This window comes from Citrobacter sp. 506 (assembly GCF_050434985.1).
GTDB lineage: Bacteria > Pseudomonadota > Gammaproteobacteria > Enterobacterales > Enterobacteriaceae > Citrobacter > Citrobacter braakii.
Window position 1 is genome coordinate 1,843,149 of record NZ_JBNDJN010000001.1, and the last position, 57,064, is coordinate 1,900,212.

The window sequence follows — 57,064 nt, forward strand, 5'->3', positions numbered from 1 at the left end:
GTTCAACGGCGGTCTCTGAGGCTTATTTCGCCCGACTGTTAGGACTGCCGTTTATTGCCGTCATGCCTTCCTGTACGGCGAAGCGTAAAATTGAACAGATTGAGTTTTACGGCGGTCGCTGTCATTTCGTGGAAAGCGCCTGTGAAATCTATGCGGCCTCTGAACAGCTGGCGCGTGAGCTGAACGGTCATTACATGGACCAGTTCACTTATGCTGAGCGCGCTACCGACTGGCGTGGCAATAACAATATTGCTGACAGCATCTTCCGTCAGATGCAGTGCGAGCCCAACCCCGTCCCCCGCCATATTGTGATGAGCGCCGGAACCGGCGGCACCTCTGCAACCATTGGCCGCTATATTCGTTGTCAGGGCTACGACACCCGCCTGATGGTGGTGGATCCGGAAAACTCAGTCTTTCTGCCCTTCTGGCAGGATCGCGATACAACGTTACGCAGCCCGGTAGGAAGCAAAATCGAAGGCATCGGCCGCCCACGTGTCGAACCCTCCTTCATTCCTGACGTAGTCGATGAAATGCTGCGCGTACCGGATGCCGCAAGCGTGGCCACCGCACACTGGCTGGAAACGCAGTTGGGCCGCAAAGTCGGCGCTTCAACCGGCACCAACATGTGGGGAACGCTGCAACTTGCCGCCCGTATGCGCGATGCCGGAGAAAGCGGTTCACTGGTCACGCTGCTGTGCGACAGCGGCGAACGCTATCTTGAAACCTACTACAACCCGCAGTGGATCGACACGCACATCGGTGATTTAACGCCGTGGAAAGCGGAACTCACCCGGCTTCTGAACACCCATTAATGGGATAAAAAAAAGCCAGACGCGAAGTCTGGCTTGCTGGAAGGGATCTCTCATTCGGGGGAATAAGGTAGATGCGGATTGTCCAGCCAATGCGTCAAAAAGTGTGACACCGCCTGATTGCGGCAATGCCCAATCACCGACAAATGCGGCAGTTCAGCAATCAGTTGTGGCATCGCGTTACCCATAATCAGGCCGCGCCCAACGCTACCTAACATTTCGCGATCGTTCATGGCATCGCCAAACGCCATACATTCGGCCATTGAATAACCTAAGTGGTCGCTTAGTACCGCCAGCGCCGATCCTTTGTTACAGCCCAGCGGCAGCACCTCAAGGCAATCAACCGCGGAAAAACAGAGATTTGCCTGCTCACCCAGCGCCTCATTCAGTTGAATGCGTAATTGGATCAGGGAGTCATGATCCCCACAGAAACAGACTTTCGTTACCTGATGAGCCGGGATACGTTTCACATCGACGATCTGGTAGCGAAATCCGCTATACACATGCGCCTGTAGCAGCGATGGGATCTCTTGTCCGGTGAACCAACCGTTGTCATTAAAGACATGCATGCTGGCTGTGGTATCCCACTTCTGATGTAACACGATATCCGCCACAGTCGGATCCAGATCCTGACGGTGCAATACATCGCCCTCAACAGAGTGAATGCGCGTGCCGTTACCCGTGATCAAAAAGGCGTCCAGTGAGATAGACCCCAAAATATGGCGCATCTCCAGCACATGGCGGCCGGTGGCAAATGTCAGGGTGATCTCGCGTTCACGCAGGCGCGCCAGCGTTGAAAGCGTTTCGTCACCTAAATGGTGATTCGGCATCAAAAGGGTGCCATCCATATCAAATGCAGCCAGACGAGCCATTTCTTTCTCCACACTGTGACGCGGTTAACTTATGATTCAGTATCACCTGAGATATACGGAAGTAATAGTGAATAGATAAAATGAATTGTTCCGGGTTTATTACACAAAATCATTCAAGTTGCATCCAGGCGGCAAGTGAGTGAGCGTCCAGGAGCATGCAGTGACTGGGGTGAATTAACGCCGCCAACAAAGAGGCAGCTTGAAGGATGACGTGTATATGAGATTGTTGAATCGCCTGAATCAGTACCAACGCCTGTGGCAGCCGTCGGCGGGAGAACCGCAGTCGGTGACCGTCAGGGAGCTGGCAGAACGCTGTTTTTGCAGCGAGCGCCACGTGCGTACCCTGATGAAGCAAGCGCAGGATGCTGGCTGGCTGGAGTGGCACGCCCAGTCGGGACGTGGGAAACGCGGGCATCTGCGCTTTTTGGTGACGCCAGATTCGCTACGCAGCATTATGATGGAACAAGCGCTGCAAAAGGGGGAGCAACTTAGCGTACTGGAGCTGGCTCAGCTGGCGCCGGGAGAATTAAGAACGCTGCTCCAGCCGTTTATGGGCGGGCAGTGGCAAAACGACACGCCAACCCTGCGTATCCCCTATTACCGCCAGCTCGACCCTTTGCACCCTGGATTTCTCCCTGGTCGCGCAGAGCAACACCTCGCCGGACAAATATTCTCGGGCCTGACCCGGTTCGACAGTATTACGCAACGCCCCTGCGGAGATTTAGCCCACCACTGGAATATCTCCGCCGACGGCCAGCGCTGGGATTTCTATATTCGCTCCACCCTGTACTGGCATAACGGCGATGCGGTCAGCAGCACACAGCTACATCAACAGTTGCTGAAGCTGTTAGAGCTACCCGCGTTAAACAAGCTGTTTATCAGCGTAAAGCGCATTGAGGTGACGCATCCCCAGTGCCTAACCTTTATTTTGCATCGCCCCGACTTCTGGCTGGCGCATCGTCTGGCAAGCTACAGCAGTCACCTGGCACATCCCGAACTCCCGTTTGTTGGTACCGGTCCGTTTCGGTTGACGCTATTTACCCCAGACCTGGTGCGCATCGAGAGTCACGATCACTACCACCTGAGTCATCCGCTACTAAAAGCCATTGAATACTGGATAACCCCGCAGCTTTTCTCCCAGGATTTGGGCACCAGCTGTCGCCATCCGGTTCAAATTGCAATTGGTAAACCCGAAGAGCTTCCCATGCTAAGCCAGGTAAGCAGCGGGATCAGCCTCGGTTTCTGCTATCTCACGCTCAGAAAAAGCGCGCGGCTGAATACGCAGCAGGCCCGTCGCCTGGTCAATATTATCCACCGCTCTTCCCTGCTACAAACGCTTGACGTGGATGAAAACCTGATCACGCCAAGCAATGCGCTGCTGCCGGGATGGACGATCCCCCAATGGGATGAACTGGACGACGTGCCGCTACCGGAAAAGCTTACGCTGGCCTATCACCTGCCGGTAGAATTGCACGCCATGGCTGAACAGCTTCGCCAGGCGCTAGCGCTACTCGGCTGTGAATTAACGCTTATTTTTCATAATGCTAAAAACTGGGATGGCGACCATCCTTTAGCCCAGGCCGACCTGATGATGGGAGACAGGCTGATTGGCGAAGCGCCTGAATATACCCTCGAACAGTGGCTGCGCTGCGATCAGCTCTGGTCACATGTATTGAGCTCGCCGGCATATACTCATCTGCAAACCACCCTGGATGCCCTGCAAATCCAGGCCGATGAGGACGATCGTCATGCGGCTTTACAACACGTTTTCGCCTCGCTGATGCATGACGCGACCCTGACACCGCTGTTCAATTATCACTATCGTATTAGCGCTCCGCCGGGCGTGAACGGCGTACGCCTGAATCCTCGCGGCTGGTTTGAATTTACCGAAGCCTGGCTACCGCCCCCGTCGGCGTGAAGAAGCTGGTCGGCGACACGCCCAGGCGCTACCATAAGGGTTTCGTTATTTGTCAGGAAAAACCATGAAACGTGCCGTTGTTGTATTCAGTGGGGGTCAGGACTCCACAACCTGTCTGGCGCAAGCGCTGCATCAGTATGATGAAGTACACTGCGTGACCTTTGATTATGGTCAGCGCCATCGCGCTGAGATTGATGTCGCACGTGACCTGGCCTTAAAACTTGGCGCGCGTGCGCACAAGGTACTTGATGTAACGCTGCTCAGCGAACTGGCCGTCAGCAGCCTGACCCGCGATAACATTCCGGTACCCGATTACGAACCGGATGCGAACGGCATTCCCAATACCTTTGTGCCAGGGCGCAATATTCTGTTTTTAACGCTGGCGGCGATTTACGCGTATCAGGTGCAGGCGGAGGCGGTCATTACCGGCGTTTGTGAAACGGATTTCTCTGGATATCCGGACTGCCGCGATGAGTTCGTCAAAGCCCTGAACCATGCCGTAAGCCTGGGAATGGCGAAAGATATTCGCTTTGAAACCCCGCTGATGTGGATCGATAAAGCCGAAACCTGGGCACTGGCCGATTACTGGGGCAAGCTGGACCTGGTACGCGAAGAAACGCTGACCTGCTATAACGGCATCAAAGGTGACGGTTGCGGTCACTGCGCGGCCTGTAATCTGCGCGCCAACGGCCTGAACCATTATCTGGCAGATAAACCGGCAGTGATGGCGGCAATGAAGCAGAAAACAGGACTAAAGTGATCGTTTTGCCGGATAGCGGTGCACGCACCTTATCCGGCTTTCGACATTCACCATGGTCAATATCGCCCGTAAGCCTGATAAGCGAAGCGCCGTCAGGCTTCCTTCCATCACTTCACCATCTGCTCCAGTTTTTCGCGCAACTCCCCTTCCAGCGGTAGCGCCTTTTGCGTTTTCAAATCAATACAGACGAAGGTAATCAACGCGTCTGCCACCACCTGTCCTTCCGGCTCCAGGGTGATAGTCTGGTTCAACACACCGCTTTTGCCATTTAACTGTTGCACCTGACTGGTAATGGTCAGCAGGTCGCTCAGCACCGCAGGGCGGCGGTAGTTAATGTTAATATTCACGACCACAAAAGCGATGTTGTGTGCGGTCATCCACTGAAAGCTGTCGCTGTTTTCCAGGCCATCCCAGCGGGCTTCTTCCAGAAACTCAAGATAGCGAGCATTGTTAACGTGCTGATAGACATCAAGATGAAAACCACGAACTTTGATTTGTGTTTGCATAGCGCAGGAGCCTTACGTTGTTTTTATAGGAACACACTTCAGGGTAAGAGGTCATAACTGGTATGACCTCTACAGTCTGGCAAACTTTCAGCACTCTGCAAGTTATTAAAGTGTTAAAACTGCCAGATTGCGCTCTACCAGCGAACTCCCCATGCCCGGCACCTGCTTTAAGTCCTCCACCGTTTTAAACGGCCCGTACTCCTCACGATAGCTGACAATCGCCTGTGCTTTCTTCAGACCTACGCCATTCATGACTCGCGCTAAATCCTCCGCAGAAGCGCTGTTGATGCTTACCCTGGTGCCTTCATCATCGCTCGCTTTAGCCTGTTGCGTGGCTTTGCTTTGTGCTACTCCCGTAGCATCCGCTTTGGCTTGAGTCGCCTGGCTTTTGGCGACTGGCTCTGCAGCCAGTGCGCTTTGAGCCATACCGGCACAGGTCAATGAAAGGGTAATAAGCAGGGCTTTGATTCCATGTTTCATACTGTTTTCTCCTTGTTTGTTAACAGTGGAATCACGATAGCGAGGTGCAGAACGGCAGACAAACGGCAAATATCAGAAATGGAAAAGGCCGCGAGAGCGGCCTTTGGTTGATACAACTTTTTGCAATTTTTTGCGAGTAGCCTCGGTTATTGCTGCTGTTCCAGCGCGTCACCGACTTTAATTTTTGCGGCTTTACGCAGGTTGCTCATCAGCGCTTCAAAGACAATCTGCGCATTGTTCTGGGTAATCCCCTGAACCATCGCTTTCTTCTGATCTTCAGGCATAGAACCGGCTTTCACCTCGTCCAGCGCCAGCAGTACAACGTTACCCTGCATGTCGTTCGCCACGCCGTAGCTCGGTTTGTCTTTCGCCGGCAGGCTCAGGCCAAAGGCCGCCTGACTCAGCGGATCCTGACCCGTACGGCTCAGCGTTTTCGCTTCGCCAAAGCTCAGACCCGCCGCTTTCATGGCTTCATCGCCCTTACCAGCTTTCAGATCCGCCAGCAGTTTATCGGCATCAAGCTTCGCCTGCTGCTCTGCTTTATTGTGCTTAACAAGCGCAGTTACCTGATCTTTCACTTCAGCCAGTGGTTTAACGGCTTCAGCTTTGTGCTCTGCAATTCGCAATACAAACGCGCGATCGCCATCCACGGTGATGATGTCGGAGTTACTGCCAGGCGTACCGTTCTCACCAACCAAACCACCATTGAAAATGATGTCAGCGACCGGTTTGAAGTTCAGCTCTTCCGGCAGGCTGTCACGGCTAAACCAGCCCGTTTCAACCGCTTTCATACCCGCCGCCTGCTCCGCACCCGCCAGGGATTCGTTATCGTTGCTGGCGGCATCGCTCACTTTCTGCTGCAGCGCATAGTAGGCATCCAGCGCTTTTTCCTGCTTCACTTTCGCCGCAATGTCGTCGCGGGCTTCGCTCAGCGGTTTAACCTGCGCAGGCTGCACGTCGTCAAGACGCGCAACGAGGAAACCAACGGAAGACTTAATCACACCTGACAGTTGGCCTTTCTCTTTCAGACCGGCATTCTTCAGCTCATCCGGGGTGGTGGAATCTTCCAGCCATCCCATGTCGCCGCCTTTACGGGCAGAGATGATGTCAGCAGATTTTTCTTTTGCCAGCGCAGCGAAATCACCGCCTTTGTTCAGCTCGTCCAGTACCGCTTTGGCTTCATCTTCCGTTTTGGTCTGAATGATGCTGTAGCGGTTACGCTGCGGCTGAGTGAACTGATCCTGATGCTGGTCATAATAAGCCTGAATATCCGCATCGCTGGCCGTCTCCTGCATAGCAGCAGCATCCAGCTTGATGTAGCTCACGCGGAACTGTTCCGGCGTCATAAAGTTGTTTTTATTCTGCTCGTAGTAGCTGGCAACTTCCTGCTCGGTAACAGACTGCTTCGCGGCCAGTGCGTTAACGTCAATTGTCGCCTCGCGAACGATACGCTGCTGTGCGACCAGCGCCGCCAGCTCGTCCGTTTCGCCTTTCAGCATGAAGTCCGTACCGGCAACGCCGTTAATCAGTTGCTGGGTAGTAAGCTGATTACGTAATGCCTGAGCGTACTGGTCTGCGGTCATTCCCATCTGATTAACAATCGCGTTGTAGCGATTGTTATCAAATTTACCGTCCACCTGGAACGCAGGCGTGGCGAAAATAGCCTGTTTAACCTGATCGTCGCTGATGTTGAGATTAAGCTCGCGGGAGTACTGATCCAGCAGCGCTTCGTCAATAAGACGATTCAGCACCTGCTGACGCAGCGTTTTCATGTAGCCTTCGTTCGCAGCCAGCTCGGAGTATTGATCGCCCAGCTGTTGCTGCATGCGGTTACGTTCGCTGTTGAACGCATTCTCGAACTGCCCGCGGCTAATCTCCTGGCCATTCACTTTGGCGGCGAAGTTATTGCCCCCGCCAATCAGGTAACCACTCACGCCGGTCAAAATGAACGACACGATAATGATACCGAAAATAATCTTGAGCACGAGACTGTTAGCAGCCGTGCGTAAGCTGTCCATCATGGTGTAACCACACTCCGCTGTAGATGACTATACGCGTTATCTCTCAAGCCGCCTGCGCGTTGTCACCACAGCGGCGGCAAGGATTTTGAGTATATATGCTTCACGCAGCATAGCGTTTCCTGAACGCTGCGTACAAAGGCCTATTGTGACAAGAAACAGGGGCAATTGTCAGCCCACAACGCGTAGAAAGTACCGGAATTACAAATAAAAAAGGCACATCAGTCGATGCGCCCTTGTACTTCGTCACATCCCCAAAGGGGAAATCACTTAGTTTACCGCGTCTTTCAGTGCTTTACCTGCACGGAAGCCCGGTACTTTAGCCGCGGCGATGGTGATCTCTTTACCTGTTTGCGGGTTGCGACCAGTACGGGCAGCACGCTCTTTAACGGCAAAAGTACCAAAACCTACCAGCGCTACGTCATCACCTTCTTTCAGAGATTCAGTAACAGAAGCAATAATTGCATCTAACGCACGTCCAGCCGCAGCTTTAGAGATATCAGCCCCTGCAGCAATTTTGTCGATCAGTTGAGATTTATTCACTCTTCTCTTCCTCTTTATAATTTATATCGCACCTGAATCCTTCAAAGTGCGAACGCGCAGCAGTTATATCAGGCCTGCCATGCCCTTACAACACCCGTTAATGATGGCAAGCCCAATCCGTCATCTAAATTAGCTATACAAAAAAAGGCTGGCAAGTCCGAAATGGCCTGCCAGCCCTGTTTTTATTAGTGCTCTTTGCGCGAGGTCACTATTTTGCGGTCACAACCTGCATTCCGGAGGGCTCATTTTGCAACGCGAGCGTCAGAACCTCCTCAATGCGTTTCACCGGATGGATGTCCAGATCGGCAATTACGTTGTCCGGAATCTCTTCCAGGTCACGTTTGTTTTCGTCTGGAATTAAGACCGTTTTAATACCACCACGGTGTGCCGCCAGCAGTTTTTCTTTCAAACCACCAATAGGCAGAACCTGGCCACGCAAGGTGATCTCGCCGGTCATCGCCACGTCGGCGCGAACCGGGTTACCGGTCAGACAAGAAACCAGCGCGGTACACATGGCAATACCCGCACTTGGACCGTCTTTCGGCGTCGCCCCTTCAGGTACGTGAACGTGGATGTCGCGTTTTTCGTAAAAGTCGGGATTAATACCCAGTTTTTCCGCACGCGCGCGCACCACGGTCAGCGCAGCCTGAATGGATTCCTGCATGACTTCACCCAGAGAACCGGTGTAGGTCAGCTTGCCTTTACCCGGTACGCAAGCGGTTTCGATGGTCAGCAGATCGCCGCCCACTTCCGTCCATGCCAGACCGGTTACCTGACCAACGCGGTTTTCGTTGTCCGCGCGGCCATAGTCAAAGCGCTGTACGCCCAGGTAGTCGTGCAGGTTGTCACCATTGATCTCAATATGTTTCAGCGACTTGTCGAGCAGCAGCTGTTTCACCGCTTTACGGCACAGTTTGGAAATTTCACGCTCCAGACTACGCACGCCAGCTTCACGGGTGTAATAACGAATAATGCCCACAATGGCGCTATCGTCGACCGTCAGCTCGCCTTTTTTCAGCGCGTTACGCTCAATCTGTTTCGGCAACAGGTGACGTTTAGCAATGTTCAGCTTCTCGTCTTCGGTATACCCGGACAGACGGATCACTTCCATACGATCCAGCAACGGTGCGGGAATATTCATGGAGTTAGAGGTCGCAACGAACATCACGTCGCTGAGATCGTAGTCCACTTCCAGGTAATGATCGCTGAACGCCACGTTCTGCTCTGGATCCAGCACCTCAAGCAGTGCGGAAGCCGGATCGCCACGCATGTCGGAAGACATTTTGTCGATCTCATCAAGCAGGAACAGCGGGTTTTTAACGCCCACTTTAGCCATTTTCTGGATCAGTTTACCCGGCATCGAACCAATATAGGTCCGGCGGTGACCGCGAATTTCAGCTTCATCACGCACGCCGCCCAGCGCCATACGGATGTATTTACGTCCGGTTGCTTTAGCGATGGACTGTCCCAGAGAAGTTTTACCTACCCCCGGCGGCCCAACCAGGCACAGGATCGGCCCCTTGATTTTATTCACACGGCTTTGAACCGCGAGATACTCAAGAATACGGTCTTTGACGCGTTCCAGACCGTAATGGTCGGTATCGAGGATTTCCTGAGCCTGACGCAGATCTTTTTTGACCTTGCTACGCGCATTCCACGGCACCTGAACCATCCAGTCGATGTAGCCACGGACTACGGTCGCTTCCGCTGACATCGGAGACATCATTTTCAGCTTCTGCAGTTCTGCTTCCGCTTTCTCTTTTGCCTCTTTCGGCATTTTCGCCGCGTCGATTTTACGCTTCAACGCTTCGTTTTCGTCCGGCGCATCGTCCATCTCGCCGAGCTCTTTCTGAATGGCTTTCATCTGCTCGTTCAGATAGTACTCACGCTGGGATTTTTCCATCTGCTTTTTCACGCGGTTGCGAATGCGTTTCTCAACCTGCAGCAGATCGATTTCAGATTCCATCATCGCCATCAGATATTCCAGACGTTCGTTAACGTCGGACATCTCCAGTACGGACTGCTTGTCAGCAAGCTTCAGCGGCATGTGCGCAGCGATGGTGTCCGCCAGACGTGCAGGATCGTCAATGCTGTTCAGCGACGTCAGCACTTCGGGCGGGATTTTCTTGTTCAGCTTGATATAGCCTTCGAACTGGCTGATAGCGGTACGCACCAGCACTTCCTGTTCGCGCTCATCAATAGCAGGCGAGTCAAGGTACTCCGCTTTCGCAGAGAAGTGCTCGCCGTTGTCAGACAGCGCTGAAATACGCGCGCGCTGTAACCCCTCGACCAGCACTTTTACGGTGCCGTCAGGCAGTTTCAGCATCTGCAAAATAGAGGCCACGGTCCCGACGGTGAAAAGATCGTTTACACCCGGCTCATCCGTTGACGCTTCTTTCTGGGCAACCAGCATGATTTTTTTATCATGGTCCATAGCCGCTTCCAGACAACGGATAGATTTTTCCCGCCCTACAAATAAGGGTATGACCATGTGCGGATAAACCACCACATCGCGCAACGGCAATACGGGGATTTCAATGCGTTCAGAACGCTCAGGATTCATAGAGCTCTCTCTTAGTTTAGTTTCCGCCAGGTAATCAGGTGGTACGACTGTGCTCCACACCACCTTTAACATGTATGTCAGTATATGGGGATGTTTCCCACACATTCAACGCCATGTTTACGGAAAAATAAAAGGGGAGATAAAATCCCCCCTTATTAATTAAATGTCTGTATGAATTGATGAATTATTCGCCAGATGCCTGCTGCGCTTCCGGCTTACCGTAAATCAGCAATGGCTTGCTCTGGCCGCCAATCACCGACTCATCGATCACCACTTTTTCGACGTCTTCCATAGAAGGCAGATCGTACATAGTGTCAAGCAGTGCGGCTTCGACGATAGAACGCAGACCACGAGCACCGGTTTTACGTGCCATCGCTTTTTTGGCGATCGCATCCAGCGCTTCCTCACGGAATTCCAGATCAACACCTTCAAGATTGAACAGCGCCTGGTACTGCTTGGTCAGGGCGTTTTTCGGCTCTTTCAGGATCTGGATCAGCGCTTCTTCACTCAGTTCGCTCAGCGTCGCTACAACCGGCAGACGCCCGATGAACTCAGGGATCAGACCAAATTTGATCAGATCTTCCGGCTCCACCTGCGACAGCAGTTCACCTTCACTGGCTTTATCAGACTGCGCTTTTACCGTTGCGCCAAAACCAATGCCGGAGCCCGTTTCAACACGGTTAGCAATGACTTTATCCAGACCGGCAAAGGCACCGCCGCAGATAAACAGGATCTTGGAGGTATCAACCTGCAGGAATTCCTGCTGAGGATGTTTACGCCCCCCCTGCGGTGGAACGGCAGCAACCGTACCTTCGATCAGTTTCAACAGCGCCTGCTGTACGCCTTCGCCGGAAACGTCACGGGTAATGGACGGGTTGTCAGACTTACGAGAAATCTTGTCGATTTCATCGATATAGACGATCCCGCGCTGTGCTTTCTGCACGTCGTAATCGCACTTCTGCAGTAGTTTCTGAATAATATTTTCAACATCTTCACCCACATAACCAGCTTCGGTCAGCGTGGTGGCATCGGCCATAGTGAACGGAACGTCCAGCAGGCGTGCCAGCGTTTCAGCCAGCAGCGTTTTACCGGAACCCGTCGGGCCAATCAGCAGGATGTTACTTTTGCCCAACTCGACGCCATTGCTGGTGTCGCCGTTGCGCAGACGTTTGTAATGGTTGTATACCGCGACCGCCAGCACTTTCTTCGCCTGCTCCTGACCGATAACGTAATCGTCCAGGTGGTTGCGAATTTCATGTGGCGTCGGCAGCGCACTGCGTTCACGGTGCGGTGCTACTTCCTTAATCTCTTCGCGAATGATGTCGTTACATAAATCAACACATTCGTCGCAGATATACACGGATGGTCCGGCAATCAGCTTACGCACTTCATGCTGGCTTTTGCCGCAAAAAGAGCAGTACAACAATTTGCCCGAGCCATCTTTGCGTTTATCTGTCATGGGTCAAAACCTCTTCTTTGTTCTTTGTGCCGCACACGACGACGCAAATGCCATTCTCAGGCGCAAGACGCTAGTCAGCGTTGTGCCGCTCCAGGTAATTATAGCGGTACACCTGCGCGCTGGGCATTAATTACGATGGGTCAAAATCGAGTCGACCAGACCGTACTCTACCGCTTCAGAAGCGGAGAGGAAGCGATCGCGCTCGGTATCACGTTCAATCTGCTCAAGAGATTGACCCGTATGATGCGCCATAAGTTCGTTCATGCGCCCTTTTACCTTCAGGATTTCACGGGCATGAATTTCAATATCCGTTGCCTGGCCCTGGTAACCGCCCAGAGGCTGGTGGATCATGACGCGAGAGTTAGGCAGGCAAAAACGTTTACCTTTCGCCCCGGCAGTCAGCAGGAACGCGCCCATTGAGGCCGCCTGGCCCATACAAATGGTGCTGACGTCCGGCTTAATAAACTGCATGGTGTCATAGATAGACATCCCGGCAGTGATCACTCCACCAGGGGAGTTGATGTACAGGTAGATATCTTTTTCTGGGTTTTCTGCTTCCAGGAACAGCATCTGCGCCACGATCAGGTTAGCCATATGGTCTTCGACCTGGCCGGTCAGAAAAATGACGCGTTCCTTAAGTAGACGAGAATAGATATCAAAAGAGCGCTCACCACGTGAGGTCTGTTCAATGACCATCGGCACCAGCGCCATATGGGGTGCAAAGTTATCTCGTTCGCCGCTGTATGACATTTCCGTCTCCTGGATAAAATTTGAAAAAACCTGCTGTGCTGATTGTAACCTTATGGACGGATTATCAGCTAGTCCCTCTGTAATGGGTACGACATCGCCATAATTCAAGCATAACAATCTTTTGTTGTAACGCTAACACTGAAACGCTGTTTTCGCACTCTTCCCATGCAAAATCCGTGACAAAAAAAAACCCGCCACCAAAAGGTGACGGGCTTGCGTACGAAATTCGTGCTAAATAAGCGACGAATTACGCCTGCTGGTTCATCAGCTCGTTGAAGGAAGTGGCTTTTTCAGTCACTTTCGCTTTCGCCAGAACGGCTTCAACAGCCTGCTCTTCCAGAGCGACGTTACGCATGTTGTCCATCAGCTCTTTATTTTTGCTGTAGAACTCAACAACTTCTTTCGGATCTTCGTAAGCAGAAGCCATCTCTTCGATCAGGCCTTTAACGCGATCTTCGTCAGCTTTCAGCTCGTTGGTACGAATCACTTCGCCCAGCAGCAGACCTACAACTACGCGACGCTTAGCCTGTTCTTCGAACAGTTCACGCGGCAGTTCCAGAGCTTGTTTTTCGTTGCCGCCAAAACGCTGTGCAGCCTGACGACGCAGAACGTCGATTTCGCTGTCGATCAGAGCAGCCGGAACGTCGATGTCGTTAGCTTTTACCAGACCTTCGATCGCCTGAGATTTAACGCGGTTACGCACAGCGCCTTTCAGCTCGCGTTCCATGTTTTTACGTACTTCAGCGCGCAGACCCGCTACGGAACCATCTTCAACGCCGAAACGTTTGATGAATTCTTCAGTCAGTTCCGGCAGTTCGCGCTCTTCAACTTTCTTCAGGTTGATAACGAACTTAGCGGCTTTACCTTTCAGGTTTTCAGCGTGGTACTCTTCCGGGAAGGTCACATCGATAGTGAACTCTTCGCCAGCTTTGTGGCCTTTAACGCCTTCTTCAAAGCCTGGGATCATACGACCCTGGCCCATCGCCAGTACGAAGTCAGACGCTTTGCCGCCTTCGAACTCTTCGCCGTCTACAGAGCCGGTGAAGTCGATGGTTACACGGTCTTCTGCATCTGCAGCGCCGTCTTTGTCTTTCCAGGTAGCCTGCTGCTTACGCAGGGTGTCCAGCATCACGTCAACGTCAGCGTCGGTGACTTCAACAACCGGTTTTTCAACTTCGATTGCTTCCAGGCCAGTCAGCTCAACTTCCGGGTAAACTTCGAACTCTACCGCGTAAGTAAAATCTTCACCCAGTTTGTATTCGCCCGGAACGTAGTTCGGTGCGCCAGCCGGATTGATTTTTTCTTTGATGATCGCGTCAACGAAGTTGCGGCTCATCAGGTCGCCCAGAACGTCCTGGCGAACAGACGCGCCATAACGCTGAGCAACAACATTCATCGGTACTTTTCCTTTGCGGAAACCGTCAATACGCACTTTCTTCGCTACGTTGACCAGCTCGCTTTTCACAGCGGTCTCGATGCTGTCAGCAGCGATAGTAATCGTTACACGGCGGCCAAGGCCTTGAGTGGTTTCAACTGAAACTTGCATCTTGTTACCTCAAAAAATCACAGTGCTCGGTCAACTCTTCTCCGCAAGCACAGGTTGTTGGCTTCGCGGAACTGGGATGTTCTCATAAGCAATCACATTCCCTGTCGTCAGAATCATCCCGAAGACATTCCGAAAAATAAGACGCGCATTATAGCGGCATCACTTTTATGAGTCGAGAACGGTTATCGCGCGTTGCTGCGGCTTTTTTCACAATTCCCGGCTAATTTTTGTCTGAATACTGTACGACTGCCCCAGAATTCAGACAAAACAAAACGGCCCGCAGGCCGTTTTCACATAATCTGTAGCAACATACTGGAAAAGCGTCGGTTGTTGCAAATCCGTTTTTACGCGATGCTTCCCGCCCCACGACACGGAGGCGATGCAAAAATCGTATCCTGCAACGCTTCCCACTCCTTAATGGTGTAGGTATGCAGGGCAAGTGCATGAACGGTTGTGGAAAGCTCCACCGTTAAGGTGCTGTAAATCATCCGATGACGATTCAGAAAACGTTCACCTGTAAAGCGATCGCTAACCAGCACAACCTTAAAGTGGCTTTCAGAACCTGCCGGGACATTGTGACGATAGCTTTCATCCACAACTTCGAGGAACACGGGTTGGAACGCTGCCCTTAATTTTTCTTCTATTTGCTCACGAATCATCATGAAGTTTTTCCTCCGACAACGCTGAGATGTCACCCATCCCTTTAAATACTAGCCGCTTTTACCGCTTTCATTACACCTTAGCAACAAAAAATTAGCGTTTGTCTGATTTTCTCAGCCAAATGGATGAAGTTCACTAAATCCTCACTTCGATTTATTGCAAAAAGTCCGTTTATGGTCTCCACAAAGACATAAAACTGACAACACAATGAATTTACATGCGTTACCCACTTCCCCTCATCGTTGGCGATGTTATGATGGCGGGAATTTTCTCCAACCATACAATTTAGATTCGCTGAGAGCCCTGGCATGTTTAAAAAAATCCTCGTCCCGTTTGTCGCGCTGTTTATGTTAGCTGGATGCGCAACGCCGCCGACCACTATTGAAGTTTCCCCGAAAATTACCCTGCCACAGCAGGACCCGAGCCTGATGGGTGTGACCGTTAGCATCAACGGTGCCGACCAGCGTCAGGATCAGGCGCTGGCAAAAGTTTCCCGTGACAACCAGCTTGTTACCCTGACCGCGTCCCGCGATCTGCGCTTCCTGCTGCAAGAAGTACTGGAAAAACAGATGACCGCACGCGGTTATATGATTGGGCCAAACGGTGCTGTTAACCTGCAAATCATTGTTAGCCAGCTGTATGCAGACGTGTCCCAGGGTAGCGTGCGCTATAACATCGCCACCAAGGCAGACATCGCCATCATTGCGACCGCTGCTAACGGCAACAAGATGACCAAAAACTACCGCGCAAGCTATTCTGTTGAAGGCGCACTGCAGGCCTCTAACAAAAATATCGCTGACGCCGTTAACAGCGTGCTGACCGATACCATCGCTGATATGTCTCAGGACACCAGCGTTCACGATTTCATCAAGCAGAACGCTCGTTAATTTCTGCCCATATGGCCCGGCGTTCGTCGGGCCTATAGAAGCCCATGTCCAGTCATTACTTACGTATTTTTCAGCAACCACGTTCAGCTATCCTGCTCATACTGGGATTCGCCTCCGGTTTACCACTCGCACTGACCTCGGGTACGCTTCAGGCATGGATGACAGTCGAGAATATCGATCTTAAAACCATCGGTTTCTTTTCTCTGGTCGGCCAGGCCTACGTGTTTAAGTTCCTCTGGTCTCCGCTAATGGACCGCTACACGCCGCCGTTTTTAGGTCGACGCCGTGGTTGGTTGCTGGCAACTCAGGTGCTGTTACTGATTTCTATCGCCGCGATGGGCTTTCTGGAGCCTGGCACGCAGCTACGCTGGATGGCCGCGCTTGCGGTGGTGATCGCGTTTTGCTCGGCATCGCAGGATATCGTCTTTGACGCATGGAAAACCGACGTGCTACCCGCCGAAGAACGCGGCACTGGCGCGGCTATCAGCGTGCTGGGCTATCGTTTAGGGATGCTGGTTTCCGGTGGGCTGGCTCTGTGGATGGCCGACCGCTGGCTGGGCTGGCAAGGAATGTACTGGCTGATGGCGGCGCTGCTGATACCTTGCATCATCGCTACCCTGCTAGCGCCCGAACCGACTGATGCCATTCCGGTGCCCAAAACGCTGGAGCAAGCGGTTGTGGCCCCGCTGCGCGACTTCTTTGGTCGTAACAACGCCTGGCTAATTCTGCTGCTTATCGTTCTGTATAAGCTCGGGGATGCCTTTGCCATGAGCCTGACTACAACCTTTTTAATCCGTGGTGTCGGATTTGATGCGGGTGAAGTTGGCGTGGTAAATAAAACGCTCGGACTGCTGGCAACCATCGTTGGCGCGCTGTACGGCGGGATCTTGATGCAACGCCTTTCGCTGTTTCGCGCATTGCTGATTTTCGGCATCCTGCAGGGGGCGTCGAATGCGGGCTACTGGTTATTGTCCATCACTGACAAACACATGTTCAGTATGGCCGCCGCCGTCTTCTTTGAAAACCTGTGTGGTGGTATGGGTACGGCAGCGTTTGTCGCCTTATTAATGACGCTGTGCAATAAGTCCTTTTCAGCGACCCAGTTCGCTCTGCTCTCCGCGCTTTCAGCCGTTGGTCGCGTTTACGTTGGCCCGGTAGCAGGTTGGTTTGTTGAAGCGCACGGGTGGCCAACGTTTTATTTGTTCTCTGTGTTTGCCGCTATCCCCGGCCTCATACTGCTGCTGGTTTGTCGCCAGACTCTGGAACATAGCTGGCAAAATGAGAGCTTCATTCCGCGCACGGAATTTCGTAGCGCGTACAGCCTGGCATTAATGACGTTGGTTGCGGGCTGCTGTCTGCTGGTGGTTTGGCTGCTGCTGTTAACCATGAACGCGCTGGATTACACCAACTTCTCCTTCCTGCCGGAACTGCTGGAAATCTCGGTGGTGGTCGCGGTCTGCGGGGTCGTTTTTGGTGGATTGCTGGATTATCTGGCACTGCGCAAAACCCGCCTGGTGTAAAAATCCACATTAATATCGCCGTTGTAATCACCCTGCGTAATTATAACGGCTAAATAAACAACAATTACTAAAAATATTATTTGTTATTTTGTGCGCCAAAGAATTTGGAAATTATTGACGCCTTTTATATATACTATTTCCCTTACTCGATTCAGCCACTACAGATTTATTTTTTGTTCTTCAATTGTCTTTTTATTGATAATCAATTGTTAAACAATTGTTTTATTTTCGTATTGGTTATACCAATTGCCCTCAGCACGTCTCCCGCTTGCCCTCTTTCGTTATAACGTGATGTTGCAACAGGTTCTTAAAGTCAAAACGACATATATTGCAACATATGTGACATGCCCGGCAGAACCCAGTAACACAGATCCAAGGATGTTTACAGTAATGTAACCTTCCCGTAAAATGCCCTCACACTTTAAACGCCACCCGGTCCCGTGGAATTGAGGTCGTTAAATGAGACTCAGGAAATACAATAAAAGTTTGGGATGGTTGTCATTAATTGCAGGCACTGCATTACTCAGTGGCTGTAATTCTGCGCTGCTTGACCCTAAAGGACAGATTGGACTGGAACAACGTTCTCTGATACTGACGGCATTTGGCCTGATGTTGATTGTCGTTATTCCTGCCATCTTGATGGCTGTTGGTTTCGCCTGGAAGTATCGTGCAAGCAATAAAGATGCGAAGTACAGCCCGAACTGGTCACACTCCAATAAAGTGGAAGCTGTGGTCTGGACGGTGCCGATCTTAATCATCATTTTCCTTGCCGTACTGACCTGGAAAACCACTCACGCTCTTGAGCCAAGCAAACCGCTGGCGCATGACGAGAAGCCCATTACCATTGAAGTGGTTTCCATGGACTGGAAATGGTTCTTCATCTATCCGGAACAAGGTATCGCTACCGTGAATGAAATCGCCTTCCCGGCGAATACTCCGGTTGAGTTCAAAGTGACGTCCAACTCCGTGATGAACTCCTTCTTTATCCCGCGTCTGGGTAGCCAGATTTATGCCATGGCCGGTATGCAGACTCGACTGCATCTGATCGCCAACGAAGTCGGTACTTATGATGGTATCTCCGCAAGCTATAGCGGACCAGGCTTCTCCGGTATGAAGTTCAAGGCTATCGCAACAAAGGACCGCGCCGAATTCGACCAATGGGTTGCTAAAGCTAAACAGTCCACGAACACCATGAGCGACATGGCTGCGTTCGAAAAAGTGGCTGTGCCAAGCGAATACAACCAGGTGGAATACTTCTCCAACGTGAAACCAGATTTGTTTAAAGACGTTATTAACAAATTTATGGCTCACGGTAAGAGCATGGACATGACCCAACCCGAAGGTGAGCACAGCGCACACGAAGGAATGGAAGGCATGGACATGAGCCACGCGGAATCCGCTCACTAAGGGGCCGAGGAAGAATACGATGTTCGGAAAATTGACGCTGGATGCAGTGCCGTTCCATGAACCAATTGTCATGGTTACGATCGCTGCCATTATCATCGGTGGTGCGGCCTTACTGGGCCTAATCACTTACTTCGGTAAGTGGACCTACCTGTGGAAAGAGTGGCTAACTTCGGTTGACCACAAACGCCTTGGCATTATGTATGTCATTGTCGCAATCGTCATGTTGATTCGTGGCTTTGCCGACGCCATCATGATGCGTAGTCAGCAAGCGCTGGCTTCTGCAGGTGAAGCGGGCTTCCTGCCACCTCACCACTACGACCAGATCTTCACGGCTCACGGCGTGATTATGATCTTCTTCGTGGCAATGCCATTTGTTATCGGTCTGATGAACCTGGTGGTTCCGCTGCAGATCGGCGCACGTGACGTTGCATTCCCGTTCCTGAACAACCTGAGCTTCTGGTTCACCGTTGTCGGCGTAATCCTGGTTAACCTGTCTCTGGGCGTGGGTGAATTCGCACAGACCGGTTGGCTGGCATACCCGCCACTCTCGGGAATAGAGTACAGTCCAAGCGTCGGGGTCGATTATTGGATATGGGCAGTCCAGTTGTCCGGTATTGGTACAACCCTAACCGGGATCAACTTCTTTGTGACCATCATTAAGATGCGTGCGCCAGGAATGACCATGTTCAAGATGCCGGTATTTAGCTGGGCATCGCTGTGTGCGAACATCCTGATTATCGCGTCTTTCCCAATCCTGACGGTTACCGTCGCGTTGCTGACCCTGGATCGCTATCTGGGCACCCATTTCTTTACCAACGATATGGGCGGCAACATGATGATGTACATCAACCTGATTTGGGCCTGGGGCCATCCGGAAGTGTACATTCTGGTTCTGCCGGTCTTCGGTGTGTTCTCCGAAATCGCTGCAACCTTCTCACGTAAACGTCTGTTTGGTTACACCTCACTGGTGTGGGCAACCGTCTGTATCACCGTGCTGTCGTTCGTTGTTTGGCTGCACCACTTCTTCACCATGGGTGCAGGCGCTAACGTTAACGCCTTCTTCGGTATTACCACCATGATTATCGCCATCCCGACCGGGGTGAAGATCTTCAACTGGCTGTTCACCATGTACCAGGGTCGTATCGTATTCCACTCAGCGATGCTGTGGACGATTGGCTTTATCGTTACCTTCTCAGTCGGCGGCATGACCGGCGTACTGCTGGCGGTTCCGGGTGCGGACTTCGTGCTGCACAACAGTCTGTTCCTGATTGCGCACTTCCATAACGTTATCATCGGCGGCGTCGTATTTGGATGCTTCGCAGGTATGACCTACTGGTGGCCAAAAGCGTTTGGCTTCACGCTGAACGAAACCTGGGGTAAACGCGCATTCTGGTTCTGGATCATCGGCTTCTTCGTGGCGTTTATGCCGCTGTATGTGCTGGGCTTTATGGGGATGACCCGTCGCCTCAGCCAGCAGATTGACCCGCAGTTCCATCCGATGCTGGTCGTTGCCGCCTGCGGTGCCGCACTGATTGCATTGGGTATCCTGTGCCAGCTGATTCAGATCTTCGTTTCTATTCGCGACCGCGAGCAGAACCGCGACCTGACCGGTGACCCATGGGGTGGTCGTACGCTGGAGTGGGCAACCTCTTCCCCGCCTCCGTTCTACAACTTTGCCGTTGTGCCGCACGTTCACGAGCGTGATGCCTTCTGGGAAATGAAAGAAAAAGGTGAAGCGTACAAGCAGCCTGCGCACTATGAAGAAATTCATATGCCGAAAAACAGCGGTGCCGGTATCGTCATTACCGCCTTCGCAACACTGTTTGGTTTCGCCATGATCTGGCATATCTGGTGGCTGGCGATTGCAAGCTTCGCAGGCATGATCATCAGCTGGATTGTGAAAAGCTTTGATGAAGACGTGGATTACTACGTGCCGGTCCCGGAAGTCGAAAAACTGGAAAACCAGCATTTCGATGAGATTACTAAGGCAGGGCTGAAAAATGGCAACTGATACTTTAACGCACGCGACTGCCCACGCGCACGAACACGGGCACCACGATGCAGGCCAGACCAAGATCTTCGGATTCTGGGTCTACCTGATGAGCGACTGCATTCTGTTCTCTATTTTGTTTGCAACCTATGCCGTTCTGGTGAACGGCACCGCAGGTGGCCCAACAGGTAAGGACATTTTTGAACTGCCGTTCGTTCTGGTTGAAACATTCCTGCTGTTATTCAGCTCTATTACTTACGGCATGGCGGCGATCGCCATGTACAAGAACAACAAGAGCCAGGTTATCTCCTGGCTGGCGTTGACCTTCTTGTTCGGTGCCGGATTCATCGGGATGGAACTCTATGAATTCCATCACCTGATTGTTAACGGTATGGGGCCGGATCGCAGCGGCTTCCTGTCTGCGTTCTTCGCGCTGGTCGGCACGCACGGCCTGCACGTCACCTCCGGTCTTATCTGGATGGCGGTGCTGATGGTGCAAGTTGCTCGTCGCGGCCTGACCAGTACTAACCGTACCCGCATCATGTGCCTGAGCCTGTTCTGGCACTTCCTGGATGTGGTGTGGATCTGTGTGTTCACTGTTGTTTATCTGATGGGGGCGATGTAATGAGTCATTCTAACGAGAGCGGCGGCGCATCCCATGGCAGCGTAAAAACCTACATGACAGGTTTTATCCTGTCGATAATCCTGACGGTTATTCCGTTCTGGATGGTCATGACAGGTTCTGCCTCTCCTGCCGTCATTCTGGGAACTATTCTGGCAATGGCAGTGGTACAGATTCTGGTGCACCTGGTGTGCTTCCTGCACATGAATAGCAAATCTGATGAAGGTTGGAACATGACAGCCTTTGTCTTTACTGTGCTAATCATCGCCATCCTGGTTGTGGGCTCCATCTGGATTATGTGGAACCTTAACTACAACATGATGATGCACTAAGAGCGGCGATTATGATGTTTAAGCAATACCTGCAAGTAACAAAACCAGGCATCATCTTTGGCAACCTGATCTCGGTGATTGGGGGATTCCTGCTGGCCTCGAAAGGCAGCATTGATTATCCCCTGTTTATCTACACGTTGGTTGGGGTGTCACTGGTTGTGGCGTCGGGTTGTGTATTTAACAACTACATCGACAGGGATATCGACAGGAAGATGGAGAGGACCAAAAACCGCGTGCTGGTTAAAGGTCTGATTTCCCCTGCGGTCTCGCTGGTATACGCCACCCTGCTGGGTATTGCTGGCTTTATGCTGCTGTGGTTTGGCGCGAACCCTCTGGCCTGCTGGCTGGGAGTAATGGGCTTCGTGGTCTATGTGGGCGTCTATAGCCTGTACATGAAGCGCCATTCCGTTTATGGCACGCTGATTGGCTCACTCTCCGGTGCTGCGCCGCCGGTGATTGGCTACTGCGCCGTAACCGGTGAGTTCGATAGCGGTGCGCTGATTCTGCTGGCTATTTTCAGTCTGTGGCAGATGCCGCACTCTTACGCGATTGCGATTTTCCGCTTTAAGGATTATCAGGCAGCCAACATCCCGGTACTGCCAGTGGTGAAAGGTATTTCGGTCGCGAAGAACCATATCACGCTGTACATCGTGGCGTTTGCTATCGCCACGCTGATGCTCACCCTGGGCGGCTATGCTGGTTATAAATACCTGATTGTTGCTGCGGCGGTGAGCGTCTGGTGGTTGGGCATGGCGCTGCGCGGTTATAAAGTGGAAGATGACAGGGTCTGGGCGCGCAAGCTGTTCGGTTTCTCCATCATCGCCATTACCGCGCTTTCCGTGATGATGTCCGTTGACTTTATGGTGCCAAATTCGCAGAACCTGCTGACTTACGTCTGGTAACGATCTGCTGATACGAAAAGGGTGCCTCCGGCACCCTTTTTTATTGGCAGGGATGTTATTCAGTCATAAAGCCATTTCCCCGCTTCAGCCGACTCAGCAAACATCCTTACGGTTAGCGGTATGCGTGTTGCTTCCACTTCTTCCCGGTTAGCTTTGAACCATCTAGTGAATAGTGGCAGATTGTGCCATGGATAATAAGGTTTCCAGTTCACACATGATAAATCGACTTTGAACTCTTTCTCATATCGATCCAGAGCACTGTGAAGATCATCACCGGGGGCATCAAACAAATCTGAGTCGAGTTCTAAAGGAACCTCTTTCCAGTTTTCATCCAAATACCCAGGTATTTCTTCCCTGAAAAGCTTTAACACATCGTCTTGAATACTCATTAGAATGATGTCCACTGAATGCGATCTTTAGAGCGAGCAATTAAGTTGTATTTTATCTGAGTCTTTCTGGATACTTGCACAAGTGCATTTACAAGACCAATCCACCCAAGCCAGGGTACATAACGAGCAATCACAGCAGCGAGTTTGTTAGTGCTTTGTATCCTTAACCCCACCGGAGTGGGGACTTTAATACCAAATGGTACCCGCGCATCTTTCAGAAGCATTCTCCCGTATTTGGAAACAACACTTGTTCCTTCAATAGCCCCGGAAGGTTTTTGTCTCGTCTTCAACCAGGGTTGACCAGCCAGAATAGCGGCTCCCGATTCAATACCAATACCTAACTCATCACAAAACTGTTCCAGAAAGATGAGATCGAACAATTCGCCAGCGGACAGATTGCTGTGACCATGATACCAATAGGTTCCATTCGCCTCTTCAGTTGTGTCCATTCAATCCCCCATTATGCCGTCTGCCGGTCATTCCATGCGTCGGTATAGATAATGTTCCCGTCGCAATGCTTCCAGGTGATTTTTTCGTAGCGTAATTCTATGGTTTCAAGATGGTTATTATTCATGTCCTCTGGACCAGCCATCGAGGGAGAAACGGAGACAATCCGCACCCCTTCCAGAAACATATTGAAGTATTCAACTTCCTGACCGGCATCATTGATTTTGTACCAACGAATCTCTGCAGACTTAAGATTCTGACCAGAAGCGACAGCTTTGTATAAATACGGGCTGGAGTAGTCAAACTCTTTGACGATCATCATCGGTGAATGTTGGCGTGTGCCTGTTGGCTTGCCTGTACCGTTATCAGTGGGAATAGACAAATTGTGATGAAAGCCTTTAAATTCAATACTGTATTCTCTTCCCTTTACATCACACCCGCCCTTAATCAGCGCACCACCATCGTCATAAATCCACATATTGCCCGGAATCGCCATTTTCCTTTTCCCTCTTTCCATTAGAAATAACCACCAAAAGACTACACCTGTAATTATCGCAAGTAAATTAGTTGCAGTTGTAATTATTTCAATTTTCCCACTACACAATTCCACATATCGTAGAGGTTTACCGCACTCCTTCCCCGCTTTACACTAGGCGCGAAATTAATACAGAGGTGGGAATGAACGATTACAAAATGACGCCCGGTGAGTTGCGCGCCACCTGGGGTTTAGGGACCGTATTCTCGTTGCGCATGCTTGGCATGTTTATGGTTCTGCCGGTTCTGACCACGTACGGTATGGCGCTACAGGGGGCCAGTGAAGCGCTGATTGGCCTTGCCATTGGCATTTATGGTCTGGCGCAAGCCGTGTTCCAGATCCCCTTTGGTCTGCTTTCTGACCGCATCGGTCGTAAGCCGCTTATCGTCGGCGGGCTGGCGGTGTTCGTTCTCGGCAGCGTGATTGCCGCCCTCTCCGATTCAATCTGGGGCATTATTCTCGGTCGCGCTTTGCAAGGCTCTGGCGCGATTGCCGCCGCCGTGATGGCGCTGCTTTCCGACTTAACCCGTGAGCAAAACCGTACCAAAGCGATGGCGTTTATCGGCGTCAGCTTTGGTATCACCTTCGCCATTGCGATGGTGCTAGGACCGATCGTTACTCATGCGCTGGGTCTACACGCGCTGTTCTGGATGATTGCAGCTCTTGCAACCACCGGTATCGTGCTGACTATTTGGGTCGTTCCCAATAGCACCAGCCACATGCTGAACCGCGAATCTGGCATGGTAAAAGACAGCTTCAGCAAAGTGCTGGCGGAGCCCAAACTGCTCAAGCTTAACTTTGGCATCATGTGTCTGCACATTTTGTTGATGTCCACTTTCGTCGCCTTACCGGGCCAACTGGCGAAAGCCGGTTTCCCCGCCGCAGAACACTGGAAAATTTATCTGGTGACGATGCTGCTGTCCTTTGTTTCCGTGGTGCCGTTCATCATTTACGCAGAAGTGAAGCGGCGGATGAAGCGCGTATTCCTCGCCTGCGTGTTACTGATCCTTATCGCAGAGATTGTATTGTGGAGCGCTAACGTGCGTTTTTGGGGGCTGATTGCAGGCGTTCAGATATTCTTCCTCGCCTTCAACCTGATGGAGGCCCTCCTCCCCTCGCTTATCAGCAAAGAGTCTCCGGCTGGCTATAAAGGCACGGCGATGGGCGTTTACTCCACCAGCCAGTTTCTTGGCGTGGCGATTGGCGGTTCGCTCGGCGGTTGGGTGGTCGAAATGTTTGATGGTCAGGCGGTATTCCTGGCCGGCGCGCTTCTGGCGGCAGTTTGGTTGTTGGTGGCAAGCACAATGAAAGAGCCGCCGTATGTCAGTAGCCTGCGAGTGGAAATCCCACCTGAGATTGCCGCAGATGACACCCTTAAGCAGCGTCTGCTGGCTAAAGAAGGGATAAGCGAAGTGTTAATTGTAGCGAAAGAGCATTCGGCTTACGTGAAAATCGACAGCAAAGTGACGAATCGATTTGAGGTTGAACAGGCCATCAGTCAGGCGTGAAGAGTGCCAGATGGCGACTATCGTTTGAGCCGGCCTACAAATAGCGTGTGCAACCTGTAGGCCGGATAAGCGTAGCGCCATCAGGCATTACGACTTAATCGCGGAAGTTCTTAAACTGGAACGGCTGGCCGAGATCGCCGCCGCGAACCAGCGCCATAACGGATTGCAGATCGTCACGCGCCTTGCCGGTCACGCGGATTTCTTCGCCCTGAATTTGCGCCTGCACCTTCAGTTTGCTGTCTTTGATCAGCTTAACGATTTTCTTTTGCACCGCGCTTTCAATGCCCTGTTTCAGCTTAGCTTCAACAAACCAGGTTTTACCGCTGTGCACGAAGGTTTCTGGTACGTCCAACGAAGTGCCTTCAATACCACGTTTCAGCAGCTTGGCACGTAAAATATCCAGCAACTGATTGACCTGGAAATCAGACTCGCTTAGCACCTTAATCGTCTTATTCGACTCGTTCAGCTCAAAAGTCGCTTCAACGCCACGAAAATCAAAGCGTGACTCCACTTCGCGGCTGGCGTTATCTACCGCGTTACGGGCTTCCTGAAGATCAACTTCAGAAACAATATCGAAAGATGGCATCTTTTCCTCTCCCTTCATTTTTGATGCGAAGCATAATACCTGCAAAGTTACACAACAGACAGCGCTATACTAGGCTGTATCCTTTAATTGTACGTGGTACTGATACCTGCGAACAATAATGGGGTACGGCCGATATGGATTAACACCTGGTGATGTTGCAGGTGAGGAGGAAGAATGAAAATTACCGTACTGGGATGTGGAGCGTTAGGACAGCTTTGGCTAACCACGCTGTGCAAACATGGACATGAGGTTCAGGGGTGGCTACGCGTACCGCAACCCTATTGCAGCGTTAACCTGATCGACACGGATGGGTCAGTATTCAATGAATCCCTGACGGCAAACGACCCCGATTTTTTGGCGAAAAGCGACCTGTTGCTTGTCACTCTGAAAGCCTGGCAGGTTTCTGATGCGGTCAAAGGCCTGGCCTCCATTCTGCCTGACACCACTCCCATTCTGCTGATTCACAACGGTATGGGGACGATTGAAGAGTTGCATAACATTAAGCAACCTCTGCTGATGGGCACCACAACCCACGCGGCACGCCGTGACGGCAACGTGATCATTCATGTCGCTCAGGGAACAACAAGGATTGGTCCGGCGCGTGAACAAGACGGTGATTTCAGTTATCTGGCTGAAGTCCTGCAAGAGGTGCTGCCGGACGTCGCCTGGCACAACAATATTCGCGCTGAGTTGTGGCGCAAGCTGGCCGTCAACTGCGTCATTAACCCGCTGACCGCATTATGGGATTGCTCGAATGGAGAGTTACGCCATCATCCTGAAAAAATAGCACTCATCTGCGAGGAGGTGGCGGCGGTCATTGAACGCGAAGGCCACCACACATCAGCAGATGATTTACGCTATTATGTTGAGCAAGTGATTGACAGTACGGCGGAAAATATCTCATCAATGCTGCAAGACATACATGCCCTGCGCCATACTGAGATCGACTACATTACCGGTTATTTGTTAAAACGCGCCCGCGCGCACGGCATCGCCGTCCCGGAAAATGCCCGCCTGTTTGAAATGGTTAAGAGAAAGGAAAGTGAGTATGAGCGCTCAAGCACTGGTATGTCTCGCCCCTGGTAGTGAAGAGACCGAAGCAGTCACCACTATCGATCTGCTGGTTCGCGGCGGAATTAAGGTCACGACCGCAAGCGTTGCCAGCGATGGCGGCCTGACGATCGTGTGCTCACGCGGCGTAAAACTACTGGCGGATGCACCATTAGTGGAAGTTGCTGACGGGGATTTCGACATTATCGTGCTGCCCGGCGGTATTAAAGGCGCCGAGTGTTTTCGCGACAGCCCTCTGCTTGTCGAAACCGTGAAACAGTTTCATCGCTCCGGGCGCATTGTCGCGGCAATTTGCGCCGCTGCCGCCACAGTCCTCGTCCCACACGATATTTTTCCCATCGGTAACATGACCGGTTTTCCGGCGCTGAAAGACAATATTCCCACTGACCAGTGGCAGGATAAGCGCGTCGTATGGGATCCGCGCGTCAATCTGTTAACCAGCCAGGGACCGGGAACCTCAATCGATTTCGGTTTAAAAATCATTGATCTCCTGGTGAGTCGCGAAAAAGCTTACGAAGTGGCATCACAACTGGTGATGGCTGCGGGAATTTATAACTACTACGAGTAATCTTCAGGCCACTCGCATTCAAGGAATTATGATGAAAGGATATCTGAGCGGAGTGGCTTTACTGCTCCTTTCCGGCTACGCCAGTGCGACTCAACTTGAAATTGAGAGCCTTGAGTATCGCTATCCCGCAAGCACTGAGATGCAATATCGCGTGCCGTGGTTTACCTCAACGGATAACCCACAGGTTGCAAAACGCATTAACGATTATATTTTCACAAGCTTTATCAATCAGCTACCGGGAAATAATCCACGAGCGACCGTGAATCAGTTTGCGAAATCAGAGATGAATCCCACCGCAAACCTTGACTACACGGTTGAGTATCGCGACGCCAAAGTGTTGACTCTCAACATGTTTGTCGAAGGCTGCGGGGCGTATTGCGAGTCGTACAATGTACCAATCAGCTTCGATTTAGCCAACGGCGCGACAATTACCCTTAACGACCTCTTTTCCCGCTCCACGATGACCGAATTAAACACCCGCATCAGAAAAGATATCCGCAGCCAAATTGATACCTTTGTTGACGCACAGAAATCACAAAAGCCGGAGCAAATAAAAGAAGACGGTGGAGATTCTGGCTTTGCCGAATTCTACGCATCGTGTGCAACCTACACCGACGGTCTGTACTACATCGACAAATTCTCCCTGCAAAAAGACCATCTGGCTTTCCTGAACGGACGTTGTAGCAACCACGCCAATCGCGCGGGTGACGAACTGGGCGATTTCACCACGAAAATCCCGACCGTTGAACTGCATAATCAGCTCACGCCTTACGGCCAGTATCTGACTACCGCAAAGAGAACTACACCGGTTTCGCCAGCGCCCGGCATTGACGGCAAGGTCATGTACGGCACGTTGGGAAAAAGCATGCGTATTGTGTTGAAGGTCGACTGCAAATACGGTGATTTTTTTGAAGGGGCTTACTTTTACCAGAAATTTGGCGCACCGATTGAATTAAACGGTAAATGCGACACAGCCGACAATCAACATTATGTACTTAAGACGTCTGCCGCTGAACAATCGGAAGAGAAGATAACGCTGGAGTTAAAAGACGGCGTCTATCAGGGTGTCTGGGAGTCGAACGGGAAAAAGCTCCCCGTCCGTTTTGAATAATTTTGTTATATTACCGGATAGCAGCGTAAACAATTTATCAGGCCTACAAAACATACCGCTTGCAGGCCTGATAAGCGCAGCACCCTCAGGCAAAAGTCACTACGGGCGATATACCTTCACGTTTTCAAAGCCCTGCTCGCGCAGATACAGCGCCTGCAGACGGCTCATCACTCCGCGTTCACACCACAGCAGCCAGGTTTTACTCTGGTCCAGATCGCCGAATTTGGTGCTCAATTTGTAGAACGGCAGAGAAACGACGTCCACACCGTCAACCTTCAGCGGTTTGTCATCCTGTTCATCCACAGAGCGGATATCCAGAATCACATCGTTCGGGCCGAAGCCGCTCACGGTTTCCACTTCCACCACGGTCTGCTGCGTCTGCTGGGCGATATCACGAATATCGATATTGTTCGCTTCTTCAACCACTTTATCGAGGATAGAGAAATCGAAGTTTTCTTCTTCGGCCTCAATCTTCGCTTTAATCGCTTTCACCGTCGGGCTTTTTGAAATCACACCGCAGTATTCCGGCATGGTACGGGCAAAGTCCTCAGTACCAATTTCACGCGCCAGATTAATGATGTGCTCCTTATCATGGGAGATAAGCGGGCGCAGGATCAGGGTGTCAGAAACGTTATCGATCAGGCGCAGGTTGGTCAGCGTCTGGCTGGACACCTGGCCCAGCGCTTCACCGGTTACCAGCGCCTGTACGCCGTAGCGCTCAGCGACTTTCGACGCTGCACGTACCATCATACGTTTAAGGACCACGCCCATCTGACCGTCGTCGACTTTCTCCAGGATCTCGCCAACCACCGGCTCAAAGTTGATCGCGACAAAACGCACGCGATGCGAGCTACCAAAGCGGTTCCACAGATAATGCGCCACCTGGCGAACGCCGATTTCATGCGCTGCGCCGCCGAGATTAAAGAAGCAGTAGTGCACGCGGCAGCCGCGACGCATCAGCATATAGCTGGACACGCCGGAGTCGAAACCACCGGAAATCAGCGACAGTACATCTTCCTGCGTCCCGATCGGGAAACCGCCAATACCTTCATAGCGGCCTTTAACCAGCAGCAGACGGTCGTTTTCGATTTCAAGATTAACCGTCACGTCCGGCTTCGTCAGCTTCACGCGCGCGGATTCAATATGCTGGTTCAGTCCACCGCCAACATAGCGTTCCACCTCAATAGAGCTAAACTCATGCTTACCGCGACGCTTAACGCGTACGCAGAAGGTTTTGCCTTCCAGTTGATCGCGATACTGCACCAGCGCTTTCTCGAAAATATCGTGCATATCGGTAAACGGCACGTCTTCAACTTCGAGAATATGGTGGATCCCCGGAATACGGGTCAGCGCGTCACGAATATCCAGGCGCTGGCTTTCATCTTTAGCGCGAACCTCAACGTGGTCCCAGTGGCGGACAACGGCAAGGTCTTCATCATAGTGCTTTAAAACGTTACGAATGTTCCCTGTCAGAATTTTTATAAAGCGCAAACGCACAGATTGGCTTTTGATGGTGATTTCTGGGAACAATTTAATGATAAACTTCATGGCGGCAATGGTTCTTTGGCAAGTCTGAATGACTTGTAATGGAAAAAAATACAGCAGCCCATACCCTGCGGCTGCATCCAGGCGCGCAAGTATACCACCATCATGGTCATCCTGTGCACATCGCCTTACCATTGCGCGTTATTTGCTTATCAGTGCGAGTCCGTTACCATAGTCTTGTGCTGCCAATACAGAGAGTCAGACATTCATTATGCCGAAGAAAAATGAAGCGCCAGCCAGTTTTGAAACAGCGCTGAGCGACCTGGAACAGATTGTTACCCGTCTGGAAAGCGGCGACCTGCCGCTGGAAGAAGCGCTGAACGAATTTGAACGTGGCGTACAGTTAGCACGTCAGGGACAGGTCAAGTTGCAGCAGGCTGAACAGCGCGTACAAATCCTGCTGTCAGATACTGAAGACGCCGCCCTTACGCCTTTCACACCGGATAATGAGTAAATGGATTTTACGCAGCAGCTACAGGCTTGCGTTGAGCAGGCCAACCAGGCACTGAGCCGTTTTATCGCGCCATTGCCCTTTCAGAACACTCCCGTGGTCGAAACCATGCAATATGGCGCATTATTAGGCGGTAAACGTCTGCGCCCGTTTCTGGTGTACGCGACCGGTCAGATGTTTGGCGTCAGCCTGAGTACGCTTGATGCTCCCGCTGCCGCCGTCGAGTGTATCCATGCCTATTCGCTGATGCACGATGACTTACCCGCGATGGACGACGATGACCTGCGCCGCGGTCTGCCGACCTGCCACGTAAAATTTGGCGAGGCTAATGCGATCCTGGCCGGAGATGCGCTACAGACGCTGGCGTTCTCCATTATCAGCGACGCCCCGATGCCGGAAGTTTCTGATCGTGACCGCATCGCGATGATCTCTGAACTGGCCCAGGCCAGCGGTATCGCCGGTATGTGCGGCGGTCAGGCGTTGGATCTGGACGCTGAAGGCCATCAGGTAGAATTGGATGCGCTGGAGCGTATTCACCGCCATAAAACCGGGGCATTGATTCGCGCCGCCGTGCGTCTGGGTGCGTTAAGCGCAGGCGATAAAGGGCGAGAATGCCTGGCAATACTCGACAAGTACGCTGAAAGCATCGGTCTGGCCTTCCAGGTTCAGGATGACATCCTGGATGTGGTAGGCGATACTGCAACATTGGGTAAACGTCAGGGTGCTGACCAGCAGCTTGGCAAAAGTACCTATCCTGCACTTCTGGGTCTTGAGCAAGCCCAGAATAAAGCCCGGGATTTAATTGAGGATGCCCGCCAGTCGCTAAGTTTGCTGGCCGCACAGTCACTCGATACCTCGGCACTGGAAGCGCTAGCGGACTACATAATCCAGCGTGATAAATAAACCAACATATCCCATGAGCTTGCGATGAGTTTTGATATAGCCAAATACCCGACCCTGGCGCTGGTCGACTCCACTCAGGAGTTACGCCTGCTGCCAAAAGAGAGCCTGCCAAAGCTTTGCGACGAACTGCGCCGCTATTTGCTCGACAGCGTAAGCCGTTCCAGCGGGCACTTCGCCTCTGGTCTGGGCACGGTGGAACTCACCGTAGCGCTGCACTACGTCTACAACACCCCGTTTGACCAGTTAATCTGGGATGTGGGTCATCAGGCTTACCCGCACAAAATTCTGACCGGCCGCCGCGATAAAATCGGCACCATTCGGCAGAAAGGCGGTTTGCATCCATTCCCATGGCGCGGTGAGAGCGAATATGACGTACTGAGCGTTGGGCACTCCTCAACCTCCATCAGCGCAGGTATCGGTATTGCGGTTGCCGCCGAGAAAGAAGGCAAGGAACGCCGTACCGTTTGTGTGATTGGGGACGGTGCAATCACCGCAGGCATGGCATTTGAAGCGATGAACCACGCGGGTGATATTAAGCCCGACATGCTGGTTATCCTCAACGACAACGAAATGTCGATTTCAGAGAACGTCGGCGCGCTGAACAATCACCTGGCGCAACTGCTCTCAGGCAAACTCTACTCCTCGCTGCGCGAAGGCGGGAAGAAAGTGTTCTCCGGTGTACCACCGATTAAAGAACTGCTCAAACGTACCGAAGAGCACATCAAAGGCATGGTTGTGCCGGGTACGCTGTTTGAAGAGCTGGGCTTTAACTATATTGGCCCGGTGGACGGACACGACGTGCTGGGGCTTATCACCACGCTTAAGAACATGCGCGATCTCAAAGGTCCACAGTTCCTGCACATCATGACCAAAAAAGGTCGTGGCTACGAGCCGGCGGAAAAAGATCCGATTACGTTCCACGCGGTACCCAAATTCGATCCATCCAGCGGATGCCTGCCGAAAAGCAGCGGCGGCCTGCCGAGCTATTCAAAAATCTTCGGTGACTGGCTGTGCGAGACCGCGGCGAAAGACAATAAGCTGATGGCGATCACCCCGGCGATGCGCGAAGGCTCCGGTATGGTGGAGTTCTCACGTAAGTTCCCGGACCGCTACTTTGATGTGGCGATTGCCGAGCAGCACGCGGTGACGTTTGCAGCCGGTCTGGCGATTGGCGGTTATAAGCCGGTCGTGGCTATTTACTCCACCTTCCTGCAACGCGCTTACGATCAGGTACTGCATGATGTCGCCATCCAGAAACTGCCGGTCCTGTTCGCCGTCGACCGGGCGGGTATCGTTGGCGCAGATGGACAAACCCACCAAGGGGCGTTCGACCTCTCTTTCCTGCGCTGCATCCCGGAAATGGTCATTATGACCCCAAGCGATGAGAACGAATGTCGCCAGATGCTGTTCACCGGCTATCACTACAACGACGGTCCAACGGTCGTACGTTATCCGCGCGGTAACGCGGTGGGCGTTGAGCTGGCGCCGCTGGAACATCTGCCAATCGGCAAAGGCATCGTGAAGCGTCACGGGGAGAAAGTAGCGATTCTCAACTTCGGCACCCTAATGCCGGAAGCCGCTCAGGTCGCAGAGTCACTGAACGCCACGCTGGTTGATATGCGCTTTGTGAAACCGTTGGATGAAACGTTGATCCTCGAAATGGCAGCCCAACACGAGGTGCTGGTCACCCTCGAAGAGAATGCCATTATGGGCGGCGCTGGTAGCAGCGTAAACGAAGTGCTAATGGCCCATCGCAAGCCTGTTCCGGTGCTGAACATTGGCCTGCCTGACTTCTTCATCCCACAGGGGACTCAGGACGAGGCTCGCGCCGAACTGGGACTTAATGCCGCCGGAATTGAGGCCAAAATCAAGGCCTGGCTGGCATAATCCCCTCCCCGCTCCTGCTATGCTTAACTCATCACGAGCATAGCAGGAGTGGATTAATGAAATACAACACCTTAGGAAAAACCGACCTACGGGTCTCCCGCCTTTGCCTGGGTTGCATGACGTTTGGCGAGCCCAATCGCGGCAATCACGCCTGGACGCTACCTGAAGAAAGCAGCCGCCCGATAATCAAACACGCTCTTGAAGGCGGCATTAACTTTTTTGATACCGCCAACAGCTACTCCGCTGGCAGCAGCGAAGAGATTGTCGGCCGCGCGCTGCGTGATTTCGCCCGCCGCGAAGATGTCGTGGTCGCCACCAAGGTTTTTCACCAGGTTGATGATTTAGCGGAAGGATTATCCCGCGCACAAATCTTGCGCTCAATCGACGATAGCCTCAGACGCCTGGGTATGGACTATGTGGACATCCTGCAAATTCACCGCTGGGATTACAATACGCCTATCGAAGAAACGCTGGAAGCCCTTAACGACGTAGTGAAAGCCGGTAAAGCTCGCTATATTGGCGCCTCATCCATGCACGCGTCTCAGTTTGCTCAGGCGCTGGCCTTACAGAAACAACACGGCTGGGCGCAGTTCGTTAGCATGCAGGATCACTACAACCTGATCTACCGTGAGGAAGAACGAGAAATGCTGCCGCTTTGCTATCAGGAAGGCGTCGCGGTGATCCCTTGGAGTCCGCTGGCGCGTGGTCGCCTGACGCGCCCCTGGGGAGAAACGACCGCACGTCTGGTTTCTGATGAAGTCGGTAAAAATTTATACTCTAAGAGCGATGAAAACGACGCGCAAATTGCCGCGCGGCTGACCGGTGTCAGTGAGGAATTAGGCGTAACGCGTGCGCAGGTTGCGCTGGCCTGGCTGCTGAGCAAACCGGGTGTGGCAGCGCCGATTATCGGCACTTCACGCGAGGAACAGTTGGATGAGTTACTTAATGCGGTGGATTTGACGCTGAAGCCAGAGCAGATTGCCGAGCTGGAAACGCCGTACAAACAGCATCCGGTGGTCGGATTTAAATAATCTGGCACTGCCCGATGGCGCTGCGCTTATCGGGCCGACGAAACCGACATCGTGTTTCCAGGCCAGATAAGGCGTTTACGCTGACATCCGGTAAACCTATTTAAATGATACCTACCGGCCAGTGATGGCCGATAAAATACAAAATTCCGGCGGAGAGTATTCCGGCCACAATATCATCAATCATGATCCCCGTACCGCCATGCACGTTGCGATCGAACCAACGGATCGGCCACGGCTTCCACATATCCAGAATACGGAAAATCACAAATCCGGCGGCGACCCACTGCCAGTCGTGGGTCGGCAGCGCCATCAGGGTTATCCACATCCCGACAAACTCGTCCCAGACAATGCTACCGTGATCGTGCACGCCCATATCTTTCGCCGTTTGATGGCACAGATAAACGCCGATACAGATAGACAACATGACCACCAGTGAATACAGCTGCCACGGCAGAAACGTCATTAAATACCAAAAAGGGATCGCCGCCAGCGATCCCATCGTGCCTGGAACAATTGGGCTCAGCCCGCTGCCAAAACCGGTGGCCAACAGGTGCCACGGATTGCGCATACTCAGGCGGCTTTTGGCGACATCTTTTTTAAGGCGCGGCAAAATGGTCATATCCTTTCCAGTCGAACGTGACGGGTTTTCCGTCGCGCGTAAAGTGAATGCCTTCCACGTCCGCGCTCATCTGCCCAATGCAGGTAAACGATGCGCCGAGATTTCCCAGCGCCACGTCCAGTGCGCCACGGTTAATTTCCGGTACGGTAAAGCATAACTCATAATCTTCACCACCCGAGAGCGCCCAGCGCAGGGCTTGTTCCGGCTCAACGTGTTGGGCAAATGCCGTAGAGTATGGCAACGCATCGACGTTAACCCGCGCCCCACAGCCGCAGGCATTGACGATATGCCCCAGATCGGAAATCAGGCCGTCGGAAATATCGATAGCCGCACTGGCCAGATCGCGCAGAGCTTGTCCCTGCAAAATACGCGGTGTTGGACGCAGATGACGTTTAAGCAGATAGTCTGCGTCTTTTGCATCTGCCACCTGCAAGCGATCCTGCAAAATCGCCAGCCCGGCCGCGCTGTCGCCCGGCGTACCGGTCACATAAATCCAGTCCCCCGGTTTCGCACCGGAGCGTTTTAAGGCCCGTCCAACAGGGACGTAGCCGTGGATACCCAGCGTCATCGACAGTGGCCCACGCGTGGTGTCACCACCTATCAGCTGCATATCATAGTAATTGAGGAGTTCAAACAGGCCATCGCTGAAGGCTTCAAGCCAGGCTTCATCGACGTCAGGCAGCGTGAGCGCCAGCGTCAGCCACGCAGGATCGGCTCCCATCGCCGCCAGATCGCTCAAATTCACCGCCAGCGCTTTCCAGGCGAGATCGGTGGGATCAATGTCGGGGAGGAAGTGGTTACCTGCCACCAGCGTATCGGTGCTGATCGCCAGCGTCTGTTTTTCAGGGATGTTCAGAAGTGCGCAATCGTCACCAATACCGGTTTCGACATCAAGACGAGACGTTCTTACGCGGTCAAAATAACGGGCAATCAGGGAAAATTCGCCGCATGCCATACGTTATGCCTCAGCAGAAAAAAAAGAAAAAGCCGGGGGCAGCGGAAACAAGTTCCACCATCCAGCCGGCCTCGGGATTACTTTTTGTTGGGGCGAATCACAGGTGCTGCTTTATCCAGTACGCCGTTCACGAATTTATGGCTGTCTTCAGCGCCGAAGGTTTTCGCCAGTTCAATCGCTTCGTTGATGGCCACTTTGTACGGCACATCACTACGTTTAGACAGTTCAAACAGCGCAATACGCAGCACGGCTTTTTCTACCTGACCCAGCTCTTCCAACAAACGAGACAGATAAGGCTTCATTAATCCATCCAGGTACGCGCTGTTAGTCGCCACCCCGGACAGCAGTTCACGGAAATACAGAACGTCGACATCTTTTACGTCCTGTTCCGCCAGGAACTGGTATTCAACATCAGCGATGTCGTTCTGGGACAACTGCCAGGAGTAGAGCGCCTGGACGGCACACTCACGGGCGCGGCGACGAGCAGCAGGTTTCACGGATTTCCCCTTACAAAAATCAGGCCTTGATGGCTTTCAATACATTAATCATTTCAAGTGCAGTCAGTGCAGCTTCTGCGCCTTTGTTGCCAGCTTTAGTGCCAGCACGTTCGATGGCTTGTTCAATACTTTCGGTGGTCAGAACACCGAAGGCTACCGGAATGCCACTGTCCTGAGCGACCTGCGCCAGGCCATTGCTTGCACCGCCAGCCACATATTCGAAGTGCGCGGTACCACCACGAATCACCGTACCTAACGCAATCACCGCGTCGTATTTACCGGATTTTGCAAGTACTGAGGCTGCCAGCGGCAGCTCATACGCGCCCGGAACCCAAACGACGGTAATGTTTTCATCTTTAACCTGACCAATACGTTTCAGGGCGTCGATCGCACCTTCCAGCAGGCTGTCATTGATAAAGTTGTTGAAACGCGCAATGGTGATGGCGACGCGAGCGTCCGGGGTAGCAACGTTAGCTTCAATAATGTTCATATTCTTCCTTCGGATTCACTAGACCCCGCAGGGGGGCGGATTTTATCATAATAATCTGTGCGCTGCTTCCCTTTCGAACCGGGAGATCATGCGCCCACTAAATGCAGGCAAAGGTCCGGACCTACATGGCGTATTTCGTTGAATTTGAAATGGGGGGCGTCAGCCAGTTTCTCAAGGCCTGGAAGCACACATAATCCTCGTGCATCGCTGCCTAACAGTTTAGGCGCAACATACACGATTAGCTCATCGACCAGACCGGCCTGTAATAACGCGCCCGCAAGCGTTGGACCAGCTTCAACCCAAATGCTGTTAATTTGCTGCTTGCCCAGTTGCATCATCAGCACCACCAGATCCAGATGTCCGTTATGTTCCGGCACCTTCAGACTGCGCACCGTCTCCGGCCAACTACGAGGATCATCTTTTGTCCGGGCAATCCAGGTTTCTCCAGGCTGTTGCACAATACGGTGTTCCGGCGTGACCTGATTCTGGCTATCAACAACAATGCGGATAGGCTGGCGCAGATTTTCCTGCGGGTAACTCGCCTGGGTTGACTCCCCAAGTTCCGACCAACGCACGGTAAGCTGAGGGTCGTCAGCCAACACCGTAGCGCTGCTGGTTAAGATGGCATGGCTTTGCGCCCGTAATCGTTGCACATCGCGACGCGCCTGTGGCGAGGTTATCCACTGGCTTTCACCACTGGCCATCGCCGTACGCCCATCAAGCGACGCACCAAGTTTAAGCTGCACGTAGGGGAATCCCGTACGCATACGCTTGAGAAAGCCTTTATTAAGCTGCTCAACCTCGCTCATCATCAGCCCGTGACTGACGTCAATGCCCGCCTGCTGCAAACGGTAGAGACCACGACCGGCTACCTGCGGATTGGGATCCTGCATCGCTGCAACCACACGTGACACACCTGCGGCAATCAGCGCATCGCAGCACGGGGGGGTACGACCATGATGGCTGCAGGGTTCAAGCGTTACATAGGCAGTCGCCCCTTGCGCTTTTTCTCCAGCCATGCGCAGAGCGTGGACTTCGGCATGCGGTTCGCCCGCGCGGTGATGATACCCTTCACCGACGATCTCCCCATCTTTGACAATCACGCAGCCCACGTTGGGATTGGGGTGAGTGGTAAAACGTCCGCGCGCAGCAAGCTTCAGCGCGCGCGCCATGTACAATTCATCCTGCATGGCTTAGTCCTGTAGGCGAGCAATCTCTTCGCCAAATTCTTTGATATCTTCGAAACTCCGGTAAACCGAGGCAAAGCGGATGTAGGCGACTTTATCGAGTTTTTTCAACTGCTCCATCACCAGGTTGCCGATCATCTTGCTCGGCACCTCACGCTCGCCAGTCGCACGCAGTTGTGATTTGATATGATTCAACGCCATTTCGACGTCATCTGAGCTGACCGGACGTTTCTCAAGCGCTCTGAGCATGCCGCTGCGCAGCTTATCTTCATTAAAGGGTTCACGCACATCGTTGCTTTTCACAACGCGCGGCATGACAAGCTCAGCCACTTCAAAAGTGGTGAAACGTTCGTTACAGACCAGACACTGCCGACGGCGGCGTACTGAGGAGCCCTCGCCTACAAGACGAGAGTCAATTACCTTAGTGTCTACGGCGAAACAGAATGGGCAATGCATACGGCGTCCTGTCCTCAGTGGTTAACAGAAATCTATTTTACCCTGAACTGGCGTGACAACAAAGGCGCAGCGCTTTTGAGACAAAGGATCGATGCCTTCGTGCTCGGTGCGCACTACCATTATGCTATCGCGACAATGAAGGAAGTAATCACAATGACAAGACGTTACCTAAGAATTCTCCTGGTGGGAAGTCTCTTTAGTCTTAGCGCATGCGCACAGCAAAGCGAAGTACGCCAGATGCATCAAAGCGTTAGCACGTTGAATAAAGAGATGACACAGCTAAATCAGGAAACGGTAAAAATTACACAACAAAATATGTTGAATGCCAAATCAACCAGCGGAGCCTATCTGCTGCCGGGTTCCAATACACCAGCCCGACTGGACAGCCAGATTGGCATGTTACGGATGTCACTTGTCAATATTGCGCCGAACGCCGACGGCACGCGGCTCACATTACGTATTCAGGGTGAATCCACTACGCCTTTACCCGCCTTTAGCGCCACCGTCGAGTATGGACAAATTCAGGGCACCACGGATAACTATCAGGAAACGAACGTTCAGAACCAATTGGTAACGGCCCCGGCAAGTATCCTTGCTCCCAGCGACGTAGACATTCCGCTGCAGATAAATGGCCTCTCTCCGGACCAGTTAGGATTTGTTCGTATCCACGACATCCAGCCTGTTAATCAATAAACTTTTTTGCGGGACGTTTTGTGCGTTCCGCAACATCACTCCGGCCCGTTTTGTTACTCACCTGACATAACCGATATTTCTGGTAAAACTTGGCAACATTCATGGGAGCCAGTACAATTCGCCGCCTAAAGTAGGCAAACGTGAACGCAATCGATTACGTAAATGATAGAACTGTGAAACAACACATATTTTTGTGAACAATGATTTTTATAATAGGCTCCGAAGAAACACGAAATATTTAGAAACGCAATTTGCGCCTTTTTCACTCCCGAAAGGGATTTCAAACAGTGGCATACATATGAAAAAAACATTACTTGCAGCCGGTGCAGTGCTGGCGCTCTCCTCGTCTTTTACTGCCAACGCTGCAGAAAATGACAAACCGCAATATCTGTCCGACTGGTGGCACCAGAGCGTCAACGTGGTGGGAAGCTACCACACCCGTTTCTCTCCGAAACTGAACAATGACGTGTATCTGGAATACGAAGCGTTTGCCAAAAAAGACTGGTTTGACTTCTATGGCTACATCGATATTCCGAAAACCTTCGACTGGGGTAACGGCAACGATAAAGGCATCTGGTCTGACGGTTCCCCGCTGTTTATGGAAATCGAACCGCGTTTCTCCATCGATAAACTGACCGGTGCTGACCTGAGCTTTGGTCCGTTCAAAGAATGGTATTTCGCCAACAACTACATCTACGATATGGGTGATAACAAAGCCAGCCGCCAGAGCACCTGGTATATGGGTCTGGGTACCGATATCGATACCGGTCTGCCAATGGGTCTGTCCCTGAACGTGTATGCTAAATACCAGTGGCAGAACTATGGCGCATCCAACGAAAACGAGTGGGATGGCTACCGTTTCAAAGTGAAATACTTTGTGCCGATCACCCAGGTTTGGGGCGGCCAACTGACCTACATCGGCTTCACCAACTTCGACTGGGGCTCAGATTTGGGTGATGATCCGAACCGCACCAGCAACTCTATCGCTTCCAGCCACGTCCTGGCGCTGAACTACGATCACTGGCACTACTCCGTAGTAGCGCGTTACTTCCATAACGGCGGCCAGTGGAAAGGTGGAGATACTCTGAACTGGGGCGAAGGCGACTTCAGCGCGAAATCTACCGGTTGGGGTGGTTACCTGGTCGTAGGTTACAACTTCTAATCCTGCCAATTTATCGCAGACAAGCCAGCTTAACCGCTGGCTTTTTTATGGCTGGTCTTCACAGCGTACTTTACGTAAAAAGTCACTTAGCGAGCGATCTGCAGATTCACGAAAATGCCTGTCGAGCGGCGTGATCTTCAGACACCGATCAACACGAAAGCAGCGATAATCGTCACGTTTCTCACACCAGGCAACCAGCAACCAGTGCTCACCCCAGAAAAATAGCCCCAGCGGCTGAACGTCGCGCCAGGAGAGATTCCCGGACTCGTCGCGATAATGCAGCGCCAGCACCTGCTGCGCCGAAACCGCGCGATGTATGAGATCAAAAGCACTGCGTGAATGCGGCTGATTGCCAAAATCTGGCGCGAAAACCCGCGTTTGCTCGGCTCTGCGCCGACACTCTGGCGGCAATATCGCCAGCACTTTTTCCTGCGCGGATTCCAGCGCCTGTGAGAGTGAATCCCCACCCCATGTTTTCAGCAACCGAATCGCTACCATTAACGCTTCTGATTCGCGATGCGTTAACATCAACGGCGGCAGATCAAACCCCGCCATTAAGCGGTATCCACTGCCCACTTCACCTTCAATGGGCACGCCGGATAAAGAGAGATCGCGGATATCGCGATAAATCGTCCGTTCAGAAACCTCAAGACGTTCTGCCAGCAGCGCCGCCGTGGTCACTCGCCTGCCACGCAGGATTTGTACAATCTGAAACAAGCGGTCGGCGCGTCTGGTCATTTTAATCCTCAGTCCTGAAAATATTACGCGGGTTGATGTAAACCAACGCGATTGCCTTCGCTGTCAGTAAACAGCGCAATAGTGCCAATATCCTGCCCCAGTTCGAGCGGACCAAACACGCACTGACCGCCAGCGGTGGCGACGCGTTTAAGAGTTGCAGCCAAATCATCCGTATGCAGATAAATAATAGCGCCCTGCGCTGAAGGCGTAATACCGTCAAATTTAGCCAGCGCCCCGCCGGGAGCGGGATCCTGATGTGGAAATACGGCCAGCTCCGCGCTGTCCATATTCTCACGACGCAAAGAAACCTGCATCACTGGCTCATAAAAAGCAATGGCGCGCTCCATTTGTGCCACGGGGATTTCAAACCAGCTAATTACGTTATTCATACTTCCTCCTGCCTGTGTGGGTAATCTCAGAAGGACTATAAGACAGGGCTACTGACAGCATACTGTCAGTAGTATGGCGACCGGAAAAGATAATGGACTGCTACCAAATCGCAGGCAAAAAAAATCCCGACCTTGCGATCGGGATTCCAGTATCTTCACTCTTAATAGTTTAAGGCAGAATTGACGGTTGATCCGCCCCTTCTTTCTCAACCTTCTGCTGCAGCATGTGCTCACGCTTCATACCCAGCTTCAGCGCCAGCGCCGATGCTACGTAGATAGAAGATGCAGTACCGATGGAAACACCGATCAGCATCGTCAGCGAGAAGCCTTCCAGTACCGGACCACCGAACAGGAACAGCATCAGAATAACCATCAACGTCGTACCGGACGTAATCAACGTACGGTGCAGCGTCTGAGTCAATGACACGTTAAAGATTTCGTAAGGCGTACCGCGACGAATTTTGCGGAAGTTTTCACGAATACGGTCAGATACGACGATACTGTCGTTCAGCGAGTAACCGATTACCGACATCAACGATGCGACGATAGTCAGATCAATCTCGATATGGAACAACGACAGGATCCCAAGTGTGATAATCACGTCGTGCGCCAGAGCGATAACTACCCCTGCCGCCAGTCGCCACTCAAAGCGGAAACCGACGTACACCAGGATAGATATCAACGCTGCCATCAGCGCCATTGCACCGGTTTGCGCCAGGTCTGCACCCACGCTCGGACCCACGAATTCAATTCGCTTCACCGCGGCGTTTTGGTTGGTGGATTCGTTAATCACACTCAACACTTTGCTGCCCAGTACCTGACCGCCGTCTGCGCCTTCAGTTGGCGGCATACGCACCATAATGTCGTGGCTGCTGCCGAAGTTCTGCAGAAGCGGATCAACAAAGCCCGCTTTCTCCAGCGCATCGCGCATCACGTCCATATCGGCCGGTTTTTCCAGCGTGATTTCAATTACCGTACCACCGGTGAAATCGAGACCCCAGTTAAACCCGCGTACGCCCATCACCACGATGGCCGCAATCAGCAGGAAACCTGAAATGCCGAAAGCCCAGTAGTCCCAGCGCATAAAGTCCCAGACTTTACGGCCGTGGTTCAATTGTTCAACAGTATATTCCTGTGCCACTTCGCACTCCTCAGATTGACAGCTTTTTGACGCGCTTGCCGCCATACAACAGGTTTACGATGGCACGTGTACCGACAATCGCGGTAAACATCGACGTCGCCACACCAATACCGGTAGTAATCGCGAACCCTTTAATTGCCCCGGTGCCAACTGCGTACAGGATAATGACCTTAATCAGCGTCGTAATGTTCGCATCAAAGATGGAGCTAAATGCACCCGCATAACCTTCATTGATGGCCTGCTGCACCGAACGCCCATTACTCAACTCTTCTTTGATACGTTCGTTAATCAGTACGTTCGCATCGACCGCGACGGCAAGGGTTAAGACGATCCCCGCAATCCCCGGCATACTCAGCGTAGCGCCCGGCAGCAGCGACATAATACCGACAATCAGTACCAAGTTAGCAATCAGAGCACTGGTCGCGATCAGACCGAACTTCTTATAGAAGAAGATCATGAACAGGATAGACACCACCAGACCGGCCAGACACGCTTCCAGACCCTGTTTAATGTTCTGCATACCCAGGGTAGGACCGATGGTACGTTCTTCAACAATCTGAATCGGCGCAATCAACGCACCGGCACGTAACAGCAGAGAAAGCTGACGCGCTTCGTTCGGGTTGTTAATACCGGTGATACGGAAGCTGTTGCCCAGGCGAGACTGGATGTTGGCGATGTTAATCACCTCTTCCTGTTTCACCAGCACTGAGCGACCGTTGGCATCTTTTTTACCGCTGTCTTTGTACTCCACGAACAGGGTCGCCATCGGCTTACCGATGTTGTCCTTGGTGAAGTTGGACATGATGTTACCACCCGCGCTATCCAGCGAGATGTTAACCTGCGGCTGATTGTATTCGTCCTGGCTGGAAGTGGAGTCGGTGATATGATCACCGGTCAGGATCACGCGTTTGTACAGCACAACCGGCTGACCTTCACGAGACTGTTTCACTTCCGAATCACCCGGTACACGCCCGGATGCCGCAGCAGACTGGTCAACGTTGGTGTTCACCAGACGGAATTCCAGCGTCGCGGTAGCGCCCAGAATTTCTTTCGCACGCGCGGTATCCTGAATGCCTGGCAGTTCGACCACAATGCGGTCAGCACCCTGACGTTGGACCACCGGCTCAGCAACACCCAGTTGGTTAACACGATTACGCAGAATGTTGATGTTCTGCTGTACCGCGTATTCACGGGCTTCGCTCAGGCGCGCATCGGTCATCACCGCACGCAGAGCATTGCTGCCCTGGCTGGAAATAACCAGATCCTGGTGACGCTTGCTCAGGTAAGAGATAGCTTCATCACGGGCGCTGCTATCACGGAAGGTGATGCTCAGACCGTAGTTATCTTCTTTGCGAACGGTAGTATAAGGAATGCCTTTTTCACGCAGATCGCTGCGCAGGCTATCGATATTTTGTTCCTGCAACTTACTCAGCGCGGTGTCCATATCCACTTCCATCAGGAAGTGAACGCCGCCACGCAGGTCAAGACCGAGTTTCATCGGTTCTGCGTGAATGGCTGCCAGCCAGCGTGGAGTTGCCGGTGCAAGGTTAAGCGCCACGACGTATTGATCGCCCAATACGCCCATTAACACTTCACGTGCGCGCAGTTGGGTATCAGTGGAGTCGAAGCGCGCAAGAATAGCACCCTCTTCCAGAGCCACAGACTTAGGTGTGATTTTATCTTCTTGTAACGTTTTCTGGACCTGGATCAGCGTTTGCTCACTGGCGGCGGCACCGCGCACGCCAGTGATTTGAACAGCCGGATCCTCACCATACAGGTTGGGAAGCGCATAGAGCAGACCGACGACAATAACGACGATCAGCATGACATACTTCCACAAAGGATAACGGTTTAACACGGCAGTTCCCTTTGGGAAAACAATAAATTACAGCGCCTTCATGGTGCCTTTCGGCAGAACGGCAGCTACGAAATCACGTTTAATAACCACTTCAGTGGTGTCGTTCAGCGCGATAGCGATGTAGCCAGATTCTGCTACTTTGGTCACGCGACCCACCAGACCACCGTTAGTCAGCACTTCATCGCCTTTCGCAATGGAGTTCATCAGATTTTTGTGTTCTTTGGTGCGCTTTTGCTGCGGGCGCAGGATCATGAAGTAGAAAATCAGACCAAACACCACCAGCATCAGAATCAGAGACATCGGGCTGCCCTGCGCCGGAGCACCTGTTGCCGCTACCGCATCAGAAATAAAAAAGCTCATTCAAATTCCCTCATTATTAAAATTAATCAACGTTCACAGGTGGAACTGGTCTACCCTGACGTTGGTAAAAATCGGTCACGAAGCTCTCTAATTTACCCTCTTCAATAGCCTTGCGTAAACCCGCCATCAAACGCTGGTAGTAGCGAAGGTTATGAATCGTGTTGAGTCGCGCGCCCAATATTTCGTTGCAACGGTCGAGATGATGCAAGTAAGCGCGCGAATAATTGCGACAGGTGTAGCAATCACACTCAGCATCGAGCGGACTGGTGTCGCTTTTATGTTTCGCGTTACGAATTTTTACCACGCCGTCAGTCACAAACAAATGACCATTACGGGCATTTCGCGTTGGCATCACGCAGTCAAACATATCGATACCGCGACGTACGCCTTCAACCAGATCTTCTGGTTTGCCGACGCCCATCAGGTAACGAGGTTTATCTGCCGGAATCTGTGGGCATACATGCTCCAGGATGCGGTGCATATCTTCCTTCGGCTCACCGACAGCCAAACCGCCGACAGCGTAGCCATCAAAACCGATGTCTACCAGACCTTTAACGGAGATATCACGTAAATCTTCGTAAACACTGCCCTGAATGATGCCAAAAAGCGCATTTTTGTTGCCGAGGCTATCAAAACGATCCCGACTGCGCTTCGCCCAACGCAGAGACATCTCCATCGAGCGTTTAGCATAGTCCCAGTCGGCCGGATACGGTGTACATTCGTCGAAGATCATGACGATATCGGAACCGAGATCGTATTGAATCTCCATTGATTTCTCGGGATCGAGGAAAATCGGATCGCCGTTGATCGGGTTACGGAAATGCACGCCCTGCTCGGTAATCTTACGGATATCACCCAGGCTGAAAACCTGGAAGCCGCCGGAATCGGTGAGGATTGGCCCTTTCCACTGCATAAAATCGTGCAGATCGCCATGCAGTTTCATGATTTCCTGTCCCGGGCGCAGCCACAGGTGGAAGGTGTTACCGAGGATAATCTGCGCGCCAGTTGCTTCAACTTCTTCCGGCGTCATGCCTTTCACAGTACCGTAAGTACCGACCGGCATAAAAGCAGGTGTTTCTACTACGCCACGATCAAAAACCAGGCGGCCGCGGCGAGCGCGACCGTCTGTGGTATCCAGTTCAAATTTCATCTTAACTCCTGCGTCAGAAAAACAGTCCGACGTTTTAAATACTCATATCGCGGATTTATTCCCCGACACGCTCAGAAATAGCCTGCGGATTGTACGTGATAAACATCGCATCACCGTAACTAAAAAAGCGATATTCCGCTTTTACCGCTTCATGATAGGCGTGCATGGTGTTTTTATAACCAGCAAACGCGGAAACCAGCATGATCAGCGTTGATTCCGGCAGGTGGAAGTTGGTTACCAGGGCATCAATCACCTGATATTTATAGCCAGGATAAATGAATATTTGCGTATCGCCGAAAAACGGCTCGATAAGGTCGTTTTTGGCCGCCTGTGCCGCGCTTTCCAGTGAACGTACGGAGGTGGTGCCCACCGCAATCACGCGGTTGCCGCGCGCTTTCGCCGCCAGCACAGCATCAACGACATCCTGCGGCACTTCCGCATATTCGGAGTGCATGATGTGATCTTCGATGGTGTCTACGCGCACCGGCTGGAAAGTCCCCGCGCCCACGTGCAGCGTGACGAACGCCATTTCAATGCCTTTATCGCGCAGCTTAGCCAGCAGCGGATCGTCAAAGTGCAGACCCGCTGTCGGCGCGGCGACCGCACCCGGTTTTTCGCTATACACGGTCTGATACAGCTCGCGGTCGGCGTCTTCATCCGGACGGTCAATATACGGTGGCAGCGGCATATGGCCGATGGCGTTAAGGATATCCAGCACGCTGCGCTCGTCGTTAAACTCGACTTCAAACAGCGCGTCATGGCGTGCCACCATCGTTGCTTTAATACTTTCGTCGTCGCCCAGCAGCAGCTCGGCCCCCGGCTTTGGCGCTTTCGAGGCGCGAATATGCGCCAGAATACGTTTGTCATCCAACATACGCTCGACCAGCACTTCGATCTTGCCGCCGCTGGCTTTACGGCCAAACAGACGCGCCGGAATAACGCGGGTGTTGTTAAAGACCAGCAAATCGCCAGGGTTGAGCTTATCGAGCAAATCGGTGAAAGTACCGTGCGTCAGCGCGCCCGTCGGCCCGTCCAAAGACAGCAAGCGGCAGCTACTGCGCTCAGCTTGCGGATAGTGGGCAATCAGGGATTCGGGTAGTTCAAAGGTGAAATCGGTAACGCGCATGACACTGACTCAGACTAAAATAAGAGGCGGGTAGTCTAGTGCCGGGGCGTCCTCCCTGCAACCTTTACCCCTCAAGTTAAAAGACATAATCTATACACAAAATCATTCAAGATGCATCGAGGCGGCAACTGAATGAGTCCCCGGGAGCTTACTCAAGTAAGTGACTGGGGTGAGTGAAGGCAGCCAACAAAGAGGCAGTTTGAAGGATGAAGTGGATATGAATTTTCTTGCACATTTGCATCTGGCTCACCTTGCCGACAGCTCGCTTTCCGGCAATTTGCTGGCCGACTTTGTCCGGGGCAATCCGGAAACGCACTATTCGCCTGACGTGGTAGAAGGCATCTTCATGCACCGTCGTATCGACGTGATGACCGATAACCTGCCGCAGGTGCGTGAAGCCAAAGAGTGGTTTCGCAGCGAAACGCGCCGTGTCGCGCCGATTACGCTGGACGTAATGTGGGATCATTTTCTGTCGCGCCACTGGTCGGAAATATCCCCCGACTTCCCGCTGGCGGACTTTGTGCGCTATGCTCGCACCCAGGTGACCACTATTTTGCCTGAATCGCCACCGCGCTTTATCAATTTAAACAACTATATATGGTCAGAGAAATGGCTTGAGCGCTATCGGGACATGGATTTTATCCAGAACGTCCTGAATGGCATGGCCAGCCGCCGCCCACGACTCGATGCCTTGCGTGACTCATGGTATGACCTGGATACGCATTACGATGCGTTAGAGGAACGGTTCTGGCAGTTTTATCCGCAAATGATGGAACAGGCGCAGCGTAAAACCCTTTGACTACAGCCCGTATTAGCCGCCGGATAAGCAGTAGCCGCCATCCGGTAAAAGATTGATAGACAAAACCTGTCTCATTGATTGCCAGCGCCTCTTTGTCTTATTCCCGAACACTCTCTATACTGGCCCGCGTTGCGTTCCAAAAACCCCTTAACATTGCAGGAGAATTATATGGTACTGGTAACTCGTCAGGCTCCGGATTTCACAGCAGCTGCGGTACTGGGTAGCGGTGAGATCGTTGAAAACTTCAACTTCAAACAGCATACCAACGGTAAAACTACCGTTCTGTTCTTCTGGCCGATGGACTTCACCTTCGTTTGCCCGTCTGAACTGATCGCTTTCGACAAACGTTACGAAGAATTCCAGAAGCGCGGCGTGGAAGTTGTTGGCGTTTCCTTCGACTCTGAATTTGTCCACAACGCATGGCGTAACACCCCTGTCGACAAAGGCGGCATCGGTGCAGTGAAATACGCAATGGTTGCTGACATCAAACGCGAAATCCAGAAAGCCTACGGCATCGAGCACCCGGAAGCGGGCGTTGCTCTGCGCGGTTCTTTCCTGATCGACGCTAACGGCGTTGTTCGCCACCAGGTGGTTAACGATCTGCCGCTGGGTCGTAACATCGACGAAATGCTGCGCATGGTTGACGCGCTGCAGTTCCACGAAGAGCACGGCGACGTTTGCCCGGCACAGTGGGAAAAAGGTAAAGAAGGTATGAACGCGTCTCCGGACGGCGTAGCAAAATACCTGACCGAGAACGTTTCCAGCCTGTAATTGGCATGAATCGTAAGAGGCCCGCAAATGCGGGCCTCTTTTATTGGTTTATGTCGGATTACCCTTTTTCACTTCACGCCAGATTCGCCACGCCATAAGCGCCAGTACGGCGACCCCAAGAATTAACGCCCCCCACACCAACAGCGTTTTCCACTGGCTTTGTTGCTCAGCTACTGACGTTGCCGTCAATCGCGCTTCACCACCAAGCGCCACGCTCTCCTGAAGAGTCGCCCACGGTAGATAATCTATCTCCTGCGATTTACGCAGCGACGCCGGGATCAGCATATCGAGACCAACATCTGCCTTTTTCGCCGCCCGGTTTCCCCACGCCAGCATATAAGGCCCTTTGCCCTGCGTATTAAACACCAGTTGATAACTGTCGCGCATGCCGCTCAACTCAGGCAGCCTCTCTGGCAACCGGGCGTTAATAGTCGTCATCCGGACGGCCTCAACCAACTGACCGGAAAGACGAATATCTTCCGCACTCCTCCAGTCCAGATTGTAAAGCATGGTTTTTGTCAGCGGCTGCCAGGGCTCTTTTTCAGCGCTGCGCCAGGCCAGTTCCACCGGTAAAACACCTTCACTTTCCAGATCGATGCGAAGCGAGGTCAGCGGCTGGGGCTGCGCCCATCGCCAGACGGCTTCGTCATCCGAAACCTTATTCCCCTGGGCTTCAATCACGATACGCTCGGATTCCGGCTCGCTGCTGGCCGCTATCGCGCTCACGCTGTTTAACGTCAGCGCAGGACTTTGCGAGTCGAGGATCACCAGCAGGTAGCGAGTCGCCTCCACAGAGAGCGTGAGGCTGGCGCTGATGGTGTCCATTTTCAGGCGATCGTTATCACGTGTCAGATCCATTAACGGCGCATCTTCCTGCACGGGTCGCCAGTAGCGCAAATCACTGCTTGCATAAACCGAGGCTTTCCCCTGCCAGTTGCCCGCCTGCGAGTCCCAGTTCAGGCGTAACTGCGCCAGTGAAAAGGCATCTTTCGTCTCTTCCGGGAGCGTCAGTAAATAGCTCTGGCCGAGCGCTTTGACATCATCACTTTGCAAATGAATTTCAATGCCGCTCTTCGAGCGTAAAACAATAGCGTCTCCGCCTCGTTGCCCCTCCTCACGCGGCGCAACCGGTGACATATCAAGCGGGAAAAAACGCAGCGCCACTGCCTCTGGCGTAACGGGCTGGGTTTTCTGCACCACCAGAGTAAACGGCACCGTCTCCCCCAGATGGTTAAAGACCCGGACATCGCGCAAATCCGCCCAGGCGGTACCCGGATACACCGCGGGAGGTAGCGAAACACGATACCACGGTGATGTGCCCGTAGTTTCCAGCGTCACCCCCGTTACGTAGTCCGCCGGAGACTCTTTCACTTCATCGCTGCTTACCGCCGCGCCTGTCGCGCCCAGCAGTACGCTGCATAACACCGCTTTCATCCATTTCATTTTTCTTCTCCTGCTTTGGGCGGTAATGGTGAAAAATACCCGATAATCAACACCAGAATGGCCACGCCGATAAACGCAACCGCGCGCGCCAGACCGCCGCCTCCTGCACTGTCCACCAGCATCAGTTTCACAATGACTATCCCCAGCAATACCGCGCCACACAGCCATTCCCGACGCGAGCGGCGCCGGGTCGCCCGCAGCATCACCACCAATGCCGCCAGCATCCAGAACAGAGCAAAACAGGTTTGAATCAGCCGTGAATCCCATAGTGCGTCTACACGCCACGCAACCTCGCCATACCAGGACAATGCGCGCAGCAGCACACCATTGAGCCACCAAAAGCTGAGCGCCATCAGCGCCACAACCGGCCATGGGCGACATACCGAAAGCTGCACCGGGAAATAGCGTTCAGACGCGCGATAAAACACCACCAGGCCCAGTAGGGCAAAAGCTGCGCCCTCTTCCAGCGGGTTGAGCAACGGCAGATAAGTCTGACGATAAACTACGCCATCTTGTAAATTGGTCAGCACGAGCAGACCTACCAGCACTAGCACAACGGGAACCATCGCCTGAACAGAATAGAGGGCCGGCCAGATGCGAAACGGCCAGATTTGTCGATGAACAGACTGATAAATCAGGAAAATAAGCAGCCCGCCAGCCGCCATCATCAGGCCGCTACCCCACGCTGCCCTTCCCCACGGCAGCCCCTGCGCGAACCAGAACAGCTCAACCGCGAGCGCCAGTAAAATCATCCAGAAGAACGATAAATGCGCCAGTCTGGAAAGCATTGGCGGTAATATTTGTGCGTCACGCCAGAGCAGCGCTACCGCAACAATTAGCGCCGCGCACCAGGCCAGATTCGGCCAGCCCGCCGCAAAAATCTGCTGTACAGCGATCTGATACATCAGCATCACCAGCATCATCGGCCACAGCAGCCATTTACTGGCATCCAGCTCCCGCCACGCCAGGCGACCCGCGATACTTCGCCAGCCCCAGCTCGATACCGCCATTAATGCCAGCACGCCAGACAGTACCCACCGCTCCTGTTTCAGAGCGAGTTGAGATGCCGCAACGAGCGCAATGATCCAGAAAACCAAACCACCAGCGAGTAGCGCCCAACTGCCCGGCATCCAAATGTTGCGCCATAGCCATGCAGCAACCAGCCAACAGAGGCTGAGCACGGCAAAAATCAGCATGACTGAGAGCGCGGTTGTTCCGTTCGCCAGCGCCCATAGCGCGCTGCCCACGGCCAGCACGAGCAGCGCCGTACCGCTATAACTCATGCGTCGTTGCTGTTGTTGCACGCCCAGCCAGAGGATCCCAAGCCCCTCCAGCGACCAGGCCATCGCCGTCCAACGGGCTGAAAGCGCCAACGGGATAGCAAGCGTGGTAAACGCACCACCGAGCGCCAGGGCGGACAATACCAAAGGTCTCCCCAGAGAAGAGGAACGGCGCAACGCAAACTTTGCTAACACCAGATAGAAACCACCGTAGCCCAGCGCACTAAGCGCCGGACCATAAGCCATATGCCGCGTAATGGCATACTGCATTCCAAAACCGATCAGCGGTGGGGCAAATAGCAGTACGCCGTCAATAACCTGTTTGCCTTTTTCCTGCGCCCGGAGCGACAACGCCACGCTCAGCACGCCAAAAATAATCGTGTTGGCGATCAGGAACAGTTGGCAACTCAGGTAATACTCTGGTCGATAGTCCTCCAGGCCCCATACCCCGCCAACGCCGAAGGTGAACAGCAGGCCAAGCAGATTAAGCTCCCGCCAGTGCTGCCAGATGCTGATGGCGAGAATGCCGACCGAGAGCAGAAGATAAAATGAGAAGAGCGCGACATGACTGCCGCCGCCGGTGGAAAGCAACAGCGGCGCAAGATAACCGCCAAGACTTGCCAGCATCGCCAGGCTGAGCGCCTTTTGCAGAATAGCCAGCCCCACACTCGCCGCACAAATCACCACCAGCAGCGCAAATGCCAGCGTCATTGGCAGCATTTGCCACAGCCGGAACGCGCCAAAGACGGTGAGATAGAGTGCTCCGGTAGCTCCCCCCTGTAATATCAGCGCATAGATCGGTTGCTTATGCCGCAACCGCCAGCCCAATGCCAACAGCACAATAGAGAACAGCGCGGCCGCCACCAGACGCAGCTCCAGCGGAAACAGAGAATGTTCGACCGTATAACGCAGCAGGAAAGAAAGCCCCAAAAACAGGAGCAAAATACCGAGCTTTGCCAACGGGTTACCCTGCATAAACCAGCGCACCAGCGATGACATTACCCCGCCAAAAGCAGAAGGCCGCTCGACGTCGGGCGTAGATACCGCCGCATTATCCGGCTTCGGCTGTGAAGCCCACGGGTTAACGGGCTCAGGCGGCGGCTCAGTTACTGGCTCCGGCGATACGCTGCTCATCGCAGCCGTTGGCGCATCGGCAGGAACAATATCTTTTGCTGCCGTTGGCTCAACGGCGCTGGTCTGCGCCACACCGCGCAGCTCCAGCTCCTCTACCCGACGGCGCAAGACCATCAGCTCAGAACGTACAGCCGCACTGCGTCTGAATGCCACGATCGCGAGGCCAGGAACTACTACCAGCGCGAAGAATAATACAATGCAGCCAAGGGTTAGCAGCTCATCCATGTTTCCACCTTCACTGTATAAAGACAGACCAGAATGACACAAATTGTTGCAGTTGCGCCATATCGGTTAACACGATGAACCGCTTTTCAGAATAGACAATCAGCCCCTGCGTTTGGCCAGGGGCTGTGATGAGGGATTAAAACGCGAAGCAGGAGCAGCCAAGCGCGCCCCAGAAAGCCCGGTCATCTGACACCGGAATTGCCGATTTACGCGCTATATCATGCTGATGACCGTGTACGCCGCAGCTGCCGCAGCACTGGTGCATCTGCACCATTGCGCCAATTTTCGCCGTAGCAGGCGGCGCTGAGCGATAGTGCCCCGGCACTTTTACCACCGGCGACCAATCAGGTACAACCGGGATGGCCGGCGGCGCCAGCGGAGTGAAATGCCCGGCCGCATACACCACTTTGCCATCGACAATGGTCATTACCGACTCTATGCCTTTGATCTCTTCTTCCGGCACACTGAAGTAATCTTTAGACAGCACCACCAGGTCTGCCAGTTGGTCTTTCTCGATGCGCCCTTTCTTACCCTGTTCGCTGGAGAACCAGGCGCTACCGGCCGTCCACAATTCCAGCGCCACATCGCGCGGCAGGCGATTGTTATCATCGTACATCGCCATCCCTCCCACAGTACGGCCCGAAACCAGCCAGTAGAGCGCTGTCCACGGGTTGTAGCTGGCCACGCGGGTGGCATCAGTCCCCAGCCCTACCGGAACTTCAGCCGCCAGCATTTTCGCCACCGGCGGGGTATGTTTGACCGCATCTTTGCCGTAGCGATCGACAAAATATTCGCCCTGGAATGCCATACGGTGCTGAACAGCGATCCCGCCCCCCAGCGCTTTTACGCGCTCGATATTCCGTTCGGTAATCGTTTCAGCGTGATCGAAGAACCAGTGCAGGCCATTGAACGGGATATCGCGATTCACCTTCTCGAATACGTCGAGCATTCGGCTGATGGATTCATCGTAGGTGGCGTGCAGGCGGAACGGCCAGCGGTGCTCCACGAGGTGACGCACCACGCGCTCCAGCTCATCTTCCATACCTTCCGGCAGATCCGGGCGTGGCTGGAGGAAGTCTTCAAAATCCGCGGCCGAGAAGACCAGCATTTCCCCTGCCCCATTGGCACGGTAGAAGTCGGTCCCCTGCCCTGGTTTGAGCATATCGGTCCAGCGTTCAAAGTCTTCCAGTTCCTGCTGCGGACGCTGGGTAAACAAGTTGTAGGCGATGCGCACCGTCATCTGTTTGTTGGCGTGTAACTGCTCAATTATCTCGTAATCTTCCGGGTAGTTCTGAAAACCACCGCCTGCATCGATGGCGCTGGTCAGCCCTAGACGGTTCAGCTCGCGCATAAACTGCCGGGTCGAGTTGACCTGCATTTCCAGCGGCAGTTTTGGTCCTTTTGCCAGCGTCGAATAAAGGATCATGGCGTTGGGTTTGGCGATCAGCATCCCGGTTGGGTTACCGTTGCTATCACGCACAATCTCACCACCCGCCGGGTCCGGCGTCGCCTTGGTGTAGCCGACTGCTTTCAGTGCGGCACGGTTCAGCAAAGCTCTGTCGTAGAGGTGCAGAACAAAAACTGGGGTATCCGGGGCCGCTTCATTCAGTTCTTCGAGGGTTGGCATGCGACGTTCGGCAAACTGGAATTCGCTCCAGCCGCCCACCACGCGCACCCATTGCGGCGATGGCGTTCTGTCAGCCTGCTCTTTGAGCATGCGTAGCGCGTCCGCCAGCGACGGAACGCCTTCCCAACGCAATTCCAGGTTGTAATTCAGACCGCCGCGAATGAGGTGCAGGTGCGAATCGTTCAGGCCCGGGATCACCGTATGCCCTTGCAGATCGACAACCTGCGTCCCGTCGGTGGCAAAACTCATGATGCGATCGTGGCTACCGGTCGCCAGGATCTTACCATTGGCGATCGCCACCGCCTCGACCTGCGGGTTTTGTCTTTCGAGAGTATGAATTTTTCCGTGAGTCAGAATCAGTGTGGCAGTTTGAGACATAACAATCTCCTGAGAAACCGGTCAGGCTTTTTTCAGCCATCCGGCAAACAGACGGGTTACGATGGGCATCCAGAACCAGACCACCAGCGCAACCACACAGGCATCATTGATCAGATGCAGGAGTAACGAGCCCTTCATGGCAGGCAGCACAATGCCGGTCAACCACGGCACCAGATTGGTGCTGGGAAAAATCACCAGCAGGGTTATCAGAAACTGTTTCCAGCGCCTGGGCTGACGTACATGGGGCGCGGGCGGCGTAAACCAGAACGCCGCTTCGGTGCGGATTTCGGTTTTATCCCCCTCCGCCAGCAGCGGGGCAATCTCTTCGACCAGCACGCGGCGCGTATCGGACTGGGTCCAGTTATACAGATGCTCAAGCGTGTCGAAGCGGATAATGATGTTCCACAAGTTGTTGCCATCTGCAGGACGAATCACATTCGCCCCAAGATGACCGGGAAACTCGGCCGCCACCGGCATGATTTTCCCCAGCCACTGCTCATACCGCTGCGCTTGTTCAGGCAGCAGGGTGTGGGAAATCACCAACGTCACATGTTTGTTCTGCGCCATAAAGGGTTCCTTGTGGAGAGGAAACAGGCCCGCTTAGGCCACGGAAGCAATACACAAAATCATTCATGGCGCATCGAAGCGGCAAGATTGTGTATCCCCGGAAGCTGACAAAATGAGTGACCGGGGTACGCAAACGGAGCCAACAAAGAGGCAACATGAAGGATGAAGTGTATTTAGGCTTTACGTTCCGGCGCGCCATGCACCATGGTGTAGGCGTAATCCACGCCCATACCGTAGGCGCCGCTGTGCTCACGTACCAGATCCATGACGGCGTCGTAGGTTTCTTTGCGGGACCAGTCGCGCTGGTACTCGAGAAGAACCTGTTGCCAGGTCACTGGTACGGCGCCCGCTTGTACCATGCGGTCGATAGAACGCTCATGGGCATCCACGGACGTGCCGCCGGAAGTGTCAGTTACCACATAAACTTCGTAACCCGCTTCCAGCGCCATCAGCGCCGGGAAAGTCAGGCATACTTCGGTCCACAGCGCGGAGATAATCAATTTTTTACGCCCGGTCGCTTCCACGGCTTTCACAAACGCCGCATCTTCCCAGGAGTTCATCGAGGTGCGTTCAATTGGTTTCACATCAGGATGAACCGCTAACAATTCCGGCCAGATATAACCGCTAAAACTTTTCGTTTCCACAGAAGTATAAATCACCGGAACATTAAATATTTTCCCGGCCTTCGCTAATGCCACGGTATTATTTTTCAAAGTCTGGCGGTCAATATTCGCCACACCAAATGACATTTGCGGCTGATGATCAATAAAAATAAGCGTTGAGTTTTGAGGGTCAATCAGTTCCCGAATAGACATAGCACACCTTCTTAATCAATAAGTTAAAAGGCAACGGTCTGTATCTGCCGTCAGCAGCAGGATCCTGAATCAGAAAGCTTGTTGAGTATAGCGGGAAATTTCTAACGAGTTATTAAAGAAAACTTACCATCCAGTGAAACTATTAATTTTGTGTTGCGATATATCCTAAACAACATCAAAAAAATGCGCATGACTCATCTAATTTATTCACTGGCATTGTTTTTCTCCATTCGGTACAACAGAGGGGTTTAATTTTCAGGATATTTTCTGCTTATGCGCATCAATCTGGATGTTTTGCTAATTCTCGACGCACTTGATAAACAGGGTTCATTTGCCGCGGCGGCCGAATCGCTGTTTAAAACCCCTGCAGCACTCAGCTATATGATTCAAAAGCTGGAAAGTGATTTGAATATCGAGTTGCTTGACCGTTCCGGTCACCGGGCAAAATTTACCGACACCGGTCAGATGATGCTGGAAAAGGGACGTTTGCTGCTGAGTGCGGCAAAAGATCTCGAAAAGCAGGCGGTGCAGCTGAGTTCAGGCTGGGAAAAAGAGCTGGCGATTGCGCTGGACGACTCCTTCCCTTTCGCCTCGCTGTTGCCCATTGTCGATGAATTTCACGCGCTGA

Annotated in this window: 56 protein-coding genes (2 of these 56 only partly in view); 23 read left to right on the forward strand and 33 right to left on the reverse strand. The window is 52.8% G+C overall.

All coding sequences use genetic code 11. The annotated features are described in order from the left end of the window. Positions 1-812, forward strand: partial view of a PLP-dependent cysteine synthase family protein gene (locus ABIE10_RS09045; RefSeq protein WP_429155347.1) — the 3' portion only. It extends 244 nt beyond the left edge of the window; 812 of the gene's 1,056 nt are visible here — the last part of the coding sequence; its start codon lies off the left edge, out of view; the stop codon is at positions 810-812. A 50-nt stretch (positions 813-862) separates the two neighbouring features. Here ABIE10_RS09045 and cof read toward each other — a convergent pair whose 3' ends face one another. Continuing rightward, positions 863-1,681 (reverse strand): HMP-PP phosphatase, encoded by an 819-nt coding sequence (cof, locus tag ABIE10_RS09050; protein ID WP_047357700.1) that lies wholly within the window; start codon positions 1,679-1,681, stop codon positions 863-865. A 217-nt stretch (positions 1,682-1,898) separates the two neighbouring features. On the opposite strand from cof, the gene ABIE10_RS09055 reads away from it, so the two are divergent. Further along, positions 1,899-3,599, forward strand: a complete 1,701-nt coding sequence (locus ABIE10_RS09055; RefSeq protein WP_429155349.1) for an SgrR family transcriptional regulator — start codon at positions 1,899-1,901, stop codon at positions 3,597-3,599. A 64-nt stretch (positions 3,600-3,663) separates the two neighbouring features. Further along, complete coding sequence (gene queC / locus ABIE10_RS09060) at positions 3,664-4,359, forward strand: 7-cyano-7-deazaguanine synthase QueC (protein ID WP_003021638.1); 696 nt, start codon at positions 3,664-3,666, stop codon at positions 4,357-4,359. Between the two features lie 107 nt (positions 4,360-4,466). Here queC and fadM read toward each other — a convergent pair whose 3' ends face one another. The 9 genes from fadM to bolA form a co-directional block, all read right to left on the reverse strand. After that, positions 4,467-4,865 carry a long-chain acyl-CoA thioesterase FadM gene (gene fadM, locus ABIE10_RS09065; RefSeq protein ID WP_016152055.1) on the reverse strand — a complete coding sequence of 133 codons (399 nt, stop codon included), beginning with the start codon at positions 4,863-4,865 and terminating at the stop codon, positions 4,467-4,469. 105 nt (positions 4,866-4,970) lie between these two features. Beyond that, complete coding sequence (locus tag ABIE10_RS09070; protein WP_429155352.1) at positions 4,971-5,345, reverse strand: helix-hairpin-helix domain-containing protein; 375 nt, start codon at positions 5,343-5,345, stop codon at positions 4,971-4,973. Positions 5,346-5,491: 146 nt separating this feature from the next. Continuing rightward, complete coding sequence (ppiD, locus tag ABIE10_RS09075) at positions 5,492-7,366, reverse strand: peptidylprolyl isomerase (RefSeq protein WP_429155354.1); 1,875 nt, start codon at positions 7,364-7,366, stop codon at positions 5,492-5,494. Positions 7,367-7,633: 267 nt separating this feature from the next. Next, positions 7,634-7,924 (reverse strand): nucleoid-associated protein HU-beta, encoded by a 291-nt coding sequence (gene hupB / locus ABIE10_RS09080; protein WP_219352570.1) that lies wholly within the window; start codon positions 7,922-7,924, stop codon positions 7,634-7,636. A gap of 190 nt (positions 7,925-8,114) precedes the next feature. Then, a complete protein-coding gene (gene lon, locus ABIE10_RS09085; protein ID WP_016152052.1) occupies positions 8,115-10,469 on the reverse strand; it encodes an endopeptidase La in 2,355 nt (784 codons plus the stop codon). A 184-nt stretch (positions 10,470-10,653) separates the two neighbouring features. Beyond that, positions 10,654-11,928, reverse strand: coding sequence for an ATP-dependent protease ATP-binding subunit ClpX (gene clpX / locus ABIE10_RS09090; protein ID WP_003831013.1), 1,275 nt, complete (start codon positions 11,926-11,928; stop codon positions 10,654-10,656). A 126-nt stretch (positions 11,929-12,054) separates the two neighbouring features. Beyond that, the gene (gene clpP / locus ABIE10_RS09095; protein WP_003021624.1) at positions 12,055-12,678 is read right to left on the reverse strand and encodes an ATP-dependent Clp endopeptidase proteolytic subunit ClpP; all 624 of its coding nucleotides are present in this window, start codon (positions 12,676-12,678) and stop codon (positions 12,055-12,057) included. A gap of 247 nt (positions 12,679-12,925) precedes the next feature. Then, positions 12,926-14,224, reverse strand: coding sequence for a trigger factor (gene tig / locus ABIE10_RS09100; RefSeq protein ID WP_003021622.1), 1,299 nt, complete (start codon positions 14,222-14,224; stop codon positions 12,926-12,928). A gap of 344 nt (positions 14,225-14,568) precedes the next feature. Then, complete coding sequence (gene bolA, locus ABIE10_RS09105; RefSeq protein ID WP_016152051.1) at positions 14,569-14,886, reverse strand: transcriptional regulator BolA; 318 nt, start codon at positions 14,884-14,886, stop codon at positions 14,569-14,571. Between the two features lie 306 nt (positions 14,887-15,192). On the opposite strand from bolA, the gene ABIE10_RS09110 reads away from it, so the two are divergent. The 7 genes from ABIE10_RS09110 to cyoE all read left to right on the forward strand — a co-directional run bounded on the left by ABIE10_RS09110 (position 15,193) and on the right by cyoE (position 22,544). Then, positions 15,193-15,771 (forward strand): lipoprotein, encoded by a 579-nt coding sequence (locus tag ABIE10_RS09110; protein ID WP_429155357.1) that lies wholly within the window; start codon positions 15,193-15,195, stop codon positions 15,769-15,771. A gap of 44 nt (positions 15,772-15,815) precedes the next feature. Beyond that, positions 15,816-17,291, forward strand: a complete 1,476-nt coding sequence (gene ampG, locus ABIE10_RS09115; protein ID WP_103283542.1) for a muropeptide MFS transporter AmpG — start codon at positions 15,816-15,818, stop codon at positions 17,289-17,291. Between the two features lie 459 nt (positions 17,292-17,750). After that, positions 17,751-18,698 (forward strand): cytochrome o ubiquinol oxidase subunit II, encoded by a 948-nt coding sequence (gene cyoA, locus ABIE10_RS09120; protein WP_003847580.1) that lies wholly within the window; start codon positions 17,751-17,753, stop codon positions 18,696-18,698. 19 nt (positions 18,699-18,717) lie between these two features. After that, the gene (gene cyoB / locus ABIE10_RS09125) at positions 18,718-20,709 is read left to right on the forward strand and encodes a cytochrome o ubiquinol oxidase subunit I (protein WP_003831008.1); all 1,992 of its coding nucleotides are present in this window, start codon (positions 18,718-18,720) and stop codon (positions 20,707-20,709) included. Continuing rightward, entirely contained in the window at positions 20,699-21,313 is a 615-nt protein-coding gene (locus tag ABIE10_RS09130; protein WP_003831007.1) for a cytochrome o ubiquinol oxidase subunit III, read from the forward strand. The genes cyoB and ABIE10_RS09130 overlap by 11 nt, the downstream gene beginning before the upstream one ends. After that, positions 21,313-21,642, forward strand: a complete 330-nt coding sequence (locus tag ABIE10_RS09135; RefSeq protein WP_003831006.1) for a cytochrome o ubiquinol oxidase subunit IV — start codon at positions 21,313-21,315, stop codon at positions 21,640-21,642. The genes ABIE10_RS09130 and ABIE10_RS09135 overlap by 1 nt, the downstream gene beginning before the upstream one ends. An 11-nt stretch (positions 21,643-21,653) precedes the next feature. Beyond that, the gene (cyoE, locus tag ABIE10_RS09140) at positions 21,654-22,544 is read left to right on the forward strand and encodes a heme o synthase (protein ID WP_003831005.1); all 891 of its coding nucleotides are present in this window, start codon (positions 21,654-21,656) and stop codon (positions 22,542-22,544) included. Between the two features lie 59 nt (positions 22,545-22,603). Here the strand turns inward: cyoE and ABIE10_RS09145 are convergent, their stop codons facing one another. Genes ABIE10_RS09145 through ABIE10_RS09155 form a run of 3 tightly spaced genes read right to left on the reverse strand, consistent with a single transcriptional unit; the run spans position 22,604 to position 23,876 of the window. Then, positions 22,604-22,933, reverse strand: coding sequence for a DUF1493 family protein (locus ABIE10_RS09145; protein ID WP_047357697.1), 330 nt, complete (start codon positions 22,931-22,933; stop codon positions 22,604-22,606). Then, a complete protein-coding gene (locus tag ABIE10_RS09150) occupies positions 22,933-23,382 on the reverse strand; it encodes an STM2901 family protein (RefSeq protein WP_047357696.1) in 450 nt (149 codons plus the stop codon). The genes ABIE10_RS09145 and ABIE10_RS09150 overlap by 1 nt, the downstream gene beginning before the upstream one ends. Before the next feature lie 11 nt (positions 23,383-23,393). Then, positions 23,394-23,876, reverse strand: coding sequence for an Hcp family type VI secretion system effector (locus ABIE10_RS09155; RefSeq protein ID WP_016155861.1), 483 nt, complete (start codon positions 23,874-23,876; stop codon positions 23,394-23,396). Positions 23,877-24,058: 182 nt separating this feature from the next. On the opposite strand from ABIE10_RS09155, the gene ABIE10_RS09160 reads away from it, so the two are divergent. Continuing rightward, the gene (locus ABIE10_RS09160; RefSeq protein WP_049281996.1) at positions 24,059-25,423 is read left to right on the forward strand and encodes an MFS transporter; all 1,365 of its coding nucleotides are present in this window, start codon (positions 24,059-24,061) and stop codon (positions 25,421-25,423) included. 94 nt (positions 25,424-25,517) lie between these two features. On the opposite strand, the gene ABIE10_RS09165 is transcribed toward ABIE10_RS09160, so the two are convergent. Beyond that, positions 25,518-26,009 carry a YajQ family cyclic di-GMP-binding protein gene (locus ABIE10_RS09165; RefSeq protein ID WP_003831002.1) on the reverse strand — a complete coding sequence of 164 codons (492 nt, stop codon included), beginning with the start codon at positions 26,007-26,009 and terminating at the stop codon, positions 25,518-25,520. A 174-nt stretch (positions 26,010-26,183) separates the two neighbouring features. Between ABIE10_RS09165 and panE the strand changes: the two genes are divergently transcribed. The 3 genes from panE to ABIE10_RS09180 are packed head-to-tail and all read left to right on the forward strand — an operon-like array spanning position 26,184 to position 28,759. Then, positions 26,184-27,095, forward strand: coding sequence for a 2-dehydropantoate 2-reductase (panE, locus tag ABIE10_RS09170; protein ID WP_047416891.1), 912 nt, complete (start codon positions 26,184-26,186; stop codon positions 27,093-27,095). Then, positions 27,058-27,648, forward strand: coding sequence for a protein deglycase YajL (gene yajL / locus ABIE10_RS09175; RefSeq protein ID WP_016152043.1), 591 nt, complete (start codon positions 27,058-27,060; stop codon positions 27,646-27,648). The genes panE and yajL overlap by 38 nt, the downstream gene beginning before the upstream one ends. A 31-nt stretch (positions 27,649-27,679) precedes the next feature. Beyond that, positions 27,680-28,759 carry a hypothetical protein gene (locus tag ABIE10_RS09180; RefSeq protein ID WP_429155504.1) on the forward strand — a complete coding sequence of 360 codons (1,080 nt, stop codon included), beginning with the start codon at positions 27,680-27,682 and terminating at the stop codon, positions 28,757-28,759. A 99-nt stretch (positions 28,760-28,858) separates the two neighbouring features. Here the strand turns inward: ABIE10_RS09180 and thiI are convergent, their stop codons facing one another. Then, entirely contained in the window at positions 28,859-30,307 is a 1,449-nt protein-coding gene (gene thiI, locus ABIE10_RS09185) for a tRNA uracil 4-sulfurtransferase ThiI (RefSeq protein ID WP_005125147.1), read from the reverse strand. Between the two features lie 208 nt (positions 30,308-30,515). Here thiI and xseB point away from each other — a divergent pair, with 208 nt between their 5' ends. The 4 genes from xseB to yajO are packed head-to-tail and all read left to right on the forward strand — an operon-like array spanning position 30,516 to position 34,576. Next, positions 30,516-30,758 (forward strand): exodeoxyribonuclease VII small subunit, encoded by a 243-nt coding sequence (gene xseB, locus ABIE10_RS09190; RefSeq protein ID WP_016152040.1) that lies wholly within the window; start codon positions 30,516-30,518, stop codon positions 30,756-30,758. Beyond that, positions 30,759-31,658, forward strand: a complete 900-nt coding sequence (ispA, locus tag ABIE10_RS09195; RefSeq protein ID WP_016152039.1) for a (2E,6E)-farnesyl diphosphate synthase — start codon at positions 30,759-30,761, stop codon at positions 31,656-31,658. A gap of 24 nt (positions 31,659-31,682) precedes the next feature. After that, complete coding sequence (gene dxs / locus ABIE10_RS09200) at positions 31,683-33,545, forward strand: 1-deoxy-D-xylulose-5-phosphate synthase (protein WP_153690671.1); 1,863 nt, start codon at positions 31,683-31,685, stop codon at positions 33,543-33,545. Between the two features lie 56 nt (positions 33,546-33,601). Then, positions 33,602-34,576 carry a 1-deoxyxylulose-5-phosphate synthase YajO gene (gene yajO, locus ABIE10_RS09205; RefSeq protein WP_429155364.1) on the forward strand — a complete coding sequence of 325 codons (975 nt, stop codon included), beginning with the start codon at positions 33,602-33,604 and terminating at the stop codon, positions 34,574-34,576. Positions 34,577-34,676: 100 nt separating this feature from the next. On the opposite strand, the gene pgpA is transcribed toward yajO, so the two are convergent. From pgpA to nrdR, 6 genes are all read right to left on the reverse strand, one after another. Then, positions 34,677-35,195 (reverse strand): phosphatidylglycerophosphatase A, encoded by a 519-nt coding sequence (gene pgpA / locus ABIE10_RS09210; protein WP_016152036.1) that lies wholly within the window; start codon positions 35,193-35,195, stop codon positions 34,677-34,679. Beyond that, the gene (gene thiL / locus ABIE10_RS09215) at positions 35,173-36,150 is read right to left on the reverse strand and encodes a thiamine-phosphate kinase (protein ID WP_019076158.1); all 978 of its coding nucleotides are present in this window, start codon (positions 36,148-36,150) and stop codon (positions 35,173-35,175) included. Before thiL ends, pgpA begins: the two co-directional genes overlap by 23 nt. 77 nt (positions 36,151-36,227) lie before the next feature. After that, positions 36,228-36,647, reverse strand: coding sequence for a transcription antitermination factor NusB (nusB, locus tag ABIE10_RS09220; protein ID WP_000801129.1), 420 nt, complete (start codon positions 36,645-36,647; stop codon positions 36,228-36,230). Between the two features lie 19 nt (positions 36,648-36,666). After that, complete coding sequence (gene ribH / locus ABIE10_RS09225) at positions 36,667-37,137, reverse strand: 6,7-dimethyl-8-ribityllumazine synthase (RefSeq protein WP_047501927.1); 471 nt, start codon at positions 37,135-37,137, stop codon at positions 36,667-36,669. A gap of 86 nt (positions 37,138-37,223) precedes the next feature. Next, entirely contained in the window at positions 37,224-38,327 is a 1,104-nt protein-coding gene (gene ribD, locus ABIE10_RS09230; RefSeq protein WP_016152033.1) for a bifunctional diaminohydroxyphosphoribosylaminopyrimidine deaminase/5-amino-6-(5-phosphoribosylamino)uracil reductase RibD, read from the reverse strand. 3 nt (positions 38,328-38,330) lie between these two features. After that, positions 38,331-38,780 carry a transcriptional regulator NrdR gene (gene nrdR, locus ABIE10_RS09235; RefSeq protein ID WP_016152032.1) on the reverse strand — a complete coding sequence of 150 codons (450 nt, stop codon included), beginning with the start codon at positions 38,778-38,780 and terminating at the stop codon, positions 38,331-38,333. Between the two features lie 153 nt (positions 38,781-38,933). On the opposite strand from nrdR, the gene ABIE10_RS09240 reads away from it, so the two are divergent. Both ABIE10_RS09240 and ABIE10_RS09245 read left to right on the forward strand, forming a co-directional pair. After that, complete coding sequence (locus ABIE10_RS09240) at positions 38,934-39,473, forward strand: DUF3251 domain-containing protein (protein ID WP_016155853.1); 540 nt, start codon at positions 38,934-38,936, stop codon at positions 39,471-39,473. A gap of 298 nt (positions 39,474-39,771) precedes the next feature. After that, positions 39,772-40,635 carry a nucleoside-specific channel-forming protein Tsx gene (locus tag ABIE10_RS09245; RefSeq protein WP_003021561.1) on the forward strand — a complete coding sequence of 288 codons (864 nt, stop codon included), beginning with the start codon at positions 39,772-39,774 and terminating at the stop codon, positions 40,633-40,635. 45 nt (positions 40,636-40,680) lie between these two features. Here the strand turns inward: ABIE10_RS09245 and ABIE10_RS09250 are convergent, their stop codons facing one another. The 7 genes from ABIE10_RS09250 to queA all read right to left on the reverse strand — a co-directional run bounded on the left by ABIE10_RS09250 (position 40,681) and on the right by queA (position 47,397). Continuing rightward, positions 40,681-41,373 carry a helix-turn-helix transcriptional regulator gene (locus ABIE10_RS09250; RefSeq protein ID WP_016155852.1) on the reverse strand — a complete coding sequence of 231 codons (693 nt, stop codon included), beginning with the start codon at positions 41,371-41,373 and terminating at the stop codon, positions 40,681-40,683. Positions 41,374-41,396: 23 nt separating this feature from the next. Beyond that, the gene (locus tag ABIE10_RS09255; RefSeq protein WP_016152028.1) at positions 41,397-41,762 is read right to left on the reverse strand and encodes a VOC family protein; all 366 of its coding nucleotides are present in this window, start codon (positions 41,760-41,762) and stop codon (positions 41,397-41,399) included. Positions 41,763-41,931: 169 nt separating this feature from the next. Continuing rightward, the gene (gene secF, locus ABIE10_RS09260) at positions 41,932-42,903 is read right to left on the reverse strand and encodes a protein translocase subunit SecF (protein ID WP_003021550.1); all 972 of its coding nucleotides are present in this window, start codon (positions 42,901-42,903) and stop codon (positions 41,932-41,934) included. 10 nt (positions 42,904-42,913) lie between these two features. Then, positions 42,914-44,761 carry a protein translocase subunit SecD gene (gene secD / locus ABIE10_RS09265; protein WP_153690672.1) on the reverse strand — a complete coding sequence of 616 codons (1,848 nt, stop codon included), beginning with the start codon at positions 44,759-44,761 and terminating at the stop codon, positions 42,914-42,916. 27 nt (positions 44,762-44,788) lie between these two features. After that, positions 44,789-45,121 (reverse strand): preprotein translocase subunit YajC, encoded by a 333-nt coding sequence (yajC, locus tag ABIE10_RS09270; protein WP_003021544.1) that lies wholly within the window; start codon positions 45,119-45,121, stop codon positions 44,789-44,791. Between the two features lie 22 nt (positions 45,122-45,143). Next, a complete protein-coding gene (gene tgt / locus ABIE10_RS09275) occupies positions 45,144-46,271 on the reverse strand; it encodes a tRNA guanosine(34) transglycosylase Tgt (RefSeq protein ID WP_003021535.1) in 1,128 nt (375 codons plus the stop codon). A gap of 55 nt (positions 46,272-46,326) precedes the next feature. After that, positions 46,327-47,397: a tRNA preQ1(34) S-adenosylmethionine ribosyltransferase-isomerase QueA gene (gene queA, locus ABIE10_RS09280; protein WP_003021529.1), complete on the reverse strand. Its 1,071-nt coding sequence runs from the start codon at positions 47,395-47,397 to the stop codon at positions 46,327-46,329. Between the two features lie 217 nt (positions 47,398-47,614). On the opposite strand from queA, the gene acpH reads away from it, so the two are divergent. Both acpH and ABIE10_RS09290 read left to right on the forward strand, forming a co-directional pair. Beyond that, positions 47,615-48,196: an ACP phosphodiesterase gene (acpH, locus tag ABIE10_RS09285; RefSeq protein ID WP_016152027.1), complete on the forward strand. Its 582-nt coding sequence runs from the start codon at positions 47,615-47,617 to the stop codon at positions 48,194-48,196. A 168-nt stretch (positions 48,197-48,364) separates the two neighbouring features. Continuing rightward, positions 48,365-48,967, forward strand: coding sequence for a peroxiredoxin (locus ABIE10_RS09290; protein ID WP_003021524.1), 603 nt, complete (start codon positions 48,365-48,367; stop codon positions 48,965-48,967). A gap of 48 nt (positions 48,968-49,015) precedes the next feature. Here ABIE10_RS09290 and ABIE10_RS09295 read toward each other — a convergent pair whose 3' ends face one another. The 5 genes from ABIE10_RS09295 to ABIE10_RS09315 form a co-directional block, all read right to left on the reverse strand. Further along, entirely contained in the window at positions 49,016-50,410 is a 1,395-nt protein-coding gene (locus tag ABIE10_RS09295) for a DUF3999 domain-containing protein (protein ID WP_429155377.1), read from the reverse strand. Beyond that, positions 50,407-53,049 carry a DUF2339 domain-containing protein gene (locus ABIE10_RS09300; protein ID WP_429155378.1) on the reverse strand — a complete coding sequence of 881 codons (2,643 nt, stop codon included), beginning with the start codon at positions 53,047-53,049 and terminating at the stop codon, positions 50,407-50,409. Before ABIE10_RS09300 ends, ABIE10_RS09295 begins: the two co-directional genes overlap by 4 nt. 136 nt (positions 53,050-53,185) lie before the next feature. Further along, positions 53,186-55,054 carry an amidohydrolase gene (locus tag ABIE10_RS09305; RefSeq protein ID WP_279265204.1) on the reverse strand — a complete coding sequence of 623 codons (1,869 nt, stop codon included), beginning with the start codon at positions 55,052-55,054 and terminating at the stop codon, positions 53,186-53,188. 21 nt (positions 55,055-55,075) lie between these two features. After that, the gene (locus ABIE10_RS09310) at positions 55,076-55,621 is read right to left on the reverse strand and encodes an antibiotic biosynthesis monooxygenase (protein WP_016152022.1); all 546 of its coding nucleotides are present in this window, start codon (positions 55,619-55,621) and stop codon (positions 55,076-55,078) included. 173 nt (positions 55,622-55,794) lie between these two features. Further along, positions 55,795-56,436: a hydrolase gene (locus ABIE10_RS09315; RefSeq protein ID WP_003021513.1), complete on the reverse strand. Its 642-nt coding sequence runs from the start codon at positions 56,434-56,436 to the stop codon at positions 55,795-55,797. Between the two features lie 273 nt (positions 56,437-56,709). On the opposite strand from ABIE10_RS09315, the gene ABIE10_RS09320 reads away from it, so the two are divergent. Further along, positions 56,710-57,064 carry the 5' portion of a LysR family transcriptional regulator gene (locus ABIE10_RS09320; protein ID WP_429155379.1) on the forward strand. 548 nt of this gene lie beyond the right edge of the window, so the window shows 355 of its 903 coding nt (coding positions 1-355); it begins with the start codon at positions 56,710-56,712; its stop codon lies beyond the right edge, outside the window.

What these genes read in the sequence shown, in the direction of transcription:
- cof (WP_047357700.1), bottom strand. Translation starts at nt 1,681, where the DNA reads ATGGCTCGTCTGGCTGCATTTGATATGGATGGCACCCTTTTGATGCCG.
- ABIE10_RS09055 (WP_429155349.1), top strand. Translation starts at nt 1,899, where the DNA reads ATGAGATTGTTGAATCGCCTGAATCAGTACCAACGCCTGTGGCAGCCG.
- queC (WP_003021638.1), top strand. Translation starts at nt 3,664, where the DNA reads ATGAAACGTGCCGTTGTTGTATTCAGTGGGGGTCAGGACTCCACAACC.
- fadM (WP_016152055.1), bottom strand. Translation starts at nt 4,865, where the DNA reads ATGCAAACACAAATCAAAGTTCGTGGTTTTCATCTTGATGTCTATCAG.
- ABIE10_RS09070 (WP_429155352.1), bottom strand. Translation starts at nt 5,345, where the DNA reads ATGAAACATGGAATCAAAGCCCTGCTTATTACCCTTTCATTGACCTGT.
- ppiD (WP_429155354.1), bottom strand. Translation starts at nt 7,366, where the DNA reads ATGATGGACAGCTTACGCACGGCTGCTAACAGTCTCGTGCTCAAGATT.
- lon (WP_016152052.1), bottom strand. Translation starts at nt 10,469, where the DNA reads ATGAATCCTGAGCGTTCTGAACGCATTGAAATCCCCGTATTGCCGTTG.
- clpX (WP_003831013.1), bottom strand. Translation starts at nt 11,928, where the DNA reads ATGACAGATAAACGCAAAGATGGCTCGGGCAAATTGTTGTACTGCTCT.
- clpP (WP_003021624.1), bottom strand. Translation starts at nt 12,678, where the DNA reads ATGTCATACAGCGGCGAACGAGATAACTTTGCACCCCATATGGCGCTG.
- tig (WP_003021622.1), bottom strand. Translation starts at nt 14,224, where the DNA reads ATGCAAGTTTCAGTTGAAACCACTCAAGGCCTTGGCCGCCGTGTAACG.
- bolA (WP_016152051.1), bottom strand. Translation starts at nt 14,886, where the DNA reads ATGATGATTCGTGAGCAAATAGAAGAAAAATTAAGGGCAGCGTTCCAA.
- ABIE10_RS09110 (WP_429155357.1), top strand. Translation starts at nt 15,193, where the DNA reads ATGTTTAAAAAAATCCTCGTCCCGTTTGTCGCGCTGTTTATGTTAGCT.
- ampG (WP_103283542.1), top strand. Translation starts at nt 15,816, where the DNA reads ATGTCCAGTCATTACTTACGTATTTTTCAGCAACCACGTTCAGCTATC.
- cyoA (WP_003847580.1), top strand. Translation starts at nt 17,751, where the DNA reads ATGAGACTCAGGAAATACAATAAAAGTTTGGGATGGTTGTCATTAATT.
- cyoB (WP_003831008.1), top strand. Translation starts at nt 18,718, where the DNA reads ATGTTCGGAAAATTGACGCTGGATGCAGTGCCGTTCCATGAACCAATT.
- ABIE10_RS09130 (WP_003831007.1), top strand. Translation starts at nt 20,699, where the DNA reads ATGGCAACTGATACTTTAACGCACGCGACTGCCCACGCGCACGAACAC.
- ABIE10_RS09135 (WP_003831006.1), top strand. Translation starts at nt 21,313, where the DNA reads ATGAGTCATTCTAACGAGAGCGGCGGCGCATCCCATGGCAGCGTAAAA.
- cyoE (WP_003831005.1), top strand. Translation starts at nt 21,654, where the DNA reads ATGATGTTTAAGCAATACCTGCAAGTAACAAAACCAGGCATCATCTTT.
- ABIE10_RS09145 (WP_047357697.1), bottom strand. Translation starts at nt 22,933, where the DNA reads ATGAGTATTCAAGACGATGTGTTAAAGCTTTTCAGGGAAGAAATACCT.
- ABIE10_RS09150 (WP_047357696.1), bottom strand. Translation starts at nt 23,382, where the DNA reads ATGGACACAACTGAAGAGGCGAATGGAACCTATTGGTATCATGGTCAC.
- ABIE10_RS09155 (WP_016155861.1), bottom strand. Translation starts at nt 23,876, where the DNA reads ATGGCGATTCCGGGCAATATGTGGATTTATGACGATGGTGGTGCGCTG.
- ABIE10_RS09160 (WP_049281996.1), top strand. Translation starts at nt 24,059, where the DNA reads ATGAACGATTACAAAATGACGCCCGGTGAGTTGCGCGCCACCTGGGGT.
- ABIE10_RS09165 (WP_003831002.1), bottom strand. Translation starts at nt 26,009, where the DNA reads ATGCCATCTTTCGATATTGTTTCTGAAGTTGATCTTCAGGAAGCCCGT.
- panE (WP_047416891.1), top strand. Translation starts at nt 26,184, where the DNA reads ATGAAAATTACCGTACTGGGATGTGGAGCGTTAGGACAGCTTTGGCTA.
- yajL (WP_016152043.1), top strand. Translation starts at nt 27,058, where the DNA reads ATGAGCGCTCAAGCACTGGTATGTCTCGCCCCTGGTAGTGAAGAGACC.
- ABIE10_RS09180 (WP_429155504.1), top strand. Translation starts at nt 27,680, where the DNA reads ATGAAAGGATATCTGAGCGGAGTGGCTTTACTGCTCCTTTCCGGCTAC.
- thiI (WP_005125147.1), bottom strand. Translation starts at nt 30,307, where the DNA reads ATGAAGTTTATCATTAAATTGTTCCCAGAAATCACCATCAAAAGCCAA.
- xseB (WP_016152040.1), top strand. Translation starts at nt 30,516, where the DNA reads ATGCCGAAGAAAAATGAAGCGCCAGCCAGTTTTGAAACAGCGCTGAGC.
- ispA (WP_016152039.1), top strand. Translation starts at nt 30,759, where the DNA reads ATGGATTTTACGCAGCAGCTACAGGCTTGCGTTGAGCAGGCCAACCAG.
- dxs (WP_153690671.1), top strand. Translation starts at nt 31,683, where the DNA reads ATGAGTTTTGATATAGCCAAATACCCGACCCTGGCGCTGGTCGACTCC.
- yajO (WP_429155364.1), top strand. Translation starts at nt 33,602, where the DNA reads ATGAAATACAACACCTTAGGAAAAACCGACCTACGGGTCTCCCGCCTT.
- pgpA (WP_016152036.1), bottom strand. Translation starts at nt 35,195, where the DNA reads ATGACCATTTTGCCGCGCCTTAAAAAAGATGTCGCCAAAAGCCGCCTG.
- thiL (WP_019076158.1), bottom strand. Translation starts at nt 36,150, where the DNA reads ATGGCATGCGGCGAATTTTCCCTGATTGCCCGTTATTTTGACCGCGTA.
- ribH (WP_047501927.1), bottom strand. Translation starts at nt 37,137, where the DNA reads ATGAACATTATTGAAGCTAACGTTGCTACCCCGGACGCTCGCGTCGCC.
- ribD (WP_016152033.1), bottom strand. Translation starts at nt 38,327, where the DNA reads ATGCAGGATGAATTGTACATGGCGCGCGCGCTGAAGCTTGCTGCGCGC.
- nrdR (WP_016152032.1), bottom strand. Translation starts at nt 38,780, where the DNA reads ATGCATTGCCCATTCTGTTTCGCCGTAGACACTAAGGTAATTGACTCT.
- ABIE10_RS09240 (WP_016155853.1), top strand. Translation starts at nt 38,934, where the DNA reads ATGACAAGACGTTACCTAAGAATTCTCCTGGTGGGAAGTCTCTTTAGT.
- ABIE10_RS09245 (WP_003021561.1), top strand. Translation starts at nt 39,772, where the DNA reads ATGAAAAAAACATTACTTGCAGCCGGTGCAGTGCTGGCGCTCTCCTCG.
- ABIE10_RS09250 (WP_016155852.1), bottom strand. Translation starts at nt 41,373, where the DNA reads ATGACCAGACGCGCCGACCGCTTGTTTCAGATTGTACAAATCCTGCGT.
- ABIE10_RS09255 (WP_016152028.1), bottom strand. Translation starts at nt 41,762, where the DNA reads ATGAATAACGTAATTAGCTGGTTTGAAATCCCCGTGGCACAAATGGAG.
- yajC (WP_003021544.1), bottom strand. Translation starts at nt 45,121, where the DNA reads ATGAGCTTTTTTATTTCTGATGCGGTAGCGGCAACAGGTGCTCCGGCG.
- tgt (WP_003021535.1), bottom strand. Translation starts at nt 46,271, where the DNA reads ATGAAATTTGAACTGGATACCACAGACGGTCGCGCTCGCCGCGGCCGC.
- queA (WP_003021529.1), bottom strand. Translation starts at nt 47,397, where the DNA reads ATGCGCGTTACCGATTTCACCTTTGAACTACCCGAATCCCTGATTGCC.
- acpH (WP_016152027.1), top strand. Translation starts at nt 47,615, where the DNA reads ATGAATTTTCTTGCACATTTGCATCTGGCTCACCTTGCCGACAGCTCG.
- ABIE10_RS09290 (WP_003021524.1), top strand. Translation starts at nt 48,365, where the DNA reads ATGGTACTGGTAACTCGTCAGGCTCCGGATTTCACAGCAGCTGCGGTA.
- ABIE10_RS09295 (WP_429155377.1), bottom strand. Translation starts at nt 50,410, where the DNA reads ATGAAATGGATGAAAGCGGTGTTATGCAGCGTACTGCTGGGCGCGACA.
- ABIE10_RS09300 (WP_429155378.1), bottom strand. Translation starts at nt 53,049, where the DNA reads ATGGATGAGCTGCTAACCCTTGGCTGCATTGTATTATTCTTCGCGCTG.
- ABIE10_RS09305 (WP_279265204.1), bottom strand. Translation starts at nt 55,054, where the DNA reads ATGTCTCAAACTGCCACACTGATTCTGACTCACGGAAAAATTCATACT.
- ABIE10_RS09310 (WP_016152022.1), bottom strand. Translation starts at nt 55,621, where the DNA reads ATGGCGCAGAACAAACATGTGACGTTGGTGATTTCCCACACCCTGCTG.
- ABIE10_RS09315 (WP_003021513.1), bottom strand. Translation starts at nt 56,436, where the DNA reads ATGTCTATTCGGGAACTGATTGACCCTCAAAACTCAACGCTTATTTTT.